Here is a 54,732-nt window from a genome sequence, read left to right as displayed (position 1 = left end):
TCGATCGACAGGAGTGCCCCGATGCCCATCGCGACCCCCGAGGTCTACGCCGACATGATCAGCCGGGCGAAGGAGGGCGGCTTCGCCTACCCGGCGATCAACTGCACCTCGTCCGAGACGATCAACGCGGCGCTGCGCGGCTTCGCCGACGCGGGCAGCGACGGGATCATCCAGTTCTCCACCGGCGGCGCCGAGTTCGGCTCGGGCACCCGCGTGAAGGACATGGTCACCGGCGCGGTGGCGCTGGCCGAGTTCGCGCACGTCGTCGCCGAGAAGTACCCGGTCAACGTCGCGCTGCACACCGACCACTGCCCCAAGGACAAGCTCGACAGCTACGTCCGCCCGCTGATCGCGCTGTCGAAGGACCGTGTCGACGCCGGCCAGGCGCCGCTGTTCCAGTCGCACATGTGGGACGGCTCGGCGATCGACCTGGAGGAGAACCTCCAGATCGCCGAGGAGCTCATCGACAAGTGCGCGGCGGCCAAGATCGTCCTCGAGCTGGAGATCGGCGTCGTCGGCGGCGAGGAGGACGGCGTCGCGCACGACATCAACGAGAAGCTCTACACCGCCCCCGGCGACTTCGTGGCGACGGCGAAGGCCCTCGGCCTCGGCGAGCGCGGCGTCTACCTGCTCGCGGCCACCTTCGGCAACGTCCACGGCGTCTACAAGCCGGGCAACGTCAAGCTGCGGCCGGAGATCCTCAAGGAGGGCCAGGAGGTCGTCACGCGGGAGCTCGGCCTGCCCGAGGGCAGCAAGCCGTTCAACTTCGTCTTCCACGGCGGGTCGGGCTCGCTGCAGTCGGAGATCCGCGAGGCGCTGTCCTACGGCGTGGTGAAGATGAACGTCGACACCGACACCCAGTACGCCTTCACCCGGCCCATCGCCGGGCACATGTTCAGCAATTACGACGGCGTGCTGAAGGTCGACGGCGAGGTGGGCAACAAGAAGGCCTACGACCCGCGGCCCTACATGAAGCTCGCCGAGACCGGCATGGCGCAGCGCATCGTGCAAGCCTGCGAGGACCTGCTGTCGGCCGGCCAGAGCCCGAGCGCCTGAGCCATGACGCACTCCCACAACCTGCTCGGCGAGCCGCCCGCCACCCTGCTGCCCGGCGACCCGGAGGCCGAGGCCGCGCTGGCCGCCGGCACCGACCTCGCCGAGGTGGCCGCCGGTCACCCCCGGGCCAGCGCCGCGTGGGCGGCCCTCGCCGAGTCCGCGCTCGACGGCGGCCGCACCATCGAGGCCTACGCCTACGCCCGCACCGGCTACCACCGCGGCCTCGATGCGCTGCGCAAGAACGGGTGGAAGGGCTACGGCCCGGTGCCGTGGTCGCACGAGCCCAACCGGGGCTTCCTGCGCTGCGTCACGGTGCTCGCCCGGGCCGCCGAGGCGATCGGCGAGGTCGACGAGCAGGAGCGCTGCACCCAGCTGCTGCGCGACTGCGACCCGACGCTCGCCCCCTGACCGGAGCCTGAGCCGACGCACGACGGCCGCCGTCCCTCCCCGGGACGGCGGCCGTCGCGCGTCGGGCGTGGCCGCCCGCGGGGTCCCCCCGGCGACCCCGGGCCCGCCCGGGGACCGTTCGCGGGGGTGCGGCGGGGACCATCACCCCGCGTCACCGGTCCGGGTGCACACGAGTGCCCGCCGGCCCGCTCACCAGGCAGGACGCGTGGAGGGGGCGCACACTCCGTGAACACGCGCCCGCCCGGGCGCCCGTGCAGGGAGGTGGTGTCCGTGGCGACACTGCTCTGGATCCTGGCCGTCGTCCTGGTGGTCGCCGGCATCCTCGCGATCCTCCGCAAGCAGCTGCTGTGGGGGATCGTCCTGATCGTCGTCGGGCTCCTCGTGGGCCCCGGCGGCGTCAGCGTCTTCACCTGACCGGCGCGGTCCGGGGCGGGGGAGCGCCCGCCCCGGACCGCCCGCGGGAGCGGCTCCGCACGCACACCGCGGCCGTGGCACGATGCCGCGGCATGGACCGCGACGCAGCGAGCCCGGGTGACGAGGTCCCCGCGGTACCGGTCTTCTTCCTGTCCGACAGCACCGGCATCAGCGCCGAGACGATGGGCAACGCCCTGCTCATCCAGTTCCCCGAGCTGCACTTCGACCGCACGCTCGTGCCGTTCATCTCCACCGTCGAGCAGGCGCGCGAGGTGGTCGCGCAGATCGACGAGCTCGCCGACGGCCCGGTGACCCCGTTGGTGTTCACCACCGCCGCCGTCGACGAGGTGCGCCAGGAGCTGCTGCGCTGCCGCGTGCCGGTCATCGACTTCTTCGGCATGCACATGGACCGGGTCGAGCAGGTCCTCGGCGCCCGCGGCCTGCGCGAGGCCCGCCGGCTGCACGGCGTCGGCGACGTCCGCCGCTACAACGACCGGATGGCCGCCGTCGAGTTCGCCATCGAGCACGACGACGGGCAGAGCTCGCGGGCGCTGGAGCGGGCCGACGTCGTCCTGCTCGCCCCCTCCCGCTGCGGCAAGACGCCGACGGCGATGTACCTCGCGCTGCAGCACGGCCTGTTCGTGGCCAACTACCCGCTGGTCGACGAGGACCTCGAGACCACCGACCTGCCCCGCCCGGTGCGGGCGCTGGCCGACCGCTGTTTCGGGCTGACCACCACGGTCACCCGGCTCTCGCGCGTCCGCCAGGAGCGCCGCCCGGACTCCCGTTACGCCTCCGAGGCGCAGTGCCGCGCCGAGCTGCGCAAGGCCGCGGCGATGTACGACGCGCACCGCCTGCCCACGGTGGACACCTCCGCGGCCTCGGTCGAGGAGATCGCCGCCGTCGTCATCCAGACCCTCGCCCGGGGACGGCGCCGCGGTGGCGACCGTCGCCCCGCCGGGCGGGCCAGAACCCCGGGAGGGACCGCGTGAGCACCGAACGCCCCGCGAGCACGAGCACCGGCACGGAGAACGTCCGCTGGTTCGCCGACCTGGGGATGGGCGACCTCGAGGAGGTCGGCGGCAAGAACGCCTCGCTCGGGGAGATGATCTCCCACCTGGCCGACGCCGGGGTCCGCGTGCCCGACGGGTTCGCCACCACCGCCACCGCCTACCAGCACTTCCTGGGCGACACCGGTCTCGCGGAACGCATCTCCGAGCGGCTGCGCACGCTCGACACCGACGACGTCCGCGCCCTGGCCGCCGCCGGCCGGGAGATCCGCGGCTGGGTCGTCGCCCAGCCCTTCCCCGAGCGGCTCGAGGCCGACATCCGCGCCGCCTACGACCAGCTCGTGGGCGGCGACGACGCGCTGTCGTTCGCCGTGCGCTCCAGCGCCACCGCCGAGGACCTGCCCGACGCCTCGTTCGCCGGGCAGCAGGAGACCTTCCTCAACGTCCGCGGCATCGACGCGGTGCTGCAGGCCATCCGCGAGGTCTACGCCTCCCTCTACAACGACCGGGCGATCGCCTACCGCGTGCACCACGGCTTCGAGCACGAGGCCGTGGCGCTGTCGGCCGGCGTGCAGCGGATGGTGCGCTCCGACGTCGGGGCGTCCGGGGTGCTGTTCACCGTCGACACCGAGTCCGGCTTCCCCGACGCCGTCTTCGTCACCGCCGCCTACGGCCTGGGCGAGGGCGTGGTGCAGGGCGCGGTCAACCCCGACGAGTTCTACGTCTACAAGCCCGCGCTGCGCGCCGGCCGCCCGGCGATCCTCAAGCGGGGCGTGGGCGACAAGGCCACCAAGATGGTCTACACCGACTCCACCGAGGTCGGCCGCACCACCGAGTTCGTCGACGTCGCCCCCGCCGACCGCCGGGTGCTGTCCCTCACCGACGACGAGGTCACCGAGCTCGCCCGCTACGCGCTCGTCATCGAGGAGCACTACGGGCGGCCGATGGACGTCGAGTGGGGCAAGGACGGGGTCGACGGCGGGCTGTACGTGCTGCAGGCGCGCCCGGAGACCGTCCAGTCGCGCGCGGGCAGCGGCACCGAGCGCTTCCGGCTCACCGGCTCGGGCACCGTGCTGGTCGAGGGCCGGGCGATCGGGCAGAAGATCGGCGCGGGCGCGGTCCGCGTGCTGCGCGACCTCGAGGAGATGGGCGACTTCCGCGCCGGCGACGTCCTGGTCGCCGACATGACCGACCCCGACTGGGAACCGATCATGAAGCGCGCCTCGGCGATCGTCACCAACCGCGGCGGGCGCACCTGCCACGCGGCGATCATCGCCCGCGAGCTCGGCATCCCCGCCGTCGTCGGCACGGGGTCGGCCACCCGCTCGCTCGCCGACGGCCAGGAGGTCACCGTCTCCTGTGCCGAGGGCGACACCGGCCACGTGTACGAGGGCGCCGTCGACTTCGAGGTGGAGGAGACCCGCCTGGACGCCATGCCCCCCGTCCCCACCAAGATCATGATGAACGTGGGCACGCCGGAGCAGGCGTTCGCCTTCGCGCGGCTGCCCAACGCCGGCGTCGGGCTGGCCCGGCTGGAGTTCGTCATCAACCGGCAGATCGGCATCCACCCGAAGGCGCTGCTGGAGTTCGACGACCTGACCGGCCGGCTGCGCGAGCAGGTCGCCGAGCGGATCGCGGCCTACCCCTCGCCGCGGGACTTCTTCGTCCAGCGCGTCGCCGAGGGCGTCGCCATGATCGCCGCGGCCTTCGCGCCCGAGCCGGTGATCGTGCGGATGAGCGACTTCAAGTCCAACGAGTACGCCAACCTGCTCGGCGGCGAGCGCTACGAGCCCGAGGAGGAGAACCCGATGATCGGGTACCGGGGCGCCTCCCGGTACCTGTCCGCCGAGTTCGCCGACTGCTTCGCCATGGAGTGCGAGGCGCTGCGGTTCGTGCGGGACGAGATGGGCCTGACGAACGTGAAGATCATGATCCCGTTCGTCCGCACGGTCGCCGAGATCGAGGGCGTGGTGGAGCTGCTGGCCTCGCACGGCCTGCGCCGCGGGGAGAACGACCTGTCGGTCGTGATGATGTGCGAGCTGCCCTCCAACGCGCTGCTCGCCGACGCCTTCCTCGACCACGTCGACGGGTTCTCCATCGGCTCCAACGACATGACCCAGCTGGTGCTCGGCCTGGACCGCGACTCGGCGCTGGTCGCGGCGGGCTTCGACGAGCGCGACCCGGCGGTGCTGCGGGTGCTGGAGATGGCGATCCAGGCGTGCCGGGCGCGCGGCAAGTACGTCGGCATCTGCGGCCAGGGCCCCAGCGACCACCCCGACCTCGCGCAGTGGCTGCTCGAGCAGGGCATCGAGTCGATGTCGCTCAACCCCGACACCGTCGTCGACACCTGGCTGCACCTGGCCAAGGCCGGCCCCGACGCCGGCTGAGCCGGTCCCCGGGCCCGGCGGCCGCTCAGCGGTCGCCGAGCTCGGGGTGCAGCTCCTGCAGGCGGGTGGTCAGCGCGGTGAGCTCCTCGCCGCCGGCCATGAGCCGGGTGAGGTCGTCGGAGTCGACGTCGGCGCGGGTGAGGTCGCCGGCCACCTGGCCGCGCGCGAGCAGCAGGAACCGGTCGCCCACGAGGTGCGCGTAGCGCGGGTTGTGCGTGACCAGGACGACGGCGAGGCCGCGCGCCCGGGCGCCGAGCACGGCCTGGCCGACGAGAGTGTGCTGGGCGATGGTCATCGGCTCGGTGGGCTCGTCGAGGACCAGCGCGCGGGCGCCGTAGTGCACCGCCCGGGCGATGGCCAGGCTCTGCCGGGCGCCGGCCTGCAGCGTGCTGACCGGCTGGTCGGGGTCGACACCGGTGACGCCGATCCCGGCGAGCGCGCGCACGGCGGTCTCCCGGGCGGCGTCGACGTCGAGGCGCCGCAGCGGCCACGCCCCGCGGGTGGGCTCGGCGCCGAGGCACAGGTTCCGCCACACCGACAGCAGCGGCGCGACGGCGAGGTCCTGCCAGACGGTGGCGATGCCCGCCGCCCGCGCCGCGCGGGGGCTGCGCAGGCGCACGGGCGTGCCGTCGAGGAGCAGTTCGCCCTCGTCGGGCCGCTGCAGGCCCGACAGCAGGGCCACGAGCGTCGACTTGCCCGAGCCGTTCTCGCCCAGCAGGCAGGTGATCCGCCCGCCCTCGAGCGCCACGCCCACCCGGTCGAGGGCGGGCACGCCGCCGTGGCGCACGGTCACCCCGCGCAGCTCCAGGACCGGCGGCGCGCCGGCGGCGGTGCTCACGAGCGTGGCGCGGCGCGCAGCCGGCCCCGCACCACCCCGCCGAAGGCGAGCGCCACGAGCAGGAGCACGCCGAGCAGCGCCTGCGACCACCGCGGGTCCCAGCCCGACAGCTCGAACCCGACGCGCGCGACGGCGTAGAGCAGCGCGCCGACCGCGGCGCCGGCCATCGAGCCGTAGCCGCCGGTGAGCAGGCACCCGCCGAGGACGGCGACGACGACGAGGTCGATGGCGGTGGTCAGCGACGGGGTGGCGGCGACGCTCGCGGCCGGCACGAGGGCGAGCGTGCCGAGCAGCCAGCCCGCGGTCGCGGTGAGCCCGTACAGCACGAACGTCGTCCGCGGCACCGGCACGCCGAGCTCCGCGGCCGCCCGGCGCGACCCGCCCATCGCCAGCACCTCGTTGCCGAAGCGGGTGCGCCACAGCAGCCACCCCGCGCCGGCGGTGGCCGCCAGCCACCACAGCAGCGAGACCGGGAAGACGCCGCCGCCGACCTCCGCCGTCGACCCGAACAGCGCCGACGCCGACGACCAGCCGGGCGCGGCGTCCAGGCCGCTGATCCGCGGTGCCCCGGCGACCAGCGGCAGCGTGGACAGCGTCGTCCCCTGCAGGACCAGCGCGGTGGCGAGCGTGACCAGGAAGCTCGGCAGCCCGGTGCGCACGACCAGCCAGCCGTTGACCGTCCCGACCGCCAGCGCGCAGGCCAGCGACAGCAGCAGCGCCGGCCAGATGCCCCAGCCCTGCTGCCCGACGAGGACCCCGGTGAGGACCGAGCTGGACACCGCCACCGTGCCGATGGACAGGTCGAAGTGCCCGCCCACCAGCAGCAGCCCCACGGCCACCCCGCCGATGCCGAGCAGCGCCGCCTGGTCCAGGACGCCGGCCAGCCCCTCCATGGTGAGCAGCTCCGGCACGCGCAGCCCGAACACCAGGACGACGACGGCGAGGCCCACGACGGCGGCCAGGCTCGGGCGGGCGAGCACCCGGTCGAGGACCCGGCGGCGCGGCGCGGACGCCCGCGCGAAGGGCAGGCGGTCGACGGTCACCGGATCACCGGACACGGGCGCAGCTGGGGCCTCCTCGGGCTGGGGCCTCCCCAGTGTCCACGACCGCGCCCCCTCCCGCGTCCCCGCAGGTCAGGGTCGCAGTCGCCAGCGCACCCGGTCGTCGGCGTACCAGGTCCAGCGGGTGACCGGCCGGGGGAACACGACGCCGTCACGGGTGACCTGCGCCGGGTCGCTGGCCAGCTGCAGCGCCCGGCCGGTGCTGCGCCGCGGCGGGCGCATCAGCTGCGCCGAGACGACGACGCGGAGGGTGTCGACGGCGGTCCAGTCGGGGCGGACCTCGATCCGGGCGACCGTCCCGTCGGCCACCCGCTGGTCGTCGTGGTGGGCCTGCACGCCCAGGCGTGCGGCCAGCGGCAGCCGGCCCTTCTCCGCGGCCTCGTAGCGGCCGTGCTGCAGCAGCACGCCGCCGTGGTCGTCGCGCACCAGGGACATCTCGCGCTCGCCGCCGGTCCCGATGCCCAGGTCGCGGGCCAGCCCGCGCGAGGCGGCGTCGTCGGCCGGCTCCCACGACACCGGCGCCTCGGCGGTCCGGCCGGCACGGACGAGCGCGGCGAGCACCGCCGACAGCGCCGCCACCGGGCCGCGCACCAGCAGCGCGCCGGCGTCGGCGGCCCCGGCGACAGCGGCCCGCTCGGGTGCCTCCCCGGGTCCGAGACCGCGCAGGTCGAACTCGACGAGGGACATGCCGATACCCTGCCACCTGCCAGCCGGTCGACCGCCGGTGACGAGTCCCAGGGGGATGACAGCGAGATGCCGGCAGTCGTGCTGATCGGCGCCCAGTGGGGCGACGAGGGCAAGGGCAAGGCCACCGACCTCCTCGGGGGCCGCGTCCCCTACGTGGTCCGCTACCAGGGCGGCAACAACGCCGGGCACACCGTGATCACGCCCGACGGCGAGCGGTACGCCCTGCACCTCATCCCGTCGGGGATCCTCACGCCGGGCTGCACGCCGGTGATCGGCAACGGCGTCGTCGTCGACCCGCAGGTGCTCATCGGGGAGCTGGCCGGGCTCGAGGAGCGCGGCGTCGACACCTCGAAGCTGGTCATCTCGGCCGACGCGCACCTGATCATGCCGCACCACCGGGCGCTGGACCGGGTCACCGAGCGGTTCCTCGGCAAGCGCAAGATCGGCACCACCGGCCGCGGCATCGGCCCGGCCTACGGCGACAAGGTGGCCCGCACCGGCATCCGCGTGGCCGACCTGCTCGACCTGTCGATCCTGCGGCAGAAGCTCGAGGGCACCCTGGTCGAGAAGAACCAGGTGCTGGTCAAGGTCTACAACCGCAAGGCCATCGACGTCGACGAGGTCGTCGAGGAGTACGCCGGCTACGCCGAGCAGCTCAAGGACCGGATCGCCGACACCCGGCTGATGCTCGCGAACGCGCTCGACGCCGGCGAGTGGGTGCTGCTGGAGGGCTCGCAGGGCACGCTGCTCGACGTCGACCACGGCACCTATCCGTTCGTCACGTCGTCGAACCCGACCGCCGGCGGCGCGGCCACCGGCAGCGGCATCGGCCCCACCCGCATCTCGCGGGTGGTGGGCATCCTCAAGGCCTACACGACCCGCGTGGGCTCGGGTCCGTTCCCGACCGAGCTGTTCGACGCCAACGGCGAGTACCTGCGCAAGCAGGGCGGCGAGGTGGGCGTGACCACCGGCCGCGACCGGCGCTGCGGCTGGTTCGACGCCGTCGTGGCCCGCTACGCCAGCCGGGTCAACGGGATCACCGACTACTTCCTCACCAAGCTCGACGTGCTCTCGGGCCTGGAGACGGTGCCGATCTGCGTCGCCTACGACGTCGACGGCGTGCGGCACGACGAGATGCCGATGACCCAGACCGGCTTCCACCACGCCAAGCCGGTCTACGAGGAGATGCCGGGCTGGTTCGAGGACATCCGGCACTGCCGGACCTTCGACGAGCTGCCGGCCAACGCGCAGGCCTACGTGCGGCGGCTCGAGGAGCTCTCGGGCGCGCGGATCAGCGTCATCGGCGTCGGCCCGGGCCGCGACGAGAACGTCGTCGTCCACGACCTGATCGACTGAGCGGAGCCGGGAACGGCACTCCCGTGAGCCGCCCTGCGGGGCGGCTCACGGGAGGTGTGCGGTCCGGCAGGACCGCGGTGCGTCAGGCGGCGACGCGGCGGACCGGCCGGGTGGGCTCCATCTCCGCGCGGGCAGCGACGGCGACGTCGGGGTTGTCGGTGATGATCCCGTCGACGCCGAGCGCCAGGAGCAGGCGCGCGGCACCGCGGGCGTCACCGGCGGCGGCCGGGTCGTCGCTGCTGCGCAGGTGCCGCGGCAGGAACGCGTTCTCCCCGGCCAGCGTCCACGGGACGACGGCCAGACCGGCCGAGTGCGCCCGGGTCACCAGGTCGGAGACGCCGGTCATCGTCCCGTCCGCGTCGCGCAGCATGATGCGGTCGACGCTGGGGGCGATGCCCTGGGCGTAGGTGGACACCGCACGCAGGCCGGCGTTGGTCAGCAGGTGGTCGTCGGAGGGGACCGCGTCCACCAGCTGGAACATCGTCGGGCCGTCGTCACCGAGGTCCGCCCGCAGCCGGCGCAGTCCCGCCGTGTCGAAGGACTGCAGGACGACGGTGCCGTCGGGGGAGGTGGCGTCCAGGCGGCGCAGCTCGGCTGCCACCAGCTCGGTCATCGGCTGGCCGCGCTCGGCCGACCAGCTGGGCTTCTTCAGCTCGGCCAGCACCCGGACCTGCCGCTGCGGGGTGGACCGGCGGCGGGCCAGCTCGACGACCTCCTCGAGCGTGAGGACGCCGAAGTGGCCGTCGTAGGCGGTGTTGAGCGGGCGCAGGTCCGGATGGCGCTCGATCGCGCGCAGGGTGCGCAACTCTTCGAGCGTGAAGTCCTCGGCGAACCAGCCGGTGCGCTTCTTGCGGCCGACACGGCGGCTGGTGCGCCGGTCGGCGAACTCCGGCCGGGACGCGACGTCGGTCGTGCGGGACAGCTCGTTCTCGTGACGGGCGACCAGCGCGCCGTCCCGCGTGACGACGATGTCGGGCTCGATGAGGTCCGCGCCCATGTCGATGGCCAGCTCGTAGCTGGCGATGGTGTGCTCCGGGCGGTACGCACAGGCACCGCGGTGACCGACGACGAAGGGGCCCGAGGTGCGGACCCGTGCGTGAGTCGCGAGCGACTCGGTCGCGTGCATGCCATCTAGAACACCCGACCGAGGTGTCGGGATGGCGAACGCCGCCTGGCGCGTCGCTGAGAAATGGGAGGACGGCACGCTGACCTGCGGTCCACCATCCGGCGGGTGATGCATCTCTCAGACATCGGCTGGACGCCCGACCGCCTCGAGCAGCTGCCCGAGGACACCTCACCCGGACGGGTGGCGCGGGTCGACCGCGGTCGGCTCACGGTCCTGACCGCCGACGGCGAGAAGCGGGTTCACCCGGCGGCCGCGCTGTACGACCCCGACGGCGTCGACAGCCCGGCGGTCGGCGACTGGGTGGCCCTGCGCGGCGAGCTCGCCGTCGCCCTGCTGCCGCGGCGCTCGGCGTTCACCCGCACCGTCGCCGGGCGCACGTCGGCGGCCCAGGTGGTGGCGGCCAACCTCGACCTGGTCCTCGTCGTGGACGCCCTCGCCGGGCCCACCCGCGCCCGGCGGGTGGAGCGCTACCTCGCCGTCGCGTGGGGCAGTGGCGCCACGCCGGTCGTCGTGCTCACCAAGGCCGACCTCTGCGACGACGTCCCCGCGGCGGTCGCGGCCGTGGCCGAGGACGCCGTGGGCGCCGACGTGCTGGCCGTCAGCGCGCACACCGGCGAGGGCCTCGACGCGGTCCGGGCGCTGCTCGGCCCCGGGGTGACCGGGGCGATGGTGGGGCCGTCGGGCGTGGGCAAGTCCTCGCTGGCCAACGCGCTGGCCGGGCACGAGGTGGCACCCACCCGGGCGGTCCGCGAGGCCGACGGGCGCGGCCGGCACACCACCACCTCCCGTGAGCTGCACCTGCTGCCCGGCGGCGGGCTGCTCGTGGACACCCCCGGCATGCGGGAGCTCGGCCTCTACGACGACGAGGGCGTGGACACCGCCTACGCCGACGTCGCCGGGCTCGCGGCGAGGTGCCGGTTCCGCGACTGCGCGCACCGCACCGAGCCCGGCTGCGCCGTGGCCGCGGCGATCGACGACGGCCGCCTCGACCCCGCCCGGCTGCTCGGCTGGCGCAAGCTGCAGGCCGAGGCGCACCGCCAGGCACTGCGCGCCGACGCGCGCGCCCGGGCCGCCGAGCACCAGCGCGTGAAGGCGCTGCACCGCGCGATGCGGGCGCAGCCGAACCGGGTGCGGTGAGGCGTCGGTAGGGTCGCCGTCCGTGCGCGTGCTCGTGATCGGCTCCGGAGCCCGGGAGCACGCCCTGTGCGTCGCTCTGTCGTCCGACCCCGCGGTGACCGCGCTGGCCTGCGCGCCGGGCAACGCCGGCACGCGGGCGGTCGCGGAGGCCGCGCCGGTCGACGTCGCCGACCCGGTGGCGGTCGCGGCGCTGGCCACCGGCTGGGGCGCCGACCTGGTCGTGATCGGTCCGGAGGTGCCGCTGGTCGCGGGCGCCGCCGACGCGGTCCGCGACGCCGGCATCGCCTGCTTCGGCCCGTCGGAGCAGGCGGCGCAGATCGAGGGCAGCAAGTCCTTCGCCAAGCACGTGATGGCCGCCGCCGGCGTGCCGACCGCGCGCTCGTGGCCGGTCGGCGGCGCGGCGGAGCTGGAGACGGCCCTGGACGAGGCCGGCGCGCCGTACGTCGTCAAGGACGACGGGCTCGCCGCCGGCAAGGGCGTCGTCGTCACGTCCGACCGGGACGCCGCCGTGGCGCACGGGCACCGCGTGCTCGAGGCCGGGGGAGCGGTGCTGGTCGAGGAGTACCTCGACGGCCCGGAGGTGTCGCTGTTCGCCGTCACCGACGGCACGACGGTGCTGCCGCTGCTGCCCGCCCAGGACCACAAGCGACGCGACGACGGCGACGCCGGCCCCAACACCGGCGGGATGGGCGCCTACGCGCCGCTGCCGTGGGCGCCGGCCGGGCTGGTCGAGGAGGTGCTGGCCACCGTCCTGCAGCCGACGGTCGACGAGATGCGCCGCCGCGGCGAGCCGTTCAGCGGGCTGCTGTACGCCGGGCTGGCGCTGACCTCGCGCGGCGTGCGGGTGGTCGAGTTCAACGCCCGCTTCGGCGACCCCGAGACCCAGGTGGTGCTGCCGCTGCTGGAGACGCCGCTGGCCGGGCTCCTGCACGCCGCCGCCACCGGCACGCTCGCCGACCACCCACCGCTGCGCTGGCGCGACGGCGCGGCGGTCACCGTCGTCGTCGCGGCCGAGGGCTACCCCGAGCGGCCGCGCACGGGCGACCCGGTGACCGGCGCCGACGGCGAGGGCGTGCTGCACGCCGGCACCGCCGTGGACGCCGAGGGGACCGTGCGCTCGGCGGGCGGGCGGGTGCTCGCGGTGACCGCCACGGGCGCCGACCTCGCCGCCGCGCGGCAGGCCGCCTACGAGCGGGTGGCCGGCGTCCGGCTGGCCGGCGCGCACTGGCGCAGCGACATCGCGCTGGCCGCCGTCGAGGGGCGCATCAGCGTTGGCTGACCCCGCTGCCCGCATCTGGGACCGCGCCTGCGACCCCTCCGCTCCCTTCTCCCACCCCGGCGACGCCGCCCTGGCGGCCGTGCTGCTCTGCCACGGGATGGCGGTGAACGGCGGCCCGCTGCACGCCGTGGAGGGGCTGGAACCGGGCCAGCTCGAGCGTGCGCTGGCGGGCTACCGGTACCTCGGCCTGGACGCGGCCGCCGACGCGGTGGAGGACGTCGCCCGGCGGGCCGCCACGCTGCGGGAGGACGACGCCGACGCGGCGGAGCGGCTCGAGGTGGAGGCCGGCCGGCGCTACGACGCCGCCCTCCCGGAGTGGGACGAGACGATCGACCGCGCGTTCCGCGCCCACCTCGCCGCGCACCCGGGGGCCTACGCCCCGGCCGGGGACGTCCCCTAGCCGCGGACGCCGACCGCCGGCCTCGCCCGCTCGGGCCGCGGCTCGGGCGGGCGCGGCCCGTCGTGCCGGCGGGCCAGGTAGGTGCCGGCCACGTTCGCGCAGGCCACCACCGGCACCGCGATGAGCGCGCCGAAGATGCCGGCGATGAGCAGGCCGGCGGCGATCGCCAGCACCACCGCCAGCGGGTGCACGTGCACTGCCTTGCCGAGCAGCAGCGGCTGGAGCACGTGCCCCTCGATCTGCATGACCAGCACGACGATGGCCAGGGCGATCAGGGCCTTGATCGGGCCGACCGCGACCAGCGCCACCAGCACTGCGACCGACCCGGCGAGGAACGACCCGATGATCGGGATGAAGGCGCCGAGGAACACCAGCGCGGCCAGCGGGATGACCAGCGGCACCCCGAGGATCGCCAGCCCGATGCCGATGCCGACGGCGTCGACCAGCGCGACCGCGACGGTGGCCCGCACGTAGGAGATCAGCGTGCGCCACGAGCGGCGGGCGGCCTCGTCGAGGTAGGCGCGCGCGTCGCGGGGGAACAGGCCGACCAGCCACAGCCAGATGGACCGGCCGTCCTTCAGGAAGAAGAACAGCGTGAACAGCGCCAGGACGATGCCGGTGAACACCTCGCCGACCGTGGTGGCGGTGGTGATCGCGCCGCTGGTCAGCGTCTCCTGGTTGGACACGATGGCGTCCTGCGCGCTGGTGATCGCCTCGTCGATCTGCCGCTGGGTGACCGGGAAGGTCTCGACGACGAAGTCGCGGATCTGGTCGAGGCCCTGGCTCACCTGGTCGGCGAGGTCGGAGAAGCCGGCGCTGAAGCGCTCGATCACCAGCGTGATGATCCCGGCGACGACGGTCAGGCCGACCAGCAGCATGAGGAACGCGGCCAGCGATCGGGGCCAGCCGCGGCGGATCAGCGAGGCGGCACCGGGCTGCAGCAGCGCCGCCAGGAGCAGCGCCACCATGACCGGGACGATGACCACGGCCACGTAGGCGGCCAGGTAGAGCAGCACGTACAGGCCCGCGAGGACGGCGATCACCCGCCACGACCACGCGGCGGCGGTGCGCAGCCCACTGGGGACGGCGGCGTCGCCGTGCGGCGGTTCCCGGCCGGGGCCGAGCAGCCGGCGGCCGCGCTCGACGGCGCGGTGCGGGCGGCCGCCGTCGGGCGGGCCGCTGATCCCGCCGGGCCCGAGCGGGCCGTCGAGGTCGGGAGCGCCGGGCTCGGGGCTGCCGAGCGGCGGGTCGCCGTCGGCGGGGTCCCCCTCGGGGGACCCGGTGTCGGCGTCGGCCGGGTCGTCGTCGCGCACGAGGATCGCGCGGTCGTCGTCGCGCTCCGGCCAGCCGTGGGGGTCGCGCTCGGAGGCCGCCCGGATGCGCTCCCGTGCCCGGGCGACCAGCTGGTTGGCCTGTCGCAGCATCGCCGGTCCTCCCGTGTCCGTGGGGGCGTGTTCGATCACGCTAGCCCTGCGGGAGGATGGACCCGTGACTCGACGAGCTGACCGGGTGCGGGCGGTACCCGCGTGATCGACCGCTACACGCTCCCCGAGATGGGCCGGGTCTGGAGCGACGAGCACAAGTACGAGCTCTGGTGCCGGGTGGAGACGCTGGTCCTCGAGGCGCACGCCGCCGCCGGGCGGGTGCCGGCCGACGTCGTCGAGCCGGTGCGCAACGCCCCGCCGCCCACCGCGGCGCGCGTCGCGGAGATCGAGGAGACGACGCAGCACGACGTCATCGCCTTCCTCACCGCGTGGGCCGACAACACCGAGCCGCGCTCGGCCGCCGCCTACGTGCACCACGGCATGACGTCGTCGGACCTGCTCGACACCGCGCTCGCCGTGCAGCTCACCGAGGCCACCGACGTGCTGCTGGCCAAGGCCGACCGGCTGGTGGCCGCGCTGCGCGACCACGGGCTGGCCCACCGGGAGACGCTCAAGGTCGGGCGCACGCACGGCGTGCACGCCGAGCCGGTCGTGTGGGGGCACCGGGTCGCCGACCTCGCCTTCGCCGCGGCCCGGTCCCGCGACCGGCTGCGCGCGGCCCGCGAGCGCGTCGGCGTCGTCGCGATCTCCGGCGCCGTCGGCACCTGGTCGCTCATCGACCCGTCGGTGGAGGTCGCCGTCGCGCAGGCGCTGGACCTGCGGCCGGCCGACGCCTCCACCCAGGTGGTCATCCGCGACTCGATCAGCGAGTGGGTGTCGGCGCTGGCGGTCATCGCCACCGTCTGCGAGGCGATCGCGCTCGAGGTGCGGCACGGCCAGCGCACCGAGGTGCGCGAGCTCTCGGAGGCCTTCGGCTCCGGCCAGAAGGGCTCCAGCGCGATGCCGCACAAGAAGAACCCGATCCGCTCGGAGCGCATCGCCGGGCTCGCGCGGGTCGTGCGCGCCGCCGTCGTCCCGGTGATGGAGGGCATCCCGCTGTGGCACGAGCGGGACATCTCGCACTCCTCCACCGAGCGGGTGTTCCTCCCCGACGCGGCGATCACCACCGACTACCTGCTGCAGCTGACCACGCGGCTGGTGGAGGACCTGGTCGTCGACGTCGACCGGATGCGCGCCAACCTCGACCTCACCGGCGGGCTGATCTACACCTCCGCGGTGCTGCTGGAGCTGGTGGAGACCGGGCTGTCCCGCGAGGACGCGTACGCGCTGGTGCAGGGCGCGGCGATGGAGACGTGGAACTCCGGGACGCCGTTCCGGTCCACCCTCCGCGCGCGGGCGGAGGCCTCCGGCGTGGCCCTCGACGAGGCGCGGCTGGACGAGATCTGCCGTCCCGAGGGCTACGTGCGCAACCTCGGCCCGCTGTTCGACCGGCTGGCCGCGCTGTCGTGACGCCCGACCTGCCCCTGGTCGCGCGCGGCAAGGTGCGCGAGGTCTACGACGCCGGGCAGGACCGGCTGCTGCTCGTGGCGTCGGACCGGATCTCGGCCTACGACCACGTGCTGCCCACGCCGATCCCCGACAAGGGGCGGGTGCTCACCCAGCTGTCGGTGTGGTGGTTCGAGCAGCTGGCGCCGGTGCTGTCCGACGCGGGCGCGACCCACCACCTGGTGTCGGCCGAGGACGTGCCGGCGTCCGTGGCCGGGCGGGCGATGCTCGTGCGGCGGCTGGACATGCTGCCGGTGGAGTGCGTGGCGCGCGGCTACCTGTCGGGCTCGGGGACGGCGGAGTACTCCCGCACCGGGTCCATCCGCGACGTGCCGCTGCCGCCCGGGCTGGTCGAGGGCTCGCGGCTGCCGGAGCCGGTGTTCACGCCGTCGACCAAGGCCGAGGTGGGCGAGCACGACGAGGCGATCGACTTCGCCCGCGTCGAGGCGCTGGTCGGCGCCGGGCGGGCCGCCGAGCTGCGCGAGCTGACCCTGGAGCTCTACCGCCGGGGCGCGGAGGTCGCCGCCGCGGCGGGCATCGTGCTGGCCGACACGAAGTTCGAGTTCGGGCTCGGCGCGGACGGCGGGCTGGTACTCGGCGACGAGGTCCTCACGCCCGACTCGTCGCGGTTCTGGCCGGCGTCCTCGTGGTCGCCGGGAGCACCGCAGCCCTCGTTCGACAAGCAGTACGTCCGCGACTGGCTGACGTCGTCGGGCTGGGACCGCGTCTCGCCGCCGCCGGAGCTGCCCGACGACGTCGTGGCCGCCACCCGCGAGCGCTACGTCGCCGCGTACGAGCAGCTGACCGGCCGCCGGTTCGCCTGACGCGCGGAGCCGGGGCCGGGAGGGCGGCGCCGGGCGCCCGGTAGGCTCGGGAGCCGTGCCCCAGGTGGTCGTCGACGTCGTCCTCAAGCCGGAGATCTCCGACCCCCAGGGGCAGGCGGTGCTCGGCGCCCTCGGCCGGCTGGGTCACACCCAGGTGACCGGCGTGCGCCAGGGCAAGCACTTCGTCCTCGACGTCGAGGGCTCCATCAGCCGCGACGACCTCGAGCAGATCGCCGAGACGCTGCTCGCCAACCCGGTCATCGAGGACGTCGAGCTGCACCTCCCCACCGACTGAGAAGGACCCCCGTGCGCATCGGTGTCATCACCTTCCCGGGCTCCCTGGACGACGTCGACGCCGCCCGCGCGGTGCGCCTGGCCGGCGCCGAGCCGGTCGCGCTGTGGCACGCCGACCACGACCTCCGGGACGTCGACGCCGTCGTCCTGCCCGGCGGCTTCTCCTACGGCGACTACCTGCGGGCCGGCGCCATCGCCGCCCGCGCGCCCCTGATGCAGGACGTCGTCGACCGGGCGCGGCAGGGCATGCCGGTCCTCGGCATCTGCAACGGCTTCCAGGTGCTCTGCGAGGCCGGCCTGCTGCCGGGCGCGCTCACCCGCAACAGCCACCTGCACTTCCGCAACCGCGACCAGCAGTTGCGCATCGAGCGCGCCGACACCGCCTGGACCAGCAGCTACGGCGAGGGCCAGACGATCGTCGTGCCGGTGAAGAACGGCGAGGGCCGCTACGTCGCCGCCCCGGCCGAGCTCGAGCGGCTCGAGGGCGAGGGCCGGGTGGCGGTGCGCTACGTCGGCGGCAACCCGAACGGCAGCCTGCGCGACATCGCGGGCGTCACCAGCGAGGACGGCCGCGTCGTCGGCCTCATGCCCCACCCGGAGCACGCCGTCGAGGACCTCACCGGTCCCTCGACCGACGGCCTGGGCTTCTTCACCAGCGTCCTGAAGGCGGTCGTCAGCGCATGACCGAGTCGGCCACCGCCGGTCTCTCCGACCTCGACACCGGGCCCGGCCCGCTGTCGCACCAGCTCGACACCGTCCCGCTCGCGGAGGGCACGCCCGACGTCCAGCAGCCCTTCGCCGAGCTCGGGCTCAAGGCGGACGAGTACGCCCGCATCCGCGACATCCTCGGCCGCCGGCCCACCACCGCCGAGCTGGCCATGTACTCGGTCATGTGGAGCGAGCACTGCTCCTACAAGAGCTCCAAGGTGCACCTGCGGCAGTTCGGCGACCTGCCGCCCAGCGAGCACCTGCTCGTCGGCATCGGCGAGAACGCCGGCGTCGTCGACGTCGGCGACGGCTACGCGGTCACCTTCAAGGTCGAGTCGCACAACCACCCGAGCTACGTCGAGCCCTACCAGGGCGCGGCCACCGGCGTCGGCGGCATCGTGCGCGACATCCTCACGATGGGCGCCCGCCCCGTCGCCGTCATGGACTCGCTGCGCTTCGGCCGCGCCGACGCCCCCGACACCGCGCGCGTGCTGCCCGGCGTCGTCGCCGGCGTCGGCGGCTACGGCAACTGCCTGGGTCTGCCCAACATCGGCGGCGAGCTGCTCTTCGACGACTGCTACGCCGGCAACCCGCTGGTCAACGCCCTGTGCGTCGGCGTGATGAGGCACGAGGACGTGCGGCTGGCCAAGGCCGAGGGCGTGGGCAACAAGGTCGTCCTGTTCGGCGCCCGCACGGGCGGCGACGGCATCGGCGGCGTCAGCGTGCTGGCCAGCGAGACCTTCGACGCCGAGGGCCCGGCCAAGCGGCCGTCGGTGCAGGTCGGCGACCCGTTCACCGAGAAGCTGCTCATCGAGGCCTGCCTGGAGATCTTCGCCCAGGACCTCGTCACCGGGATCCAGGACCTCGGCGGCGCCGGGCTGTCCTGCGCCACCTCGGAGCTCGCCAGCGCCGGCACCGGCGGCATGCACGTCGACCTCGACCGCGTCCCGCTGCGCGACAGCACCCTGACGCCCGCCGAGATCCTGATGAGCGAGTCGCAGGAGCGCATGTGCGCGATCGTCGAGCCTGGCAAGGTCGACGCCTTCCTCGCCGTCTGCCGCAAGTGGGACGTGCTGGCCACCGTCATCGGTGAGGTCACCGCCGGCGACCGGCTGACCGTCGACTGGCACGGCGAGCGCATCGTCGACGTCCCGCCGCGCACCGTCGCCCACGAGGGCCCGGTCTACGAGCGGCCGATGCGCCGCCCCGCCGACCTGGACGCCCTGCACGCCGACGACGCCGCCGCGCTGCCCCGCCCGGCCACGCCGGAGGAGCTCACCGCGCACTGGCTCGCCGTCGTCGCCAGTCCCGACGGCGCCGACAAGACGTGGGTCACCGAGCAGTACGACCGCTACGTGCGCGGCAACACGGTGCTCGCCCAGCCCGACGACGCCGGCGTGGTCCGCATCGACGAGGACACCCACCGCGGCATCGCGCTGGCCCTCGACGGCAACGCCCGCTTCGCCCGTCTCGACCCCTACGCCGGCGCGCAGCTCAACCTGGCCGAGGCCTACCGCAACGTCGCCGTCAGCGGCGCCCGCCCCCTGGCGGTCACCAACTGCCTGAACTTCGGCTCCCCGGAGGAGCCCGAGGTCATGTGGCAGTTCGCCGAGGCCGTGCGCGGCCTGGCCGACGCCTGCCGCACCCTCGGCCTGCCGGTCACCGGCGGCAACGTGAGCCTCTACAACCAGACCGGCGACGTCGCCATCAACCCGACGCCGGTCATCGGCGTCCTGGGCGTGCACGACGACGTCCGCCGCCGGGTGCCCACCGGCTGGCGGGCCGCCGGTGAGACCGTGCTGCTGCTCGGCGAGACCCGGCCGGAGCTCGGCGGCTCGGCGTGGGCGTCGGTCGTGCACGGCCACCTCGGCGGGCGCCCGCCGGCCGTCGACCTCGAGGCGGAACGCTCGCTCGGCGAGGTGCTCGGCGCGCTGGGCCGCGAGGGCCTGGTCACCTCCGCGCACGACCTCGCCGACGGCGGCCTCGCCCAGGCGCTGGCCGAGTCGGCGCTGCGGTACGGCACCGGCGCGACGCTGCAGCTCGGGGACGACCCGTTCACCGCGCTGTTCAGCGAGTCCGGGGCCCGGGCCGTGGTCACCACGACCGACCCCGAGGCCGTCCGGGCGACCGCGGAGTGGGCCGGTGTGACCGTCACCGAGCTCGGCACCACCGGCGGGAACGCGCTGGCGGTCGAGGGTGTCGCCGCGCTGCCGCTGGCGGAGCTCCGCACGGCGTGGACGGCGACCCTCCCCGCGCTGTTCGGCACCCCGGAGGCGACCGTGGGCAGCGTCCCGGCGGGGACCGTCCCGACCAGCTGATGCCCGCGCAGCCGATCCCCGCCGAGGAGCTCCGGGCCGCGGTCGACGCGGTGCGCCCGTGGCTGGCGGGGGAGGGCGAGCAGCCGCCGCGGTCGGTGCTCGGCGCGGCGGTGAGGACGAGCACCCGCTGGCTCGCCCAGCAGGTGCCCGGCCGCTCGGTGGAGCTGCGGGTGCCGCCGCACGTCGCCGTCCAGCTCGTGCCCGGGCCGCGGCACACCCGCGGGACGCCGCCGAACGTCGTCGAGACCGACGCCGCCACCTGGCTGCGGCTGGCCACCGGCGAGCTCGGCTGGGCCGAGGCGGTGGCCGAGGGCCGGGTCAGCGCCAGCGGCAACCGCGCCGACCTGTCCGAGCATCTGCCCCTCCGCCCCCTGAGGGACCACTAGCGCGACGAAGGCCCCGGACGGGACCCCGGACGCGGCAGCGCCCCCGCCCGGAGGTCCGGACGGGGGCGCTGAGGCGTGCGCGTCGGCTCAGCCGGTGAAGAGGGTGAGCGCCGTCTTGACCGTCTGGTACAGGCCGTAGGCCAGCGGGACACCGACCAGCGTCCAGGCGAAGGCGATCAGGCCGGTCGGGGTGTGCACGGGCCGCTGCCCGTCGGCGGACTGCTCCTTCGAGATCGACGTGCTCATCGGGCGGCGCTCCGTTCCGGGGTCGGGGTGGCGGCGCCGGCGGCGTCGCGGTGCGGCTCGTGCCACTTGCTGGCGACCGGCCGCACCAGCAGGTTCGCCACGAACCCGACCGCGAGCAGGCCGACCATGATGAACAGCGCCGGCCGGTAGTTGGCCGCGACCAGGCTGCCCGGCTCGCCCTGGGTGTCCAGGACGCTGTTGACGATCAGCGGCCCGGCCACGCCGGCGGCCGCCCACGCGGTGAGCAGCCGGCCGTGGATGGCGCCCACCTGGTAGGTGCCGAACAGGTCGCGGAGGTACGCCGGGATGGTGGCGAACCCGCCGCCGTAGAACGAGATGATCACCGCGGCGAGCAGCACGAACAGCCAGGTGGCGCTGCTGCCGATGGTGGCCAGGGCGATGTAGAGCACCAGCCCGACGCCCAGGTAGACCATGTAGATCGGCTTGCGGCCGATGTAGTCCGACGTCGAGGACCACACGAACCGGCCCGCCATGTTGAACAGCGACAGGACGCCGACGAAGCCGGCGGCCGCGGTCGCGGCGACCGTGGAGGTGTCCCCGTCGCGGAAGAAGTCCTGGATCATCGGGCTGGCCTGCTCGAGGATCCCGATGCCCGCGGTGACGTTGCAGAACAGCACCGTCCACAGCAGCCAGAACTGCGGCGTCTTGACCGCGTTCCCCGCCGAGACGCTCTCGGTGGTGACCAGCGCCTTCTGCTTGACCGTCGCGGGGTCGAAGCCGTCGGGACGCCAGCCCTCGGCCGGCACCCGCACGATGAAGGCGCCGAACATCATGAAGACCAGGTAGAGCGCGGCGAAGGTGAAGAACAGCGCCGCGACGGCCTCGCCGTTGGGCACCGTGCCGGCCGTGCCGTCGTAGCCGGGGTCGTACCAGCTCATCAGCTGGCGGGACAGCGGCGAGGCGATGAGCGCACCACCGCCGAAGCCCATGATGGCCATGCCGGTGGCCAGGCCCGGGCGGTCGGGGAACCACTTGATCAGCGTGGAGACCGGCGAGATGTAGCCGATGCCGAGGCCGATGCCGCCCAGGACGCCGTAGCCGAGGTAGAGCAGCCACAGCTGCTGCGTCTCGATGCCCAGGCCGCCGACCAGGAAGCCGGACACCCAGAAGCACGCCGAGGTGAACATCGCGGCGCGGGGGCCGTTCCTGTCCACCCACGTGCCGAACAGCGCGGCCGACAGGCCCAGCATCACGATGGCGATCGAGAAGACGATGCCGATCGCCGTCTGCGACACCTCGAAGTGGTCGACCAGCGCGTTCTTGTAGACGCTCGTGGCGTACGCCTGGCCGATGCACAGGTGCACGGCCAGCGCCGCGGGCGGGATGAGCCACCGGTTGAATCCGGGGCGGGCGACGATGCGCTCGCGCCGCAGGAATCCGGGTAGCGCCACGGGGACCTCCGCTCGGCCGGGCCGGGCGGCCCTGCTGTCAGGAAAACAGTGACGAACGCTACGTCGCGGTCCGGGAACCCGCGCGTCGAGCGTGACCGAACCGTTGCGCGGCATCCCGTCCCGCGCGACCGGACGGCCGCTCGGGGGCCCGCCTCTAGGCTCGGCACATGGCCTACGAGGTGAGGGGCGTCGTCGCCCGCAGCAAGGGAGCACCGGTCAGCGTCGAGACGGTCCTGGTGCCCGACCCGGGACCGGGCGAGGCCGTCGTCGACGTGCAGGCGTGCGGGGTCTGCCACACCGACCTGCACTACCGCGAGGGCGGCATCAACGACGAGTTCCCGTTCCTGCTCGGCCACGAGGCCGCCGGGACCGTGGCCGCCGTCGGCGAGGGCGTCACCAACGTGGCCGTCGGCGACTTCGTCGTCCTCAACTGGCGGGCCGTGTGCGGGCAGTGCCGTGCCTGCCTCAAGGGACAGCCCCAGTACTGCTTCGACACCCACAACGCGGCGCAGAAGATGACGCTGGCCGACGGCACCGAGCTGTCCCCGGCGCTCGGCATCGGCGCGTTCGTTGAGAAGACGCTGGTCCACTCCGGCCAGTGCACGAAGGTCGACCCGGAGACCCCCGCCACCGCCGCCGGGCTGCTCGGCTGCGGTGTCATGGCCGGCGTCGGTGCCGCCATCAACACCGGTGGCGTGCAGCGCGGCGAGTCCGTGGCCGTGTTCGGCTGCGGCGGCGTCGGTGACGCCGCCATCGCCGGGGCGAAGCTGGCCGGCGCGACGACGATCGTCGCCGTCGACGTCGACGACCGGAAGCTGGAGTGGGCGCGGCAGTTCGGCGCCACCCACACCGTCAACTCGCGCCAGAGCGACGCGGTCGAGGCGATCAAGGGCTTCACGAACGGGTTCGGCGTCGACGTCGCCATCGACGCCGTCGGCCGCCCCGAGGTGTTCGAGCAGGCGTTCTACGCCCGCGACCTCGCCGGCCGCGTCGTCCTGGTCGGCGTCCCCACCCCCGACATGCAGCTGACCCTGCCGATGATCGAGCTGTTCGGCCGCGGCGGGGCCCTCAAGTCCTCCTGGTACGGCGACTGCCTGCCGTCCCGCGACTTCCCGATGCTCGCCGACCTGTACCGGCAGGGCCGCTTCCCGCTGGCCGACTTCGTCACCGAGACCATCGGCCTCGACGACGTCGAGGCGGCCTTCGAGAAGATGCACAGGGGCGAGGTCCTGCGCTCGGTCGTGGTGCTGGGCCAGTGACGGCGCGCATCGAGAAGGCCGTCGTCAGCGGCGTCTTCAGCCTCGACGGGCAGGACTTCGACGTCGACAACAACGCCTGGCTCGTCGGCGACGACGACGAGGTGCTGGTCGTCGACGCCCCGCACCGCGCCGCGCCGATCGTCGAGGCCATCGGCGGGCGGAGGGTCACGGCGATCGTGCTCACCCACGGGCACAACGACCACATCACCGCCGCCGTCGACCTGCGCGAGGCCACCGGGGCGCCGATCTGGTTCCACCCGGCCGACCGGATGCTGTGGGAGATGATGCACGAGAGCGCCGAGCCCGACGAGGCGCTCGCGGAGGGCACCCGCTTCCGGGTGGCCGGCACCTCGCTGACCGCGCTGCACACCCCCGGTCACTCGCCGGGCAGCACCTGCCTGCACGCGCCCGACCTCGCCGCCGTCTTCACCGGCGACACGCTGTTCCACGGCGGGCCCGGCGCCACCGGCCGCAGCTTCAGCGACCACCCGACCATCGTGCGGTCGATCCGCGCCAAGCTGCTCACGCTGCACGGCGACACCGTCGTGCACACCGGGCACGGCGAGGACACCCGGATCTCCGCGGAGATCGGCACCGTCTCCTGAGCCGGCGGGGCCGGCCGGGCTCAGTCCCGGCCGGCCCCGTCCTCGCCCTCCGCGGGCCGCCGCTCCGCCGGCGGCGCCGGGTCCGCGGGAGCCGTGCGCTCCAGCCGCTGCCGGATGGCGGCGACGTTGAGCGCCAGGTCCTCCAGCGCCTCGACGGCGCGCGTGGCGAGCGCGAAGGTCAGGTTCTCGCGGCGCTCCTCGGGGCTCGGCTCGCGGCGGCGCTCGCGCGTCGCGCGCCCCCACGGGTCGTCGTCGCGCGGGTCGTCCCCGCGCGGCTGGTCGAACAGCCCGCGGAGCATCCGCTGGGCCATCTCGAGGAACTCCTGCGGGTCGGGCCGGTCACTGGCCATGACGCCTCCTCAGGTCGTGCCCCCGACAACGCCCCGCACCCCCGCGCGGGTTCCGGCCGCCCCGGCCGGTAGGTGGCGCGCGCCACCCGGCGGGCGTGGCCCCTGCCGGTAGGCTGGGTCGTGTGCCTCGCGGTGACGGACGGCTGACGCACGACCTCGACCCCCATGCTCCCGGTCCCCAGGACGCCTGCGGCGTCTTCGGTGTCTGGGCGCCGGGGGAGGAGGTCGCCAAGCTGACCTACTTCGGCCTGTACGCCCTCCAGCACCGCGGTCAGGAGGCGGCGGGCATCGCGGTCTCCGACGGCGCCTCGGTGGTCGTCTACAAGGACCTCGGGCTGGTCAGCCAGGTCTTCGACGAGTCCACGCTGGGCAGCCTGCGCGGCCACCTCGCCGTCGGCCACACGCGGTACTCCACCACCGGCTCGTCCACCTGGGAGAACGCCCAGCCGACGTTCCGCACCACCGACGCCGGCACCGGTCTCGCGCTGTGCCACAACGGCAACCTGGTCAACACCGAGGAGCTGGCCAGCCGGGCCGCCGACGCGGGTGTCCCCGGCGCCTTCGCGGCGAGCACCGACTCCGACCTCGTCACCTCGCTGATCGCCGCCCGCCCCGACATGAGCGTCGAGGCCGCGGCCATGGAGGTGCTGCCGCAGCTGCGCGGCGCCTTCAGCCTCACCTTCATGGACGAGGACACCCTCTACGCCGCCCGCGACCCGCAGGGCGTGCGCCCGCTGGTCCTCGGCCGCCTCGAGCGGGGCTGGGTCGTGGCCAGCGAGACCGCCGCCCTCGACATCGTCGGCGCCTCGGTGGTCCGCGAGGTCGAGCCCGGCGAGCTGATCGCCATCGACGAGAACGGCCTGCGCAGCCAGCACTTCGCCCCGGCCGAGCCCAAGGGCTGCGTCTTCGAGTACGTCTACCTCGCCCGCCCCGACACCACGATCAGCGGCCGCGGCGTGCACGCCGCCCGGGTCGAGATCGGCCGGCGGCTGGCGAAGGAGCACCCGGCCGACGCCGACCTGGTCATCCCGGTGCCCGAGTCCGGCACGCCGGCCGCCGTCGGGTACGCCGAGGCCAGCGGCATCCCCTACGGCCTGGGCCTGGTCAAGAACTCCTACGTCGGCCGCACCTTCATCCAGCCGTCGCAGACCATCCGGCAGCTCGGCATCCGGCTCAAGCTCAACCCGCTGCGCGACGTCATCCGCGGCAAGCGGCTGGTCGTCGTCGACGACTCGATCGTGCGCGGCAACACCCAGCGGGCGCTGATCCGCATGCTGCGCGAGGCCGGCGCCATCGAGGTGCACGTGCGCATCTCCAGCCCGCCGGTGAAGTGGCCGTGCTTCTACGGCATCGACTTCGCCAGCCGCGCCGAGCTGATCGCCAACGGCCTCGACGTCGACGGCGTCCGCGCCTCGATCAACGCCGACTCGCTGGGCTACGTCTCCGAGCAGGGCCTGATCGCGGCCACCGAGCAGCCGGTCAACCGGCTGTGCACCGCCTGCTTCACCGGCACCTACCCGATCCCGCTCGGGGAGCCGGGCGTGCTCGGCAAGCACGTGCTCGAGGGGATCGGCCGCACGCCGATGCCGCGCGTCGACGAGCCCGGGCGCTCCGTCAGCGGCTGGACCGGCCAGCAGGCCGGCAGCCCGGCGGTGTCCGGCGGCGCCGACGACGCCCTCCGCCGCCCGTGACCCGTCCGCCCGGGGAGGGCGACTTCACCTACGCCGCCTCCGGCGTCGACATCGACGCCGGCGAGCGCGCCGTCACCCTCATGCGGACGGCGGTCGAGCGGACCCGCCGTCCCGAGGTGGTCGGCGGCCTCGGCGGGTTCGCCGGACTGTTCGCGCTCGACACCACGCGCTACCGGCGCCCGCTGCTGGCCTCCTCCACCGACGGCGTCGGCACCAAGATCGCCCTGGCGAGGCAGCTGGACCGGCACGACACCGTGGGCATCGACCTGGTCGCGATGGTCGTCGACGACCTGGTGGCCTGCGGCGCCGAGCCGCTGTTCCTCCAGGACTACGTGGCCTGCGGCAAGGTCGTCCCCGAGCGCATCGCCGCGATCGTCACCGGCATCGCCGCCGGCTGCGAGCTGGCGGGTGCCTCGCTGGTCGGCGGCGAGACCGCCGAGCACGGCGACCTCATGGACGCCGACGAGTACGACCTCGCCGCCACCGCAGTGGGGGTCGTCGAGGCCGACGGCGTGCTCGGGCCCGAGCGGGTGCGCGACGGCGACGTCGTCGTGGCGATGGCCTCCAGCGGCTTCCACTCCAACGGCTACTCGCTGGTGCGCCGGGTGGTGTCCGCCGCCGGGCTCGACCTCGCCGCCACCCCCGCCGGCCTCGACCGCCCGCTGGGCGACGTGCTGCTGGAGCCCACGCGCATCTACGCCCTCGACTGCCTGGCGCTCGTGGAGCAGCTCGGCGTCGACGGCGTGCACGCGTTCGCGCACATCACCGGCGGCGGGCTGGCCGGCAACACCGCGCGGGTGGTCCCCGACGGGCTGGAGGCCGTGCTCGACCGCGGCACCTGGGCGCTGCCGGCCGCCGTGACGCTCCTGGAGGAGCACGGCGTGCCGCGCACGGAGTCCGAGCGGGCCTTCAACTGCGGCGTCGGCATGGTCGCCGCCGTCGCCGCCGAGGCCGCCGACCGCGCGGTCGCCCTGCTCACCGCGCGCGGCGTCCCCGCGTGGGTGGCCGGCACCGTCGGCGCCGGGGGGACCGGCGCGCGGCTGGTGGGCTCCTACCGCTGAGCGCAGCGCGCACCGCCGTCCCGGGCGGGACGGCGGTGCGGCGTGCTCAGGGGACCGGCGGGATGCCGACCGTCAGCGACTGGCCGCCCAGTCGTCGTCGTCGGCATCGTCGGCCCATCGGTCGACGAACTCGTCGTCGTCATCGTCGTCGTCCTTCGCCGCCGGGGCGGTGTAGGTCGACGGAGAACCGGCCAGCTCGCGCTGGAGCGCGGAGAGGTCGGTGTTGGGTGAGCTGTACTTGAGCTCACGGGCCACGCGTGTCTGCTTGGCCTTCGCTCGGCCGCGCCCCATCGGCTCGACCCCCTCATAACGGAGAACGGGAGCCCAGCTCACGGGCTGGACGGCCCGCGTGGCGACCCCGACTGAGTGAACTGTGTCTTGAGCAAGACTACGACACGGACGGGACTCGGGCACGGGTCCTCCCTCCCCCGTCCCCCGACCGGGGCCGTGGTACAGGACACGCCCGCCCGGGATCAGCGCGGCAGGCGGATGGTGGCCAACCGGCCGACCGCGGCGATCCGCTCCTCGGCGAGCCGGTCGGCCGCCACGGCGGGGGAGACGCCCTCGGCCTCGGCGGCCGCGAACACCCGCAGGGCGACGTCGAAGATCCCCGCCGCCTTCGCCTCGGCGCGGGCGAAGGAGAAGCCGTGCCGCTCGTCCTCGACCTGGATGACGCCCCCGGCGTTGACCAGGTAGTCGGGGGCGTACAGGACGCCCCGCTCGACCAGCTGGGCGGCGATGCCGTCGTGGGCCAGCTGGTTGTTCGCCCCGCCGCAGACGATCTCGGCGCCGAGCACGGCCACCGTCTCGTCGTCCAGCGCGCCACCGAGGGCGCAGGGCGCGTAGACGTCGGCCGGGGTGCGCACCAGGGCGGCGGTGTCGGCGGCGACCTGCACGCCCGGGTGGCGGGCGTGCACGCGCGCGACCGCGTCGGGGTCGACGTCGGTGACGACGACGTCGGCGCCGTCGGCCACGAGCCGGTCCACGAGCCAGCTGCCGACCTTGCCGACGCCGGCCACGGCCACGGTGCGCCCGGCGAGCGTGGGGGCGCCCCAGCGGTGCTGGGCGGCCGCGCGCATGCCCTGGAAGACGCCGAACGCGGTGAGCACCGAGGAGTCGCCGCAGCCGCCGTACACCTCGGAGCGGCCGTGGGCGAAGCGCGTCTCGCGGGCCACCATGTCGAGGTCGGCGTTGGTGGTGCCGACGTCGCAGGCGGTCAGGTAGCGCCCACCGAGGGACTCGACGAACCGGCCGTAGGCGCGCAGCAGCGCCTCGGTCTTGTCGGTGCGCGGGTCGCCGATGATCACGGCCTTCCCGCCGCCGAGGTCGAGCCCGGCCAGGCTGTTCTTGTAGGCCATGGCGCTCGCCAGCCGCAGCGCGTCGGCCACGGCCTCGTCCTCGGAGGCGTACGGGTGGAACCGCGTGCCGCCGAGGGCGGGGCCCAGCGCGGTCGAGTGGATGGCGATCACCGCCCGCAGGCCGGAGCCCGGGTCGGAGCAGAAGACCACCTGTTCGGCGCCGGAGGCGAGGACGTCCACGGCGGCGAGCCTAGACGCGCGGCGGGCGGCGGAACGGGGCCGTCCGGCACCGGGGGCACGGCGGCGCGGATGTCGACATGTGACGGAACGGGAGCCGGTCGGGGTGCTCCCTCGTCACGATGTGGCACCCGTGCCGCGTGTTGCTCGTGTGACGCACGGTGACGGCGCGACGCTTCTGCCGTTCCTCCGTCCCTCTTCCCCAGGGAGTGCTCCATGCTGCAGTGCCGTTCCGGCCGGCGGCCCCCCGGCCGCGCCGGTGCCCGCGCACGGCGGCGGGGCCTGCGGGTCGCCCTGGCCGGCCTGCTGACCGGCGCCGTCCTCGTCGGAGGTGCGGGGCCGGCGCTGGCGGTGCCCCCGCCCCCGCCCAACCCGACCGACGGCCAGCTCGCCGACGCCCGGGCCGCCCAGGACGCCGCGGCCGCGGAGGTCGGCCGGCTGCAGGCCGAGGTCGCCCTGGCCCAGACCGAGCTCGACCGCCTGGCCGTGCAGGCCGAGGCCGCCGGCGTCGCCTACGAGGCCGCCGAGGAGGCCCTCGCCCTGGCGCAGGCCGCCGCCGACCAGGCCGCCGCGGACCTGCGAGCCGCCGCCGACGCGGTCGAGGCCGCCATCGGGCGCATCGGCGGCTTCGCCCGCGACAGCTACGTCAACGGCGCCACCCTCACCACCGCCGCCGCGCTGCTGGACTCCGCCGGCCCGGGGGAGCTCGTCCAGCGCGCCGCGATGCTCGAGTACGTGGCCGACACGCAGGTCGACGTCCTCGAGGAGCTCGAGGTCGCCCGTGTGCGGCAGGCCAACGCCGAGTCCTCGGCCCGGGTGACCCGCGACGCGATGGCCGCCGCCGAGGAGCAGGCCGCCGACGCCAAGGCCGCCGCCGACGCGCAGGTGGCCGCGCAGCAGGGCGCCGTCGCCACCGCCCAGGCCAACAAGGCCGCGCTGGACCAGCAGCTGCAGGCCGCGCAGATCCAGCTCCTGCAGCTGCAGGGGGCCCGCGACGCCTACGCCGAGTGGCAGCGGCAGAAGGCGGCCGAGGAGGCCGCCGCGGCCGCGGCCGCCGCCCGGGCGGCGCAGGAGGCCGCCGCCGCGGCCGCCGCCGCCCGGAACACCTCGTCCTCCGGCACGGCGGGCGCGGTCGGCGGGTCGGGCTACGTCAAGCCGACCTCGGGGCGGACGTCGAGCTGCTACGGCTGGCGCTGGGGCGCCCTGCACGGCGGCGTCGACATCGCCGCCCCCATCGGCACGCCGATCTACGCCGCCACCTCGGGCACCGTCGCCCGCACCGGCCCGGCCACCGGCTTCGGCCTGGCCGTCTACATCCGGGGCGACGACGGCGCGGTCACCGTCTACGGCCACCTCAACGCCGAGTACGTACGGCCCGGCGAGCGGGTGAGCGCCGGAGAGCTGATCGCCGAGGTGGGCAACCGCGGCCAGTCGACCGGCCCGCACCTGCACTTCGAGGTGCACCCCTCGGGCGCCATGCACAGCGGCCAGGTCGACCCGGTCCCGTGGCTGCGCGCCCGCGGCGTGAGCATCAGCGGCTGCTGACCCCGGCACCACGACGGCCCGCCCCCTGCAGGAGGGGACGGGCCGTCGGTGAGGGGATGGAACGGCCGCCCTTCAGGGGCCCGCGCCGAACGGAGCGAGGTGTGGGGTGAAGGGTGGTCCTCCCTCAGGTGGTCGGGGCGGTCTCGCCGCAGTTGGCGGCGCCGAACTCCTGGACGGCGGTGCCGTCGGGGCCGTTGGCGATGCCGAGGAAGTCCTGGGCGGCGGTCTGCAGCTGGGTCTGGCCCTCGGGGGTGCCCAGGTCGACCGAGCCGGCGGTGTCGGCGAACTGCTGCACGCCGTCGCCCAGCACCTGCCAGGACGACGCGATCTCGGCCGGCGGCTCGACGCTGTCGAACGCCGCGGCGGCCTGCTGCAGCAGGCCGGGCAGCTGCTCGGGGGAGGCGGTGCCGAGCTGGTTGCCCAGGTCGCTGAACTGCGCGACCTGCGTGCAGAAGGCCTGGACGGCGGGGTCGTCGCTGGCCGAGCTCGGGGCCGCGCTGCTGGTCTCGGGCGCCGACGACGAGGCGCTGGAGCTGCTGCTCGAGGACGACGCGGAGTCGGAGGAGCCCTCGTCCGACCCACCGCAGGCGGTCAGGACGGCCGCGGCGGTGACCACCAGGGCGGAGCGGGACAGGAGGGTCAGGGAACGCATGTCCGGAGGCTAGCCGCCGCCCGGCGCCGGTCCCGGGCGCTGCGGCTAGCGTGCCGGACGTGCGCGCCCCGGCAGACCCCCGTGTCACATGGGACCTCCCCGCCCCCGGCGCCATGCCGCGGACGGCCGACCTCGAGCCACTGGTCACCCGCGTGCTGGCGCCCAACCCCTCGGGCATGACCCTCGACGGCACCAACACCTACCTGGTGGGCGCGCCGGGCAGCGGGCAGGCCGTGCTGGTCGACCCGGGCCCGGACGACCCGGCGCACCTGGCTGCCGTCGAGGAGGCGCTGGCCGCCCGCGACGCCCGCTGCGTCGCCGTCCTGGTCACCCACCACCACGGCGACCACGCCGAGGCCGCGCAGCCGTGGGGCGCGCGGTTCGGCGCCCCGGTGGCCGCCGCCGACGCCGCGGTGGCCGGCCCGCGCGGCCGGGTCCTCGAGCCGGGGGAGCGGCTGGCGCTGGCCGGCACCGCGATCGGCGTCGTCGCCACGCCGGGGCACACCGCCGACCACCTGGCCTTCCGGCTGGAGTCCGGCGCGGTGCTCGTCGGCGACCACGTGCTCGGCCGCGGGACGTCGGTGGTCACCCATCCCGAGGGCGACGTCGTCGCCTACCTCGAGTCGCTGCGCCGGGTGCACGACCTCGGCCCGAGCGCGCTGTACTGCGGGCACGGCCCCGAGCTCACCGAGGACCCGGGCGCCGTCCTGGACTTCTACCTGGCGCACCGCGCCTTCCGCGAGTCGCAGCTGCTCGCCGCGCTCGTGCGCGGCGCCGGCACGGTCGACGCACTGGTGGCCGACGTGTACGCCGAGGTGCCGCGGGCGCTGTGGCCGGCGGCCGGGCAGTCGACCCGCGCGACGCTGGCCAAGCTCGCCGCCGAGGGGCACGTGGTGGTCGACGGCGACCGGGTGCGCCTGCCGTGACCGCGGTCGTGCGGGCCGCCGACAGCGAGCGCGACCAGCGGCGCGCCGCGGCGGCCCTGCGCTCGGCCGGCCTGCGCCCCGGCGACCGGCTGCTGGTGTCCGCGGCGGCCTCGCCCGCGCTGCTCGCCGTCGTCCTCGGGGCGCTGCGCAGCGGCATCGTGCCCGTGGTCCTCGACCCGGCGCTGCCCGCCGCCGAGCGGGCGGCGCTGGCCGACGACGCCGACTGCGCGCTCGACGTGGCCGGTGCGCCGGAGCAGCTGCTCGGGGACGACGAGACCGGCCTCGCCGACGTGCCGCTGGCCCGGCCGATGCACTACACGTCAGGCACCACCGGCCGGCGCAAGGGCGTGTGGTCCGGCGTCCTCGACGACGGCGACGCCCGGGCCCTGGCCGCCGAGGAGATCGGCCTCTGGGGCTTCACCGCCGCGGACCGCCACCTGGTGCTCTCCCCACTGCACCACTCCGCACCCCTGCGCTTCGCCGTGCACACCCTGCTGGCCGGCGGCGAGGTGCTGCTGCCCGGCCCGTTCGACGCCGCGCGGGCCGCCGCCGCGATCGGCACGCTCGCCCCGACGACGACCTTCTGCGTCCCCACGCACCTGCGCCGGCTCGTGGCGCGCGACGACGTCGACTGGTCCTCCTTCCGCCGGCTCGTGCACGCCGGCGCGCCCTGCCCGGAGCCGCTCAAGCGGGCGGTGCTCGACGCGCTGCCGCCGGGCAGCGTCTGGGAGTTCTACGGCTCCACCGAGGCGCAGTTCACCGTGTGCCCGCCCGAGGACTGGCTGGCGCACCCCGGCAGCGTCGGACGCGCCCGGCCCGGCCGGCGCCTGGAGACCGACGAGCGCGGCCAGCTGTGGTGCGCGGTCCCGCGGTGGGCCCGCTTCGAGTACTGGCGGGCGCCGGACAGGACCGCAGCCGCCTGGCGCGGCGACCGGGTGACCGTCGGCGACCTCGGCCGGGTCGACGACGACGGCACCGTCTGGCTCGACGGCCGCCGCGAGGACCTGGTCATCTCCGGCGGGGTCAACGTCTACCCGGCGGAGGTGGAGGCGGTCCTCGACGCGCACCCGGGCGTGGTGGAGAGCGCCGTGGTCGGCGTCCCCGACGAGGACTGGGGCCAGCGGGTGGTGGCCGCCTACGTGGGCACCGCCGACCCCGCCGAGCTCGGGGCGTGGGCCCGCGAGCGGCTGGCGCCGGCCAAGCGGCCCAAGAGCCTGCACCCGGTGGGCGAGCTGCCGCGCACCTCCACCGGGAAGGTGCGCCGGCTGGACATCCCGGGAGCCCTCGGCCTGTGAGCTGGGACGTCGTGGTGGTGGGCGCCGGCTCGTCCGGCTGCGCCCTGGCCGCCCGCCTGGCCGACGCCGGCCGCCGCGTGCTGCTGCTCGAGGCCGGCGCGGACCACGCCCGCCCCGCCGACTTCCCGGCCGACCTGCGCGACGCCGCCACCCTGGGCGCCACCGTCCCCGGGCACCCGGCCAACTGGTCGTTCACCACCGAGCTCGTCCCGGGCAACCGGGTGCCGCTGCCCCGCGGGCGCGGGGTGGGCGGGTCGAGCGCCGTCAACGGCGGCTACTTCGTGCGCGCCACCCCCGCCGACCACGCCGGCTGGGCGGCCGCGGGCAACGACCTGTGGAGCCTGGAGGCGTGCCTGCCGGCCTGGGTCCGGCTGGAGGACGACCGGCAGTACGGCGACCGGCCCGGGCACGGCTCGGGCGGGCCGCTGCCGGTCACCCGCCCGCAGTCCGGCGGCCCGCTCCCCGACGCCCTCGCCGCCGCGGCTGCCGAGCTCGGCGTGCCGGAGGAGCCGGACAAGAACGCGGGCGGCCCGCCCGGGTACGGGCCGGTGCCCTTCACCGTCGACGGCGGCGTGCGGGTCAACACAGCCATGGCCTACCTGTCGCCGCGCCGCGGGTCGCCCCTGCTCACCGTGCGCGGCGGGGTGCGGGTGCGGCGGGTGCTCCTCGAGCGGTGCCGCGCCGTCGGCGTCGACACCGACGCCGGGCCCGTCCGCGCCGCGGAGGTGGTGCTGGCCGCCGGCGCCGTCGGCTCGCCGCACCTGCTCCTGCTCTCGGGCATCGGACCCGCGGCGGACCTGCGGGCGGCCGGGGTCGACGTCGCCGTCGACGCGCCGGGCGTGGGCGCCGGCCTCTCCGACCACCCGCTCGTCCACCTGCCCTGGGTGCCGGTCGCCGGCCTGCCCGAGGGCGAGTGGCCGCTGCCGCTGCACTCGGTGCTGCACGCGACGTCGTCGGACTCCCCGGTGCCCGGCGACCTCGAGGTGCTGCCCTGGCTCCGCCCGTGGGGCCGGGTCGTGCCCGGGGGTGGCGGGGACGACGTCACGCTGTCGCTGGCCGCCGGTCCCTACCGCGGCCAGAGCCGGGGCCGGCTCACGCTCGCCCCGGGCGACCCGGCGGCCGCGCCGCGGATCGAGCACCGCTACCTCGCCACGGCCGCCGACCGGCGGCGGCTGCGCGAGGCGGTGCGGCTGGCCGGCGCCCTGCTGCGCACCCGCGCCCTGGCCCCGCTGGTGGCCGCCCGCCCCGGCCCGGACGACGCCGTCCTCGCCGACGACGACGCCCTCGACGGCTGGGTCCGCTCCGAACTGGCCACGGCGGTCCACCTGACCGGCGGCACGCGGATGGGCCCCGACGACGACCCCGGGGCCGTCGTCGACCAGCACCTGCGGGTGCGCGGGGTCGAGGGGCTGCGGGTGGCCGACACCTCGGTGCTCCCCGAGGTGCCCACCCGGGGGCCCGCCGCCACCGCCGTGATGGTGGGCGAGCGGGCCGCCGAGCTGATGGCCTGACCCGGTGCGACGCCGGTCACACGACCGATAGCTTCGCCCCTGCCCTCCGGCACCGGCGCCGGCGGGCGGACCGCGAGGAGGACACGTGCCCCAGGCGCAGACCGGCCCCATCGTCGAGACGGTGAAGGGCCCCGTCGCCACCGCCGAGCTCGGCCCGACGCTCATGCACGAGCACGTCTTCGTGCTGAACGCCGACGTGCAGCAGAACTACCCCGAGGAGTGGGGCAGCGAGGACGACCGCGTCGCCGACGCGGTGCAGAAGCTGGGGAAGCTGGCCGGGACCGGCGTACGCACCATCGTCGACCCGACCGTGATCGGCCTCGGCCGCTACATCCCGCGCATCCAGCGGATCGCCGAGCAGGTGGACCTCAACATCGTCGTCGCCACCGGCTGCTACACCTACGACGACGTCCCGTTCTTCTTCCACTACCGCGGCCCGGCGCTCAACCAGGCCGTCGGCGCGGAGGTCCCCGACCCGATGGTCGACATGTTCGTCGGGGACATCCGCGACGGGATCGCGGGCACGGGGGTGCGGGCGGCCTTCCTCAAGTGCGCCATCGACCACCAGGGCCTGACCCCGGGGGTGGAGCGGGTCATGCGCGCCGTCGCCAGGGCCCACCGGGCCACCGGGGCCCCGATCACCGTGCACACGCACCCGGGGAGCCGGCAGGGCCTGGCGGTCCAGCGGGTGTTCGACGACGAGGGCGTGGACCCGCGCAGGGTGGTGCTCGGCCACAGCGGCGACACCACCGACGCCGACCACCTGACCGAGCTGGCCGAGGCCGGCTTCGTCCTCGGCATGGACCGCTTCGGGATCAACCTGGACACGACCTTCGAGGCGCGCGCCGACATCGTGGTGGAGATGTGCCGCCGCGGCTTCGCCGGCCAGATGGTGCTCTCGCAGGACGCCTCCTGCTACATCGACTGGCTGGCCCCCGGCGTCATGGACCTGCTGCCGCAGTGGCACTACACGCACATCCACGAGGACGTGCTCCCCTACCTGCGCGAGCACGGGGTGACCGAGGAGCAGATCACCACGATGCTGGTGGACGTCCCGCGCCGGTACTTCGAGAACGTGGGGGCGTACTGAGATGACGCTGCACCCCTTCGACGAGTCAGGGGTCGAGCGCGACGCCGGCGGCACCAAGCACTACACCGACCTGCCCGACTCCGTGGTGGCGATGCTGCGGGCCTCGGTCGACCGGGACCCCGGCGGCGAGGCCGTCGTCGAGGTCGACGGACCGCGGCTGACCTTCCGGGAGCTCTGGGATCGCGCCGCGCGGGTGGCCGGCGGGCTGCGCGCGGCCGGCGTGGGCTGCGGCGACCGCGTGGCGATCCGGCTGGGCAACGGCGCGGACTGGGTGTTGGGCTTCTTCGGCACGCTCCTCGCCGGCGGCGTGGCGGTGCCGGTGAACACCCGCTTCACCGACGCCGAGGCGCAGTACGTCGTCGACGACAGCGGCGCGCGGGTGGTGCTCGAGCCGGGTACCCCGCTGCCCGACGGCGACCCCCACGCCGAGGAGGGGCTGGCGCTCTCCGACCTCGCGGCGATCTTCTACACCTCGGGGACCACCGGGTTCCCCAAGGGCGCGATGACCAGCCACGAGAACTTCCTGACCAACACGGAGAACGCCCGCCGGGTGGTGGGCCTCGGCCGCGACGACCCGTCGCTGCGCAACCTCGTCAGCGTGCCGCTGTTCCACGTCACCGGCTGCAACAGCCAGCTGCTGCCGGCGCTGCAGAGCGGCGCGGCCGCGGTGGTGATGCCGGCGTTCGAGGTGGGCCGGTTCCTGCAGGTCATCCCGGAGGAGCGGATCGCCGTCGTCACCTCGGTGCCCGCGGTGTTCTGGCTGGCGGTCAACCAGCCGGCCTTCGCGGACACCGACGTCAGTGGGGTGCGGTTCGCCACCTACGGCGGGGCGCCGATCGCCCCGGAGCTGGTCGCCCGCATCAAGGAGGCGTTCCCCTCGGCGCAGGTGGGCAACGGGTTCGGGCTGTCGGAGACCTCGTCGATCTCGACGTTCCTGCCGCACGAGTACGCCGGCACCCACGCCGACTCGGTGGGCTTCCCCGCGCCGGTGGTCGACCTGCGGCTGGAGGGCGTCGACCCCGCCACCGGCGTCGGCGAGCTGCTCATCCGCGGCGCCAACGTGGTGCAGGGCTACTGGAACAAGCCCGAGGCCACCGCCCAGGCGTTCACCGGCGGCTGGCTGCACTCCGGCGACCTCGCCCGCATCGACGACGACGGCTTCACCTACGTCGTCGACCGCGCCAAGGACATGATCAACCGCGGCGGCGAGAACGTGTACTGCGTGGAGGTGGAGAACGCGCTGGCGGCCGCGCCGGGCGTGTTCGAGATCGCCGTCGTCGGGGTGCCCGACCCGGTGATGGGGGAGAAGGTCGGCGCGGTGGTGGTCCCGGTCCCGGGCACCGCGTTCGACGTCGAGGCGTTCATGGGGCACGCCCGCGCGCACCTGGCCGACTTCAAGGTGCCGCAGTTCGTGTCCGTGCGCTCGGCGGTGCTGCCGCGCAACCCCGGCGGCAAGGTGCTCAAGCCGGTGCTGCGCGCCGAGTCGGAGTGGGAGCCGGTCGGCCGGCGGGGGTGACGGGTCGTCCCGGCGGCGCGCTGGCCGCAGCCGCCGGGACGCCGGATCGGGGGCCGGTCAGCGGACCGGCGGGATCTCCGAGGTGGTCGTGCTGGTCAGCGGCGACCACGCGTCGGGGTGCGGCCGTCCCGCGTCGGCGACCCAGCCGGCGGGCCGGCGGTCGGTGCGGGGAGCGGGGCGGGCGCTCAGGCCGACGATCAGGGCGAGCAGGGCGACCAGCCCGAGGAGGACCCCGCCGATGACCAGGAGCGTCGTGAGCACCTCCCGACGGTAGGCACCGGACCGGTCCGGACCACAGGGCAAGGAGCGACGGACATCCCGCCCGACACGGGCAGGTCCTGCCGAGGCGCACGGATCCGTTCCGTCCCTCCGGGCACGGGTAGGGAGCCGCCGTGGCAGACGCAGCGACCCTCGCCGGACGACTGGTGGCGGTGCCGCTGGGTGCCCTCGCGCGGCGGCGGCAGGGCAAGCCGATGCACCCGCGCGGCGCCGTGCTCGACGCCGTCCTGGAGCGGTCCGGCGGGCCCGCCGACTGGGGGGTGCCCTGGCTGGCGGAGGCGGCCCGGGAGCCCGCCGTCGTCCGGTTCTCCCGCGGGGCGGGCCTGCCCGCCCCGCTGCCGGACCTCCTCGGCCTCGCCGTGAGGGTGCCCGACGGCGACCGCCCGGTGGACCTCCTGCTGTCGACCACCGGCCGCGGGCGGCGGACCCGCTTCCTGCCGGTCCCGCGCACCGACGCCGCGGCCGCCTACACCTCGCTGATGGGCTACCGCAGCGCCACCGGCACCGTCCGGCTGGCCGCCGTCCCGGACGGGCCGGTCGCGCTGCCCTCCGACCCCGGCCCGGTGGCCGCCGCGGCGCCGGGGACGGCGTTCCGGCTGATGGCCGCCCGCGGCGCGGGGGATTGGGTGCCCTTCGGCCGGCTGCTGATGACCGCGCCGCGCGACGAGGTCGACCCGGACCTGCGCTTCGACGCCGTCCGCAACCCGCCGCCGGGCCTGCTGGCCGACGGGCCGATGGCCCGGTTCCGGGCGCCCGCGTACGCCGCCGCCCAGGAGGCCCGCCGGGGTCCTCCGGAGGAGTGACGCGGGCCACCCGGTGAGGTCGCACACGGTTGTGCGGCACCATCCTGGGTATCGGAACCGCCGGAGTTCATCGAGGAGCACCGCCCCTGCCGTCGCAGTGCTCGACCGCAGGAGGAGTGCGCACCCGAGTGATCCCCGCTCTGCCCCCGTCCGCCTCGCGTGCGCGGGTCCGCCTCGCGACGGTGCCGCACCGTGACCCCTACGTCGACGCGGTGCTGCCGGATACCGCCGTGCCGGTGGGACCCGACCACGACCCCAGCCCGTGGCTGGACCCGGCCTACCTGACCGCCTGGGCCGACCGCGTCGACGTCGTGCACGTGCACACCGGCTACGGGCACCTGCCCGAGGACGAGGTCGTCAGCTGGACCGAGGCGCTGCGCCGGACCGGGGTGCCCCTGGTGGTGACCGTCCACCAGCTGCGCGACCCGGCGCAGCCCACCCGCCACCGGCACGACGCGCACCTGGCCGCGCTGCTCGCGACGGCGGAGGTCGTGTTCACCCTCACGCCCGGCGCGGCCGACGAGATCGCCGACCGCTTCGGCCGGACCGCGATCGTGGTCGCGCACCCGTCGGTGGCCGCGGCCGACCCCGACACCGGCGCGGAGCGCGGCCTGGTCGGCCTGGCGCTGGGCACGCCCGGCACGGCGGTGCCCGACCCGGCGGCCATGGTGCGTGCCGCACTGTCGGGCGCGGTGTCCGGCGGCGGGCGGCTGCGGGTGTTCCTCGAGCCGGGCCAGGAGCTGCCCGGCGGGCGCGAGCTCGCCGGCGCCGAGGGACTGGAGGTGGTGGTCCGCGACCCGGCGCTGTGGGCGCGGCAGCTGCAGGAGCTGCACGTCGCCGTCCTGCCCGAGCGCTGCGGCACGCACTCGCGGGACCTGGAGGTCTGCCGCGACGTCGGCACGCGCGTCGTCGCCCCGAGCTGCGGCTGGTTCGCCGACCAGTGGTCCGACGTCGTCGTCTACGGCAACGACGAGGAGCACGGCTTCGACCCCGTGTCGCTGAACGCGGCGGTCGGCGCGGCGCTGACCCGGCCGATGCCCCGGCCGGCCGACCGCGCGTGGCGGGCGGAGCAGCGGGCGGCGGTGCGCGCCGTGCACGAGCAGGTCTACGAGCAGGTGCTCGCCGACCGCGCCGTCGGCGTCTAGGCCGGCCACTCCAGGTCGACCACCCACAGGCCCGGCAGCACCTCGCGCTCACCGGTCCCGCGGAAGCCGGCCTGCGCGTACAGCCGCCGCGCCGGGGTGTTGTCCCGCCCGGTGGAGACCGTGACCCGCCGTCCGGCCGCCCCGGCCAGCACGGCCGCGACGAGGGCGCGCCCGGTCCCGCGCCGCGCGTGCGCCGGGTCGACGACGAGCCGGTCGACGTCGACCTCGCCGTCGGTGGCGCGCAGGCCGAGGGCGCCCAGGACGGTCGCGCCGTCGCGGGCGACGAGCCAGTCGAGTCCGGCGCCGACCAGCGCGGGCAGGTCCTCGTGCAGGGCGGGGATGCGGTCGTCGCCGATCAGCCGCGCCTCGACGGCGTAGGCGGCGTGCTGCACCTCGAGCAGGCGGGCGGCGAGCGCGGGATCGGCGGCCGGGTCGGATCGCTCGACGACCACCGGCACCGTCCGGGGAGAGAGTGTGGGCAGGGGCGGGGTCGAACCGCCGACCTCTCGCTTTTCAGGCGAGCGCTCGTACCGACTGAGCTACCTGCCCCTCCCGGTGACGTTCCACCGGGGAAGCGACCCTGACGGGACTCGAACCCGCGACCTCCGCCGTGACAGGGCGGCGCGCTAACCAACTGCGCTACAGGGCCTTGCTGGTGGTGCTGGTACTGCTGGTGGTGCTGTGCCCCCAACGGGGTTCGAACCCGTGCTACCGCCTTGAAAGGGCGGCGTCCTGGACCGCTAGACGATGGGGGCTCGTTCGCCGGGGGCAGGGAGAACGATACATGGCCCCCGCGGGGGGTCCGACACCACCCCGGTCCGGGGGTGTCGGCGCGCCGTTGCGGGGGGAGGCGCGGCCGCGCTGCGACGCTCCCCGGGTGACCCGTCGTGCCCTGCTGCCCGTGTGCGCCGCGCTGTCGGCGGCCCTCCTCGTCGCCGGCTGCGGGGACGAGGAGGGCCCGGCCGCCTCGGCGACCTCGACCTCGACGTCGTCGGCGGCGCCCTCCCCGGCCCCCTCGCCCGCGACCTCCCCGGCGGCCGACGACGACGCGCCGGCGGCCACGCCCTCACCGGAGGAGCCGGAGGAGTCCGAGGGCGATGGCGGCGACGGCGGTGGCGACGGGTCCTCGTTCCCCGGCGACGCCTCCCCCGACACCGCGGCGGCGTCCGCGGGCGCGCAGGTGACCGTCACCGGCATCCGCACCGGCCGGCACGACGGCTTCGACCGGGTCGTCCTCGAGGCCGACGGCACCGGGACGCCGGGCTGGGACGTCCGCTGGGTGGATGCCGCGAGCTCGCAGGGCAGCGGCGAGCCGGTCGCGGTGGCGGGCGGTGCGGTCCTCCAGGTCGCGCTGACCGGCGCCGGCACCCCTTACGACACCGGGGTCGACGAGTACGCCGGCGGCCCGGTGGCCGGGCAGGGGACGGCGAACGTCACCGAGGTGGTGTTCGACGCGACCTTCGAGGGGACGACGGTCGCGTTCGTGGGCGCCCGCGCCGAGGCGCCGTTCCGCGTCTACCTGCTCCAGGACCCGGTGCGGGTCGTCGTCGAGGTCGCCGACGCGGGCTGAGCTCAGTTCAGGCTGGCGCGCAGCTCGACCGCGTCGCCGGTCACGCTGGTGCACTCCAGCTGCAGCGGCCCGGCGGCGACGCTCTCCCCCTGGCCGCAGGAGACGCTCGCGCCGCCCACGGAGATCGACGCCCGGCCGTCCTGCACGCCGCCGAGGGTGACCGTGGTGCCGAGGATCTCCACCTCGCTGCCCTCCCCGTCCAGCGTGACGGTGCACGACGAGCCGGAGCAGGAGAAGCCGTTCGAGGTGAACGAGCAGCCGGCCAGCGGGACGAGGGCGATCGCCCCGGCGAGGAGGCCGGCGGACAGGCGGGTGCGCGACGTCGTCGACATGGCGGCGAGCGTAGGACGGGAGGGTCAGCCGGTCGGGGAGGCCGGGGTCCCCTCGCCGGTCCCGTCGCCGGTCCCGTCGTCCGTGGCGCCGTCGGTGCCCTCCCCGGCCCCGTCCGCGGGGACCGGCTCCTCGGGCTCGGGGACGACGGTGCGCTCGATCGTCGCCTCGGTCTCGCCGAGGCCGCCCAGGGTGATGTCGTCGTAGGCGACCAGCGCCCCGGTGCCGGGGTCGAGGTAGAGGACCGTGCAGGTGAGCGGCGTGGGGCTCTCGCCCTGCAGGCCGCGCAGGCCGGCGCCGCCGGTGGAGCCCTGCACCATGAGCAGGGTGCCCTCCTCGAGGGTCTCCACCTCCCGCTCGTGGGTGTGCCCTGCGAGCACCACGGGGACGACGCCGTCCAGCGGCGGGGCCTGCTGCGGGTCGTGCACCATCGCGATCGCCGGCGGCGGGTCCTGCTCCCCGGCGAGCTCGGCGAGGTCCTCGCCGGTCTGCTCGAGCGACTCGGTGTCCCCGGTGGCGTCCTTGTCCGGCGTGAAGCGGGGATCGCGGGCGCCGATCACGGTGAGCCCGGCGACCGTCGTCGCGGAGTCGTCGAGCACGGTGGCGTTCGGCTGCGCGGCGACCAGCCCGGCGGTGATCGCGGAGTCGTGGTTGCCGCGGACGTAGACGTAGGGCACGCCGAGGCGGCCGATCGAGCCGATGAGCTGGTTCTCGGGCTCGCTGCCCCAGTCGGTGATGTCGCCGGTGTCGAGGACGGCGTCGACGTCGAACTGCTCGGCCACCTGCGCGACCAGGTCGAAGCCGGCCGGGTTGAGGTGGATGTCGGAGACGTGCAGCAGGGCGACGGTGTCGGCGGACCCGCCGGGGGCCGGGAGCGCCGACAGCGTCGAGTAGAGGGTGCCGACGTTGGCGACCAGGTCCTCGAGCGAGGCCCGGTAGGCGGTGAAGCGGGCGACGATGTCCTCGGCGCTGCCGATGAGGCTCGTCGCGTTGACCAGGAGCCCGGTGTAGGTGGGCTGCGAGAGGGCCTCGGGGCGCCAGGTGGCGGCGCCGAGGCCCGCGGTGCCGGCCAGCAGGACCACCGAGGCGCCGGCTGCGACCAGCGGCTCCCGCCACCGCCGGTAGACGACGAGCGAGCCGAGCGCCGCGCCGCCGACGCCGGCGAGCGCGGTGGTCCAGGCCAGCCGGGTGACGGCGGCCTGCAGGTCGGCGCTGACCCGGTCGACGAGGCTGTCGAGCCGCGCCGGGTCGCTGACCAGCGCCTGGATGCGGGTTTCGTCGACGCGGCGCAGCTGCAGGTCCAGGCCCAGCGGCCCGTCGTAGGCGTCCACCTCGAGGCTGCCCAGCGGGGGCACCTCGACCGTGGCGCCGCCGCCGGTCGGGGTGAGGGCGAGGCTCGCGTCGAAGGGGCCGATCGGGGCGTCGATGCGGCCCAGCAGCAGGATGCCCAGCAGGGCCCCGGCGGCGGCGACGGCGACCCGCAGCAGCCAGCGGCCGGCGGTGCGCCCGCGGCGGCGCCAGGGCCGCGGCGGGGTCGTCGTCGGCTCGTCCATCCGTCGAGGCTAGAGGCGCGGCGCCCCGGCCCGCTCCCGAGCAGGGAGGCGGACCGGGGCGGCCGGGCGGTCAGGCGACGAGCTTCGCGGTGACCTCGGCCAGCCGGCGGCCCTGGTAGCGGGCGGCGGCGAGCTCGGCCTCGGACGCGGTGGCCGACTTGCCGCCGGACGCCGTCGAGACGCCGTAGGGGTTGCCGCCGGCCTCGAACAGCAGCGGGTCGGTGTAGCCGGGCGGCACGATGACGGCGCCGAAGTGCGAGAAGACGTTGAAGAACGTCAGGATCGTCGACTCGTTGCCGCCGTGGACGTTCTGCGCGCTGGTGAACGCGGTGGCGCCCTTGTTGGCCAGCTTGCCGGTGAACCACAGGCCGCCGAGCTGGTCGATGAACTGCTTCATCTGCGAGGCCGGCGTGCCGAAGCGGGTCGGGCTGCCCAGCGCGTAGCCGTCGGCCCACTCCATGTCGGCCGGCGTGGCCTCCTGCACCTGGTCGGCGGTGGCGTCGACGTGGGCGCGCCACAGCGGGTTGGAGCTGATGGCCTCCTCGGGGGCGAGCTCCGGGACCCGGCGCAGGCGCACCTCGGCGCCGGCCTCCTCCGCGCCCTGGGCGAGCGCGGTGGCGAGCTGGTGCACGTTCCCGGTGGACGAGTAGTAGATGACGGCGATCTTCGCCACGGTTCCCTCGGCTCTCGTGTCTCGAACGGTGGTTGCGAGTTCAACCACCGTTCCCGAGTGTGCCCGTCGTCTCCGGCGCGTCAAACGCCGGGAAGGGGACGAACCGGTGTCGTCAGGCGGGACGGGGGCGGAACACCCAGCGCAGCGCGAGGAAGCGCAGGGTGCCGATGGTCGCCGTGACCAGGGCGATGACCAGGAACTCGGTGACGACGGACGGGTCGGTGGTCACCGAGTTGAACCAGCTCAGCGCGAGGCTGGTGGCGATCATCCCGGCGACGGCGAGCGCGCCGCCCTCCCACTGGGCGGTCAGGAAGCCCACGCGCTCACCGGCGTGGAAGCTGATCCGCCGGTGCATCTCGTTGGCCATGACCGACGACACGGCCGACCCCATGACGTTGGCCGGCACGTCGCCCAGGCCGTTGAGCAGCACGTACAGGAGTGCGTAGACGGCGCTGGAGAGCCCGCCGACGAGCACGAACCGGGAGAACTGGCCGAACCACCGGTCGGAGCGCATGCCCGCCGCGACGTCGCCGACGAGGTCGGCGACCGCCACGGGGCGGTGCAGCAACGACGGGCAGGTCACGAGGTCTCCTCGGGCTCGGCTGGGGGTAGTGCACAGGTTCCCCCTGACAGTTACCTGGGAGCCAGCGGAATACGCGCTGGCATTCCCCCGGGGCGGTGTGGATCGCGTCACCCGTGGCGCGTCCAGGCTGCTCCCAGGGAGGACGGTCACCGTGGGTGGCATGGACGCCCGACCCGCACTGACCACCGGCACCGTCGTCGCGCTGGCCGCGGTGGCCGCCCTGACGCTGCTGCCCGCGGGGAGCGGGGGCTCCGCGTGGGGCGCGCCCGCCGCCGAGCTGCGCTGGTACCTGACCGGCCTGGACTCCCGTGCCACCGTGGTACAGCTGCTCGGCAACCTGCTGCTGCTCGCGCCGCTCGCCGTCGTCGCGGTCCTGCGGTGGCCCGTGCTGCGCTCGCCGGCGGTGCTGGTCGCGGCGGCGCTCACGACGGGTGCCGTGATCGAGACGCTGCAGTGGGCGCTGCCGCTCGGCCGGGTCGTGTCGCCGGTGGACGCGCTGCTCAACGCCACGGGCGCCGTCGTCGCGGGCCTGCTCGTCACCGGCCTGACGTCCGCCGCGGACCGGCTTGCCGACCGTTCGACGGGGGTAGGGAGCCGCCCATGAGCCTGATGGGTTTCCTCGACCGCCTCGCGGACGTGAGCACCTTCGACAAGGTCATCGAGCCGGCGCGCTCGGCGGTCCAGGCCGTGCTCAAGCCCGGGGCGCTCAAGGACGCACTGCACGGCACGTGGCTCGGGCACCCGCTGCACCCGGTGCTCGTCCAGGTGCCGGTGGGCAGCTGGGCGTCGGCGGGGCTGCTCGACGCGATCCCGCCGCTGCGGCCCGCCGCGACCGTGCTCATCGGCACCGGCGTCGTCGTGTCGGTGCCCGCGGCGATGAGCGGTGCGGCCGACTGGTCGGAGCAGGAGGTCGGTGTCCGGCGGCTCGGCGCGCTGCACGCGGTGGCCAACACCGTGGCGCTCGGCTTCTACGTGGGCTCGCTGGTGGCCCGGGCGAAGGGGCGCGGGACGCTCGGCCGGGTGCTGTCCTACACCGGGCTGGGCCTGGCCACCGGCTCGGCGGCGGTCGGCGGGCACATGTCCTACGCGCAGTCCTCCGGGGCGTCCCACGCGGCGACGGCGGCCCGCGCGCTCACCTCCGACTGGATCGACCTCGGCCCGCTCGACGACCTGCCCGAGGGCCGCCCGGCGCTGCGCACCGCGCCCGGCAGCGGCGTGGCCGCCCCGCTGGCCGCCGTCCGCCGGGGCGCGCGGGTCGACGTCTTCGTCGGCGCCTGCTCGCACCTGGCCGGGCCGCTGTACGAGGGGAGCGTCGAGGAGGTCCGCGGGCACGCGTGCCTCGTCTGCCCGTGGCACGACTCGGCGTTCGACCTGGACAACGGCGAGCCCCGGCGCGGGCCGGCGGCCAACCCGCAGGAGAAGCTCGAGGTGCGGATGGAGGCCGGGCACGTGATGGCCCGGCTGCCCGCGCGGCACCAGTAGGGGCCCCGCGCGCCCTACCCTGCGCGCATGAGGCGGACGGCGGCCGCGCTGGCCCTCCTGCTGTGCGCCGGGTGCGGCGGCGCACCGACCGCCTCGTCGTCCGCGCCGTCGTCCGCGCCGTCGCCGTCGCTGTCGTCGGCCGTCCCGTCGTCCCCGGCTGCCCCGTCCTCGGGGCCGGCCGTGCCCCCCGTCGACGGGATCGAGGCCGAGGCCGTGGAGCTGCGCACCGACGCCGCGGTCGGCGGGCAGGTGCAGGTGCGGGTGACCGACACCGGTGCCGGGCCGTTCACCGTCACCGCGGTGGCGATCGACTCGCCGGGCTTCGCGCCGCTGCCCGACCGGCCGGTGGAGGCCGCCTTCGTCCCGGGCCGGGTCATCGACCTGCCGGCGCCCTACGGCGACGCCGTGTGCACCGCCGCCGTCGAGCCCGCGGCGGCCCGGCTGGCCGCCGTCCGCCCCGACGGCCGCAGCGAGGTGCTGCGGGTGCCGCTCGCGGCGGCGGACCTCGTGCGCATCCACGCCGACACGTGCGCGGCGCAGGCGGCGCTCGCCGTCGCCGGGCTGACCGTGACGGGGCTGACCCTCGACGGCGACGCCGTGACCGGGGCGCTCGCGCTCACCCGCGGCGGGGACGACGAGCGGGCGGTGACGCTGACCCGGCTGGACGGCAACGTGCTCTACGACGTCGCGGCGGACCTGCCGGCGACGCTGGGGGAGGGGGTGGACGAGCGCGAGGTCGGGCTGGAGTTCACCACCGCGCGCTGCGACCCCCACGCGCTGGCCGAGGTGAAGCAGCCGTACCTCTTCGTGCTCGGCGTTCAGGTGGACGGCGAGGACGAGGTGACCGTGGACCTGCCGCTGGACCAGGCGCAGCGCGACGTGCTGTTCGCGCTGACCGAGAGCGCCTGCTGACCCCCGACATGGGACCGGCCCGGCCGCGCCCGGGGGGAACGGGGCGGCCGGACCGGGGTCTGGCGTGCGGCCGCGCTGTCGGCGCCGCACTGGTGATGACCGTAGGTAGCCGACGGCAGTGGCGACGATCCCCTGAACGGGTGGACCCGCCCGTCCGGGTGGCGACGCCGGTCACGCAGGGTTCCGCGAGAGCGTCCGCGGGCACCCCGGGCGGGTGTTCCTCTTCTTCTCCAACCGGTTCGGCTGCCTGGGCTCGCTGCTCATCTCGGCGGTGCTGACGATCGTCGTCCTGCTGGTCCTCGACGTGCTGTGAGCGAGGAGCCGGACGACGCCGCGGTGCTGGCCGGTCTGGCGGCGGCACCTCCCGGGACCCGCGCCGAGCTGGCGGCGGCGGTCGCGGCGGTGGAGGAGGCCCCCGGACCGCTGGTGGAGTGGCGAGGCGGTGAGCGGCAGGCCGACGGCGCGATCACCGTGCCGTGGGCGCAGTACGCGCCGCTGGTGTCGGCGCTGCTGGGCGCGCTGGGCCGGGCGGGGGCGGTGCCGGTGTTCGACTGGATGCGCTGGGAGGGCACGCGCCGTCTGTCGTCGGCCGACGACGTGGCCGCGCCGCTGGCCGACGTCGCCCGCCTGGTGACGGCGATCCTGCGGGGTGAGCGGTTCTCCGAGGGGACGGTCGCCGCCGCGCTGGAGGACGGCCGGCTGCTCGCCGCGGCGCGGCGGGTCCGCGACGGCCGGTGACCGCCGGCGCGGTCTGGGAGACTCGGCGGTGCCGGGCCTCTAGCTCAACTGGCAGAGCAGCGGACTTTTAATCCGCGGGTTGTGGGTTCGATCCCCACGGGGCCCACCCATCGCCGTCCGGGCACCGCGCGTCCCCTGACCGGCGGACGCCGCGGCCGTCCATTTGCGGCGTGACCGGCCTCCCGTCAGGGTCGGCGGCGAGCGTCCGAGCCGGCCGGCGATCGACAGCTGGGGGGAGCTGCGTCGGACTCCGCTGCCGGAAGGGTGCCCGGATGGGTGCGAGGCGGGACGGGTCGTGGCAGAGCCGGTACGAGGCGGCCAGGGCGAAGGACGAGGCGGACAACGCCGCCTGGGTGCAGAGCCACTTCGGTGGGCCGGTCACCAGGACACTCGCGAAGCAGCTGCCCGGGTTTGTCTTCCTGGCGCTGGTCGGCCTGGTGACCCTGGGCTGGCAGGCCGCGGTGGTCAACGTCGTGCTGCTGCTCGTCGTCGTCCTCGGGTTCCGCGCCTGGGCCCGCCGCCACGGGGCGCGCGGGTGACCGAGGCGCTGTTGCTGGTGGCCCTCGGGGTGCTGGTCGTCGCCGTGATCGTGGCGAAGTACGCCCTGCTCACGCGGCTGGCGGACCGGAGGAGGCGCCGGCCGCCAGGTCGGTGACGGCCTCCTCGCCTGGCGCGTCACCGGTCCATGCCTCGCTCGACCTGCGGCCGCAGCCACTCCCAGTCGGCCTCGTCGTGGAGGGTGAAGCTGCCCGCGGAGGCGGTGGTCACCTGGACCAGCCACTGCCCGGCCTCGAGCCGGACGGCGACGTCGGCCTCGGGGACGGCCTCCCGTACGGCGACCGCGACTGCCTCTGCGGCCGTCCGTCCCCAGCCGGGATCCTGTCCGTCGCCCGTGTGCTGCCTGGACCGCAGGGCCAGCGCCCCAGCAGCACGTCGTCCCGCCTGAGCCAGCTCCGCGCGTCCCGGCGGGTCATCCGGCGGCCCTTGGCCAGGATCTCTCCGTCGGGAGTGCGCAGGACGAACTTTCCGCCTCCGGGCGGCCAGGGGTCGGCGCTCTCGGATGCCATGCCGGCAGGCTAGGGACGCCACAGGCTCCCCGCTGACACGCACGAGACGCCTCAGTCGGCGGGGCGGCGGTCCTGGGGCTGGGACGGCAGCAGTGCCGCCGACAGGCCGCTGACGCCACCCACCAGGAGAGCCGATGCGGCCGACGCGTCCAGCAGCCACCAGAAGCCGAGCCCGACCGCGGCGGCCATGAACAGGGAGATCGGCAGCCGGAGGGTAACGCCGCGCCAGTAGGGCTCCCGCTGCTCCACGCCCGGACCGTAGCGAGCCGGACGCCGTGCGGGGCATAGCCGGACGCACCACGCGCCCCCGGCCAGGAGGCCGGGGGCGCGTCGGAGGGCGCGGCGGTCAGCCGAGGACGGGGACCTCGGTCGCCGGGTCGCCGTCGGCCGCGGCGGCCAGGGCCGGGACGACCTCGTCGATCAGGTAGGGCAGCGACAGCGGGCTGCCGAAGCCGAGCGCCGCGGAGACGTCACCGGAGTAGGTGCCCAGCAGGACCGTGCGGCCCGAGGTGACGACGTCGAGCGCGGAGAACAGTGCGTCGGCGTCGGCGGCGGCCTGGTCGTAGCCGTTCACCGCGAGCACGTCGGCGTCGAGCAGGTCGAGCCGCTCCTGGCTGACGTCGGTGCTGGTCTCGGGCACGGTGAACCCCAGGTCGGTGAAGAACTGGGTGCGCAGGTCGTCGGCGCCGAGCAGGTAGTGGCCCGAGCCGACGCCGGTCAGGTCGACGGCGATCGAGCTGCCGGCGAAGTCGGGGTTCTCCTCGACCGCCGTCTCGAACCGGCCCTCGACGTCGTCGACGAGCGCCTGGGCCTCCTCCTCGCGGCCGAGCGCCTGGCCGATGAGCAGCGTCTGCTCCTGCCACGGGGTGGCGCCGTCGGCGTACTCGTCGGTCTGCGCCAGCGTCGGGGCGATGCCCGAGAGCTGCTCGTACACGGCCTCGTCCATGAACGAGTAGACGCCGACGATCAGGTCGGGCTCGAGCGCGGCCACGGCCTCGACGTCGATCTCCTCGCCGCCCACGGTCGGGATCTCCTCGTCGGGGAGCTGCTCCTGCGCCCACGGGCGGGACGGGGCGTCGTAGTCGCCGAGCAGCTCGCGCTCGCCGACCGGTGTGACGCCCAGCGCCAGCACGAAGTCCTGGTCGTTGAAGCCGACGGTGACCACCCGCTGCGGCTCCTCGGGGATCTCCGTGGTGCCGAACTTGTTCTCGATCGTGACCGGGAACGCGCCCGAGGACGCCGCCGAGGACGACGAGCCGGCGTCGGCGGCGGGCTCCTCCTCCGAGCCGCAGGCCGTCAGCCCGCCGGTCAGGGCCAGGACGGCGAGGGGGACGGCGAGACGGGACGGGCGCGAGACACCCGGACGCGGAGACACCCGGGCAGGTTAGCCTGCCCTAACCGCCAGGTGATCACGGGGCGTGCGTGAGCCACGCCACCAGGCGGCCCCGTGACCAGCACCGACCCACCGTCTCCACGCGCAGGCGCCCCCCGTCGGACACCGCCACGGCCAGCAGGCTGTGCCCGGAGGCGGGCCGGTCGCCGAGCGTCGGCACCGACGGCGCCACGCCGACGCCCTCCGCCGACACCCACGCCAGCGCCCGCCCGGCCACCGCCTCCTCGAGGCGCCGCAGGAACGCGACACGGCGCGCGGGCGCCAGGCGGGACAGCGCCCACGTCGTCGTCACCACGGGGAGGGCGCCCGCCGGGACCCGCGCCAGCGCCTCCGGCAGCGCGTCCACCGGGTCCCCGGGCACCGGCTCCGGTGGGGTGGCGGCCGACAGGGCCACCTCCGCGGCCAGCCGCGCCGCCCGCTCGGGGTCGTCCACCGGCACGGACGCCAGCAGCCACGCGACGTCGTCGGGGTCGGTCACGTCGAGCGGCGCGCGGTCGACGCCGACCCGGGCGACGACCGGCGGGATCGTGGTCGCCGGCACCGGCCGGCCGCCCACGACCTCGGCGGTCACCTGCACCGGCGACGACGGGTCGCCGAGGACGGGGCCGTCGTCGAAACGGACCCCCACCCGGTCGACGGCGGTGTTCAGCGCGGCCGGGCGGCCGACGTCGACCAGCCCGACGGCGTCCGCGCCGGCCCGCCGCGCCGCCTCCGCGACCAGCGGGTACAGGACGGCGTACCGGCCGGTCTCGTCACGGACCGCCCGCCGGGGCACCGCGTCAGGCGCCCACGTAGGCGGCCAGGTGCTGCCCGGTGAGCGTGGAGCGGGCGGCGACGAGGTCGGCCGGGGTGCCCTCGAAGACCACCCGGCCGCCGTCGTGGCCCGCGCCGGGGCCGAGGTCGATGATCCAGTCGGCGTGCGCCATGACCGCCTGGTGGTGCTCGATGACGATCACCGACCGCCCGGAGTCGACCAGCCGGTCGAGCAGGCCGAGCAGCTGCTCGACGTCGGCCAGGTGCAGGCCGGTGGTGGGCTCGTCGAGCACGTAGACCTCGCCCTTGCCGGCCATGTTGGTGGCCAGCTTGATCCGCTGCCGCTCGCCGCCGGACAGCGTCGTCAGCGGCTGCCCGAGGGTGAGGTAGCCCAGCCCGACGTCGGACAGGTGGGTGAGCAGCGCGTGCGCCGCCGGCGTGCGCGCCTCCCCGGTGCCGAAGAACTCCAGCGCCTCGGCGACCGACATGGCGAGGACCTCGCTGATGTCGCGCCCGCCGAGCTCGTACTCGAGCACCTCGTCCATGAACCGCCGCCCCTCGCAGACCTCGCACGGGGTGGCGACGCCGGCCATCATCGCCAGGTCGGTGTAGACGACGCCCGCGCCGTTGCAGGTGGGACAGGCGCCGGCGGAGTTCGGGCTGAACAGGGCGGGCTTGACGCCGTTGGCCTTGGCGAACGCCTTGCGGATCGGGTCGAGCAGGCCGGTGTAGGTGGCCGGGTTGCTGCGCCGCGAGCCGCGGATGGCGCCCTGGTCGACGGTGACGACGCCCTCCCGCCCGGACACCGAGCCGTGGACCAGCGAGCTCTTGCCCGAGCCCGCCACCCCGGTGACGACGACGAGCACGCCGAGCGGGACGTCGACGTCGACGCCCCGCAGGTTGTGGGTGGCCGCGCCGCGGACGGCCAGCGCGCCGGTGGGCGTGCGCACGGCGGGCTTGAGCGCGGCGCGGTCGTCGAGGTGCCGGCCGGTGAGGGTGCCGCTGGCCCGCAGCCCCTCGACGGTGCCCTCGTAGACGACCTCGCCGCCCGCGGTGCCGGCGCGCGGGCCGAGGTCGACGACGTGGTCGGCGATCGCGATGGCCTCGGGCTTGTGCTCGACGACGAGCACCGTGTTGCCCTTGTCGCGCAGCTGGAGCAGCAGCTCGTTCATCCGCGCGATGTCGTGCGGGTGCAGGCCGATCGTCGGCTCGTCGAAGACGTAGGTGACGTCGGTGAGCGAGGAGCCGAGGTGGCGGATCATCTTGGTGCGCTGCGCCTCGCCGCCCGACAGCGTCCCGGAGGGCCGGTCGAGGGACAGGTAGCCCAGCCCGATCTCGACGAACGAGTCGAGGGTGTGTCGCAGCGAGGCCAGCAGCGGCGCGACCGAGGGCTCGTCGAGCTCGCGCACCCAGGCGGCGAGGTCGCTGATCTGCATGGCGCAGACGTCGGCGATGGACAGCCCGCGGATCTTCGACGACCGGGCGGTCTCGCTCAGCCGGGTGCCGTCGCACTCGGGGCAGGCGGTGAAGGTGACCGCCCGCTCGACGAAGGCGCGCACGTGCGGCTGCATCGCCTCGACGTCCTTGGACAGCATCGACTTCTGGATCCTGGGGACCACGCCCTCGTAGGTGAGGTTGACGCCCTCGACCTTGATCTTCGTCGGCTCGCCGTGGAGCAGCGTGTCCAGCTGCTCCGCGGTGAACTCCCCGACCGGCACGTCCATCGGCAGCCCGGCGCCGGCGAAGAGGCGCCCGTACCAGCCGTCCATGCTGTAGCCGGGCACCTTCAGGGCGCCGTCCTGCAGCGACTTCTCCGCGTCGTAGATCGCCGTCAGGTCGATGTCGTTGACCCGGCCCATGCCCTCGCAGCGCGGGCACATGCCGCCGGTGATGCTGAACTCGCGGCGCTCCTTGACCTCGCGCCCGCCCTTCTCGAACGCCACCGCGCCGGCGCCGCTGATGGAGGCGACGTTGAAGGAGAACGCCTGCGGCCCGCCGACGTGCGGCTGCCCGAGGCGGCTGAACAGGATGCGCAGCATCGCGTTGGCGTCGGTGGCGGTGCCCACCGTGGAGCGCGGGTTGGCGCCCATCCGCTCCTGGTCGACGATGATCGCCGTCGTCAGGCCGTCGAGGACGTCGACGTCGGGGCGCGCGAGCGTGGGCATGAAGCCCTGCACGAAGGCGCTGTAGGTCTCGTTGATCAGCCGCTGGGACTCCGCGGCGATCGTGCCGAACACCAGCGAGCTCTTCCCCGACCCGGAGACTCCGGTGAAGACGGTGAGCCGGCGCTTGGGCAACTCGACGCTGACGTCCTTGAGGTTGTTCTCGCGGGCGCCGTGCACCCGGATGAGGTCGTGGCTGTCCGCGGCGTGCGGTGCGCTCGGGCGGGCGTCGGGCGTGGCCGTGCTCATCGCAGTCTCCATCCGAGGTCGCGGGGTCGCAGCCGCTGTCTACCGGACGGGGACGACGGGACGGGAGCCCGCCGCCCGTCCGGCTGACGCGCGGCCGCTCAGGCGACGGCCTGGATGCGGACCATGTTCCCGGCGGGGTCGCGGAAGGCGCAGTCGCGGACGCCGTAGGGCTGCTCGGTGGGCTCCTGCACCACCTCGGCGCCGGTGGCCTGGATCCGGTCGAAGGTGCCGTCGAGGTCCTTCGTCGCGAGGACCAGCGAGGCGTAGGTGCCCTTGGCCATCATCTCGGCGATGACCCGGCGCTCCTCGTCGGTGACGCCGGGGTCGGCGGCCGGCGGGTGCAGGACCAGCGAGGTGGCGGCCTCGTCGGCGGGGCCGACGGTGATCCAGCGCATGCCGGCGTAGCCGACGTCGTTGCGCACCTCGAAGCCGAGCGCGTCCCGGTAGAACGCGAGCGAGGCCTCCGGGTCGTCGTGGGGGAGGAAGGCGTGGTGGATGGTGAGGTCCATGCGGATCACGCTAGGGACGCCGCCCCCGCCGGTGCTTCTCGATTCCTGACCGGTCGGGTCGCCGCCCTGACCACGCACGACGGCATGTCCGCCGTGCGCGCCGCCTCCCGCCGGTAGGTGCTCGGCGGCACGCCGACGAGCTCGGTGAAGCGGGTGCTGAAGGTGCCGAGGGACGAGCAGCCGACGGCGAAGCAGACCTCGGTGACGGTGAGGTCGCCGCGGCGCAGCAGGGCCATCGCGCGCTCGATGCGCCGCGTCATCAGGTACGAGTACGGCGACTCGCCGTAGGCCCGCCGGAACGCGCGGCTCAGGTGGCCGGCCGACAGGTGCACGCCCCGGGCCAGCGCCTCGACGTCGAGCGGCTGGGCGTACTCCCGGTCGATCCGGTCCCGTACCCGGCGCAGCCGCGCGAGGTCGCGCAGGTGCTCGCGGTCGTCCGGCGGCCTCGTCACGGGCCGGATGGTGCCACCGGAGCGCCCGCGGGGACAGCCCCGTGGACCGTGGTGCATCGACCGACGGCGTGTACCGATTGACTTTCGATAGGCAATGCACGACGGTCGATGCATGCCGCCTCTGTCCCGCGTGGTGCTACCGCTGCGCGTCCTGCTCGTCCTGGTGCTCGCCACCCTCCTCGCCGCGCAGGTGGCGGGCCTGCCCTGGGCGGTGGCGCAGCTGCCCGACGACGGGCTGCGCGGCCCGCTGCTGGCCGCCGGCGTGCTGGTGCTCGCGTGCGCGGAGGCCGTCGTCGTCTGCACCTGGCGGCTGCTGGCCCTCGTGGCCGGCGACCGGGTGTTCAGCGCGCAGGCCCGGCCCTGGGTCGACGCCGTCGTCCGGCTGGTCGCCGCCGCGGAGGTGCTGCTGCTGGCCGCCACCGCGTACGCGGCCGCGGCCGGCGCGCCGCCGGGGCTGCCCGCCGCGCTGCTCGGGCTGGCGGTGGTCGGCGCGGCGGTCGGGCTGCTCGTCGTCGTGCTGCGGGCCCTGCTGCGGCACGCGACGACGCTGCACGACGACCTCGAGGCGGTCATCTGATGGCGATCGTCGTCCGGATCGACGTGGAGCTGGCCCGCCGCAAGATGAGCGTGGGGGAGTTCGCCGAGCGCGTCGGCCTCACCCCGGCCAACGTCGCCGTCCTCAAGAACGGCCGGGCCAAGGCGGTGCGCTTCAGCACCCTCGAGGCGATGTGCCGCGTGCTGGACTGCCAGCCCGGCGACCTGCTCGAGTGGGTGCCCGACGAGCAGGACGCGCCGGCCGCCGTGCAGGAGGCCCGCCGGTGAGCGC

General features: G+C 75.3%; 59 protein-coding genes and 4 tRNA genes (1 of these 63 only partly in view). 37 read left to right on the top strand and 26 right to left on the bottom strand.

Annotated features, from left to right (window positions below):
• Positions 1–21 precede the first annotated feature (21 nt).
• From fbaA to ppsA, 5 genes are all read left to right on the top strand, one after another.
• Positions 22–1,056, top strand: coding sequence for a class II fructose-bisphosphate aldolase (gene fbaA, locus ACI79X_RS08415; protein WP_457024963.1), 1,035 nt, complete (start codon positions 22–24; stop codon positions 1,054–1,056).
• Positions 1,057–1,059: 3 nt separating this feature from the next.
• Positions 1,060–1,464, top strand: a complete 405-nt coding sequence (locus tag ACI79X_RS08410; protein WP_457024962.1) for a DUF3151 domain-containing protein — start codon at positions 1,060–1,062, stop codon at positions 1,462–1,464.
• 270 nt (positions 1,465–1,734) lie between these two features.
• A complete protein-coding gene (locus ACI79X_RS08405; protein WP_457024961.1) occupies positions 1,735–1,878 on the top strand; it encodes a GPGG-motif small membrane protein in 144 nt (47 codons plus the stop codon).
• Positions 1,879–1,970: 92 nt separating this feature from the next.
• A complete protein-coding gene (locus ACI79X_RS08400; RefSeq protein ID WP_457024960.1) occupies positions 1,971–2,870 on the top strand; it encodes a pyruvate, water dikinase regulatory protein in 900 nt (299 codons plus the stop codon).
• Positions 2,867–5,275: a phosphoenolpyruvate synthase gene (gene ppsA / locus ACI79X_RS08395; protein WP_457024959.1), complete on the top strand. Its 2,409-nt coding sequence runs from the start codon at positions 2,867–2,869 to the stop codon at positions 5,273–5,275. Before ACI79X_RS08400 ends, ppsA begins: the two co-directional genes overlap by 4 nt.
• A gap of 25 nt (positions 5,276–5,300) precedes the next feature.
• Here the strand turns inward: ppsA and ACI79X_RS08390 are convergent, their stop codons facing one another.
• The 3 genes from ACI79X_RS08390 to ACI79X_RS08380 form a co-directional block, all read right to left on the bottom strand.
• Positions 5,301–6,113, bottom strand: coding sequence for an ATP-binding cassette domain-containing protein (locus ACI79X_RS08390; protein ID WP_457024958.1), 813 nt, complete (start codon positions 6,111–6,113; stop codon positions 5,301–5,303).
• Complete coding sequence (locus ACI79X_RS08385) at positions 6,110–7,156, bottom strand: ABC transporter permease (RefSeq protein WP_457024957.1); 1,047 nt, start codon at positions 7,154–7,156, stop codon at positions 6,110–6,112. Before ACI79X_RS08385 ends, ACI79X_RS08390 begins: the two co-directional genes overlap by 4 nt.
• Before the next feature lie 90 nt (positions 7,157–7,246).
• Positions 7,247–7,861: a hypothetical protein gene (locus ACI79X_RS08380; protein WP_457024956.1), complete on the bottom strand. Its 615-nt coding sequence runs from the start codon at positions 7,859–7,861 to the stop codon at positions 7,247–7,249.
• Between the two features lie 66 nt (positions 7,862–7,927).
• Between ACI79X_RS08380 and ACI79X_RS08375 the strand changes: the two genes are divergently transcribed.
• Positions 7,928–9,217 carry an adenylosuccinate synthase gene (locus ACI79X_RS08375; protein WP_457024955.1) on the top strand — a complete coding sequence of 430 codons (1,290 nt, stop codon included), beginning with the start codon at positions 7,928–7,930 and terminating at the stop codon, positions 9,215–9,217.
• A gap of 82 nt (positions 9,218–9,299) precedes the next feature.
• Here the strand turns inward: ACI79X_RS08375 and ACI79X_RS08370 are convergent, their stop codons facing one another.
• Entirely contained in the window at positions 9,300–10,343 is a 1,044-nt protein-coding gene (locus ACI79X_RS08370; RefSeq protein WP_457024954.1) for a glycerophosphodiester phosphodiesterase family protein, read from the bottom strand.
• A 108-nt stretch (positions 10,344–10,451) separates the two neighbouring features.
• On the opposite strand from ACI79X_RS08370, the gene rsgA reads away from it, so the two are divergent.
• From rsgA to ACI79X_RS08355, 3 genes are read left to right on the top strand one after another with little or no spacing between them, the layout of a single operon-like run.
• A complete protein-coding gene (rsgA, locus tag ACI79X_RS08365; protein WP_457025041.1) occupies positions 10,452–11,480 on the top strand; it encodes a ribosome small subunit-dependent GTPase A in 1,029 nt (342 codons plus the stop codon).
• Between the two features lie 22 nt (positions 11,481–11,502).
• Positions 11,503–12,759, top strand: coding sequence for a phosphoribosylamine--glycine ligase (purD, locus tag ACI79X_RS08360; protein WP_457024953.1), 1,257 nt, complete (start codon positions 11,503–11,505; stop codon positions 12,757–12,759).
• Positions 12,752–13,159, top strand: coding sequence for a hypothetical protein (locus ACI79X_RS08355; protein WP_457024952.1), 408 nt, complete (start codon positions 12,752–12,754; stop codon positions 13,157–13,159). Before purD ends, ACI79X_RS08355 begins: the two co-directional genes overlap by 8 nt.
• Here the strand turns inward: ACI79X_RS08355 and ACI79X_RS08350 are convergent.
• On the bottom strand, positions 13,156–14,583 hold the full coding sequence (locus tag ACI79X_RS08350; RefSeq protein WP_457024951.1) for an AI-2E family transporter: 1,428 nt from the start codon (positions 14,581–14,583) through the stop codon (positions 13,156–13,158). The genes ACI79X_RS08355 and ACI79X_RS08350 overlap by 4 nt on opposite strands.
• A 102-nt stretch (positions 14,584–14,685) precedes the next feature.
• Here ACI79X_RS08350 and purB point away from each other — a divergent pair, with 102 nt between their 5' ends.
• Genes purB through ACI79X_RS08320 form a run of 6 tightly spaced genes read left to right on the top strand, consistent with a single transcriptional unit; the run spans position 14,686 to position 20,559 of the window.
• Positions 14,686–15,993 (top strand): adenylosuccinate lyase, encoded by a 1,308-nt coding sequence (gene purB, locus ACI79X_RS08345; RefSeq protein WP_457024950.1) that lies wholly within the window; start codon positions 14,686–14,688, stop codon positions 15,991–15,993.
• Positions 15,990–16,853 carry a phosphoribosylaminoimidazolesuccinocarboxamide synthase gene (locus ACI79X_RS08340; protein ID WP_457024949.1) on the top strand — a complete coding sequence of 288 codons (864 nt, stop codon included), beginning with the start codon at positions 15,990–15,992 and terminating at the stop codon, positions 16,851–16,853. The genes purB and ACI79X_RS08340 overlap by 4 nt, the downstream gene beginning before the upstream one ends.
• Before the next feature lie 55 nt (positions 16,854–16,908).
• Positions 16,909–17,148, top strand: a complete 240-nt coding sequence (gene purS, locus ACI79X_RS08335; RefSeq protein ID WP_457024948.1) for a phosphoribosylformylglycinamidine synthase subunit PurS — start codon at positions 16,909–16,911, stop codon at positions 17,146–17,148.
• Between the two features lie 11 nt (positions 17,149–17,159).
• Positions 17,160–17,831 carry a phosphoribosylformylglycinamidine synthase subunit PurQ gene (purQ, locus tag ACI79X_RS08330; protein WP_454554554.1) on the top strand — a complete coding sequence of 224 codons (672 nt, stop codon included), beginning with the start codon at positions 17,160–17,162 and terminating at the stop codon, positions 17,829–17,831.
• The gene (gene purL, locus ACI79X_RS08325; protein WP_457024947.1) at positions 17,828–20,173 is read left to right on the top strand and encodes a phosphoribosylformylglycinamidine synthase subunit PurL; all 2,346 of its coding nucleotides are present in this window, start codon (positions 17,828–17,830) and stop codon (positions 20,171–20,173) included. Before purQ ends, purL begins: the two co-directional genes overlap by 4 nt.
• The gene (locus tag ACI79X_RS08320) at positions 20,173–20,559 is read left to right on the top strand and encodes a sterol carrier family protein (RefSeq protein WP_457024946.1); all 387 of its coding nucleotides are present in this window, start codon (positions 20,173–20,175) and stop codon (positions 20,557–20,559) included. The genes purL and ACI79X_RS08320 overlap by 1 nt, the downstream gene beginning before the upstream one ends.
• An 87-nt stretch (positions 20,560–20,646) precedes the next feature.
• On the opposite strand, the gene ACI79X_RS08315 is transcribed toward ACI79X_RS08320, so the two are convergent.
• Complete coding sequence (locus ACI79X_RS08315; RefSeq protein ID WP_175562888.1) at positions 20,647–20,805, bottom strand: MFS transporter small subunit; 159 nt, start codon at positions 20,803–20,805, stop codon at positions 20,647–20,649.
• A complete protein-coding gene (locus tag ACI79X_RS08310) occupies positions 20,802–22,217 on the bottom strand; it encodes an L-lactate MFS transporter (RefSeq protein ID WP_457024945.1) in 1,416 nt (471 codons plus the stop codon). The genes ACI79X_RS08315 and ACI79X_RS08310 overlap by 4 nt, the downstream gene beginning before the upstream one ends.
• Before the next feature lie 167 nt (positions 22,218–22,384).
• On the opposite strand from ACI79X_RS08310, the gene ACI79X_RS08305 reads away from it, so the two are divergent.
• Positions 22,385–23,476, top strand: a complete 1,092-nt coding sequence (locus ACI79X_RS08305; RefSeq protein WP_457024944.1) for an S-(hydroxymethyl)mycothiol dehydrogenase — start codon at positions 22,385–22,387, stop codon at positions 23,474–23,476.
• Entirely contained in the window at positions 23,473–24,081 is a 609-nt protein-coding gene (locus tag ACI79X_RS08300; protein ID WP_457024943.1) for an MBL fold metallo-hydrolase, read from the top strand. Before ACI79X_RS08305 ends, ACI79X_RS08300 begins: the two co-directional genes overlap by 4 nt.
• A 20-nt stretch (positions 24,082–24,101) precedes the next feature.
• On the opposite strand, the gene ACI79X_RS08295 is transcribed toward ACI79X_RS08300, so the two are convergent.
• Positions 24,102–24,431, bottom strand: a complete 330-nt coding sequence (locus ACI79X_RS08295) for a hypothetical protein (RefSeq protein ID WP_457024942.1) — start codon at positions 24,429–24,431, stop codon at positions 24,102–24,104.
• A gap of 122 nt (positions 24,432–24,553) precedes the next feature.
• On the opposite strand from ACI79X_RS08295, the gene purF reads away from it, so the two are divergent.
• A complete protein-coding gene (gene purF, locus ACI79X_RS08290; RefSeq protein WP_457024941.1) occupies positions 24,554–26,122 on the top strand; it encodes an amidophosphoribosyltransferase in 1,569 nt (522 codons plus the stop codon).
• On the top strand, positions 26,119–27,183 hold the full coding sequence (gene purM, locus ACI79X_RS08285; protein ID WP_457024940.1) for a phosphoribosylformylglycinamidine cyclo-ligase: 1,065 nt from the start codon (positions 26,119–26,121) through the stop codon (positions 27,181–27,183). The genes purF and purM overlap by 4 nt, the downstream gene beginning before the upstream one ends.
• A 72-nt stretch (positions 27,184–27,255) precedes the next feature.
• Here the strand turns inward: purM and ACI79X_RS08280 are convergent, their stop codons facing one another.
• Together ACI79X_RS08280 and ACI79X_RS08275 are read right to left on the bottom strand one after the other, a co-directional pair.
• Entirely contained in the window at positions 27,256–27,474 is a 219-nt protein-coding gene (locus tag ACI79X_RS08280; RefSeq protein WP_457025040.1) for a DUF3073 domain-containing protein, read from the bottom strand.
• A 182-nt stretch (positions 27,475–27,656) separates the two neighbouring features.
• Positions 27,657–28,721, bottom strand: coding sequence for a Glu/Leu/Phe/Val family dehydrogenase (locus ACI79X_RS08275; protein ID WP_457024939.1), 1,065 nt, complete (start codon positions 28,719–28,721; stop codon positions 27,657–27,659).
• 213 nt (positions 28,722–28,934) lie between these two features.
• On the opposite strand from ACI79X_RS08275, the gene ACI79X_RS08270 reads away from it, so the two are divergent.
• Complete coding sequence (locus ACI79X_RS08270) at positions 28,935–30,263, top strand: M23 family metallopeptidase (RefSeq protein ID WP_457024938.1); 1,329 nt, start codon at positions 28,935–28,937, stop codon at positions 30,261–30,263.
• A gap of 124 nt (positions 30,264–30,387) precedes the next feature.
• On the opposite strand, the gene ACI79X_RS08265 is transcribed toward ACI79X_RS08270, so the two are convergent.
• On the bottom strand, positions 30,388–30,915 hold the full coding sequence (locus ACI79X_RS08265) for a hypothetical protein (protein WP_457024937.1): 528 nt from the start codon (positions 30,913–30,915) through the stop codon (positions 30,388–30,390).
• A gap of 59 nt (positions 30,916–30,974) precedes the next feature.
• On the opposite strand from ACI79X_RS08265, the gene ACI79X_RS08260 reads away from it, so the two are divergent.
• The 5 genes from ACI79X_RS08260 (at position 30,975) to ACI79X_RS08240 (ending at position 37,253) form a co-directional block, all read left to right on the top strand.
• Positions 30,975–31,841 (top strand): MBL fold metallo-hydrolase, encoded by an 867-nt coding sequence (locus ACI79X_RS08260; protein ID WP_457024936.1) that lies wholly within the window; start codon positions 30,975–30,977, stop codon positions 31,839–31,841.
• Positions 31,838–33,136 carry a class I adenylate-forming enzyme family protein gene (locus ACI79X_RS08255; RefSeq protein ID WP_457024935.1) on the top strand — a complete coding sequence of 433 codons (1,299 nt, stop codon included), beginning with the start codon at positions 31,838–31,840 and terminating at the stop codon, positions 33,134–33,136. The genes ACI79X_RS08260 and ACI79X_RS08255 overlap by 4 nt, the downstream gene beginning before the upstream one ends.
• Entirely contained in the window at positions 33,133–34,647 is a 1,515-nt protein-coding gene (mftG, locus tag ACI79X_RS08250) for a mycofactocin dehydrogenase MftG (RefSeq protein ID WP_457024934.1), read from the top strand. The genes ACI79X_RS08255 and mftG overlap by 4 nt, the downstream gene beginning before the upstream one ends.
• 85 nt (positions 34,648–34,732) lie before the next feature.
• Positions 34,733–35,737 carry a phosphotriesterase family protein gene (locus ACI79X_RS08245; RefSeq protein WP_457024933.1) on the top strand — a complete coding sequence of 335 codons (1,005 nt, stop codon included), beginning with the start codon at positions 34,733–34,735 and terminating at the stop codon, positions 35,735–35,737.
• Between the two features lies 1 nt (position 35,738).
• Positions 35,739–37,253: a class I adenylate-forming enzyme family protein gene (locus tag ACI79X_RS08240; RefSeq protein WP_457024932.1), complete on the top strand. Its 1,515-nt coding sequence runs from the start codon at positions 35,739–35,741 to the stop codon at positions 37,251–37,253.
• Positions 37,254–37,310: 57 nt separating this feature from the next.
• Here ACI79X_RS08240 and ACI79X_RS08235 read toward each other — a convergent pair whose 3' ends face one another.
• Positions 37,311–37,514, bottom strand: a complete 204-nt coding sequence (locus ACI79X_RS08235; protein ID WP_457024931.1) for a hypothetical protein — start codon at positions 37,512–37,514, stop codon at positions 37,311–37,313.
• A gap of 131 nt (positions 37,515–37,645) precedes the next feature.
• Between ACI79X_RS08235 and ACI79X_RS08230 the strand changes: the two genes are divergently transcribed.
• Together ACI79X_RS08230 and ACI79X_RS08225 are read left to right on the top strand one after the other, a co-directional pair.
• Positions 37,646–38,335 (top strand): phosphodiesterase, encoded by a 690-nt coding sequence (locus ACI79X_RS08230; RefSeq protein ID WP_457024930.1) that lies wholly within the window; start codon positions 37,646–37,648, stop codon positions 38,333–38,335.
• Positions 38,336–38,451: 116 nt separating this feature from the next.
• Positions 38,452–39,480: a glycosyltransferase gene (locus ACI79X_RS08225; RefSeq protein ID WP_457024929.1), complete on the top strand. Its 1,029-nt coding sequence runs from the start codon at positions 38,452–38,454 to the stop codon at positions 39,478–39,480.
• Here the strand turns inward: ACI79X_RS08225 and ACI79X_RS08220 are convergent.
• From ACI79X_RS08220 to ACI79X_RS08205, 4 genes are all read right to left on the bottom strand, one after another.
• A complete protein-coding gene (locus ACI79X_RS08220; RefSeq protein WP_457024928.1) occupies positions 39,477–39,938 on the bottom strand; it encodes a GNAT family N-acetyltransferase in 462 nt (153 codons plus the stop codon). The genes ACI79X_RS08225 and ACI79X_RS08220 overlap by 4 nt on opposite strands.
• A 17-nt stretch (positions 39,939–39,955) precedes the next feature.
• A tRNA-Phe gene (locus ACI79X_RS08215) sits at positions 39,956–40,029 on the bottom strand.
• 26 nt (positions 40,030–40,055) lie between these two features.
• Positions 40,056–40,129 (bottom strand) — tRNA-Asp (locus ACI79X_RS08210).
• A 33-nt stretch (positions 40,130–40,162) separates the two neighbouring features.
• A tRNA-Glu gene (locus ACI79X_RS08205) sits at positions 40,163–40,235 on the bottom strand.
• Positions 40,236–40,357: 122 nt separating this feature from the next.
• Between ACI79X_RS08205 and ACI79X_RS08200 the strand changes: the two genes are divergently transcribed.
• Positions 40,358–41,050 (top strand): AMIN-like domain-containing (lipo)protein, encoded by a 693-nt coding sequence (locus tag ACI79X_RS08200; protein ID WP_457024927.1) that lies wholly within the window; start codon positions 40,358–40,360, stop codon positions 41,048–41,050.
• Positions 41,051–41,052: 2 nt separating this feature from the next.
• Here ACI79X_RS08200 and ACI79X_RS08195 read toward each other — a convergent pair whose 3' ends face one another.
• The 4 genes from ACI79X_RS08195 to ACI79X_RS08180 all read right to left on the bottom strand — a co-directional run bounded on the left by ACI79X_RS08195 (position 41,053) and on the right by ACI79X_RS08180 (position 44,189).
• Positions 41,053–41,382 carry a hypothetical protein gene (locus ACI79X_RS08195; protein WP_457024926.1) on the bottom strand — a complete coding sequence of 110 codons (330 nt, stop codon included), beginning with the start codon at positions 41,380–41,382 and terminating at the stop codon, positions 41,053–41,055.
• 24 nt (positions 41,383–41,406) lie between these two features.
• Positions 41,407–42,933: a metallophosphoesterase family protein gene (locus ACI79X_RS08190; protein ID WP_457024925.1), complete on the bottom strand. Its 1,527-nt coding sequence runs from the start codon at positions 42,931–42,933 to the stop codon at positions 41,407–41,409.
• A 70-nt stretch (positions 42,934–43,003) separates the two neighbouring features.
• Complete coding sequence (wrbA, locus tag ACI79X_RS08185) at positions 43,004–43,606, bottom strand: NAD(P)H:quinone oxidoreductase (RefSeq protein WP_457024924.1); 603 nt, start codon at positions 43,604–43,606, stop codon at positions 43,004–43,006.
• Positions 43,607–43,718: 112 nt separating this feature from the next.
• Positions 43,719–44,189, bottom strand: coding sequence for a GtrA family protein (locus tag ACI79X_RS08180; protein WP_457024923.1), 471 nt, complete (start codon positions 44,187–44,189; stop codon positions 43,719–43,721).
• A gap of 160 nt (positions 44,190–44,349) precedes the next feature.
• Here ACI79X_RS08180 and ACI79X_RS08175 point away from each other — a divergent pair, with 160 nt between their 5' ends.
• The 6 genes from ACI79X_RS08175 (at position 44,350) to ACI79X_RS08150 (ending at position 47,860) form a co-directional block, all read left to right on the top strand.
• Positions 44,350–44,793, top strand: coding sequence for a VanZ family protein (locus ACI79X_RS08175; RefSeq protein WP_457024922.1), 444 nt, complete (start codon positions 44,350–44,352; stop codon positions 44,791–44,793).
• Complete coding sequence (locus tag ACI79X_RS08170; protein WP_457024921.1) at positions 44,790–45,671, top strand: Rieske 2Fe-2S domain-containing protein; 882 nt, start codon at positions 44,790–44,792, stop codon at positions 45,669–45,671. Before ACI79X_RS08175 ends, ACI79X_RS08170 begins: the two co-directional genes overlap by 4 nt.
• A gap of 27 nt (positions 45,672–45,698) precedes the next feature.
• On the top strand, positions 45,699–46,583 hold the full coding sequence (locus ACI79X_RS08165; protein ID WP_457024920.1) for a hypothetical protein: 885 nt from the start codon (positions 45,699–45,701) through the stop codon (positions 46,581–46,583).
• Positions 46,584–46,892: 309 nt separating this feature from the next.
• Entirely contained in the window at positions 46,893–47,321 is a 429-nt protein-coding gene (locus ACI79X_RS08160) for a DUF6508 domain-containing protein (protein ID WP_457024919.1), read from the top strand.
• Between the two features lie 33 nt (positions 47,322–47,354).
• A tRNA-Lys gene (locus tag ACI79X_RS08155) sits at positions 47,355–47,427 on the top strand.
• A 166-nt stretch (positions 47,428–47,593) separates the two neighbouring features.
• Positions 47,594–47,860 carry a hypothetical protein gene (locus ACI79X_RS08150; RefSeq protein ID WP_457024918.1) on the top strand — a complete coding sequence of 89 codons (267 nt, stop codon included), beginning with the start codon at positions 47,594–47,596 and terminating at the stop codon, positions 47,858–47,860.
• A gap of 579 nt (positions 47,861–48,439) precedes the next feature.
• Here ACI79X_RS08150 and ACI79X_RS08145 read toward each other — a convergent pair.
• The 6 genes from ACI79X_RS08145 to ACI79X_RS08120 all read right to left on the bottom strand — a co-directional run bounded on the left by ACI79X_RS08145 (position 48,440) and on the right by ACI79X_RS08120 (position 53,906).
• The gene (locus ACI79X_RS08145; protein WP_457024917.1) at positions 48,440–48,637 is read right to left on the bottom strand and encodes a hypothetical protein; all 198 of its coding nucleotides are present in this window, start codon (positions 48,635–48,637) and stop codon (positions 48,440–48,442) included.
• Between the two features lie 97 nt (positions 48,638–48,734).
• A complete protein-coding gene (locus ACI79X_RS08140) occupies positions 48,735–49,763 on the bottom strand; it encodes an ABC transporter substrate-binding protein (protein ID WP_457024916.1) in 1,029 nt (342 codons plus the stop codon).
• A gap of 34 nt (positions 49,764–49,797) precedes the next feature.
• Positions 49,798–50,556 (bottom strand): DUF2332 domain-containing protein, encoded by a 759-nt coding sequence (locus ACI79X_RS08135; protein WP_457024915.1) that lies wholly within the window; start codon positions 50,554–50,556, stop codon positions 49,798–49,800.
• Positions 50,557–50,560: 4 nt separating this feature from the next.
• Positions 50,561–52,945, bottom strand: a complete 2,385-nt coding sequence (locus ACI79X_RS08130; RefSeq protein ID WP_457024914.1) for an ATP-binding cassette domain-containing protein — start codon at positions 52,943–52,945, stop codon at positions 50,561–50,563.
• Positions 52,946–53,043: 98 nt separating this feature from the next.
• Positions 53,044–53,454 (bottom strand): VOC family protein, encoded by a 411-nt coding sequence (locus ACI79X_RS08125; protein WP_457024913.1) that lies wholly within the window; start codon positions 53,452–53,454, stop codon positions 53,044–53,046.
• Between the two features lie 5 nt (positions 53,455–53,459).
• Complete coding sequence (locus tag ACI79X_RS08120) at positions 53,460–53,906, bottom strand: helix-turn-helix transcriptional regulator (protein WP_457024912.1); 447 nt, start codon at positions 53,904–53,906, stop codon at positions 53,460–53,462.
• A gap of 112 nt (positions 53,907–54,018) precedes the next feature.
• Between ACI79X_RS08120 and ACI79X_RS08115 the strand changes: the two genes are divergently transcribed.
• The 3 genes in view from ACI79X_RS08115 to ACI79X_RS08105 are tightly spaced (each overlapping or abutting the next) and all read left to right on the top strand, a layout consistent with a single transcriptional unit that may run on beyond the window.
• Positions 54,019–54,483, top strand: a complete 465-nt coding sequence (locus ACI79X_RS08115; RefSeq protein ID WP_457024911.1) for a DUF2975 domain-containing protein — start codon at positions 54,019–54,021, stop codon at positions 54,481–54,483.
• The gene (locus ACI79X_RS08110; RefSeq protein WP_457024910.1) at positions 54,483–54,728 is read left to right on the top strand and encodes a helix-turn-helix domain-containing protein; all 246 of its coding nucleotides are present in this window, start codon (positions 54,483–54,485) and stop codon (positions 54,726–54,728) included. The genes ACI79X_RS08115 and ACI79X_RS08110 overlap by 1 nt, the downstream gene beginning before the upstream one ends.
• On the top strand, positions 54,725–54,732 hold the start of the coding sequence (locus ACI79X_RS08105) for an NAD(P)/FAD-dependent oxidoreductase (RefSeq protein ID WP_457024909.1). It continues 1,162 nt past the right edge of the window; the window shows 8 of its 1,170 coding nt (coding positions 1–8); it begins with the start codon at positions 54,725–54,727; the stop codon falls past the right edge of the window. Before ACI79X_RS08110 ends, ACI79X_RS08105 begins: the two co-directional genes overlap by 4 nt.

It is taken from the genome of Geodermatophilus sp. SYSU D01119 (assembly GCF_054049975.1).
This window is presented reverse-complemented; position numbering and strand designations above follow the sequence as displayed.

Coding starts and splice junctions, on each gene's coding strand:
- ACI79X_RS08240 (WP_457024932.1), top strand. CDS start 35,739: ATGACGCTGCACCCCTTCGACGAGTCAGGGGTCGAGCGCGACGCCGGC.
- ACI79X_RS08110 (WP_457024910.1), top strand. CDS start 54,483: ATGGCGATCGTCGTCCGGATCGACGTGGAGCTGGCCCGCCGCAAGATG.
- ACI79X_RS08125 (WP_457024913.1), bottom strand. CDS start 53,454: ATGGACCTCACCATCCACCACGCCTTCCTCCCCCACGACGACCCGGAG.
- ACI79X_RS08265 (WP_457024937.1), bottom strand. CDS start 30,915: ATGCGTTCCCTGACCCTCCTGTCCCGCTCCGCCCTGGTGGTCACCGCC.
- ACI79X_RS08190 (WP_457024925.1), bottom strand. CDS start 42,933: ATGGACGAGCCGACGACGACCCCGCCGCGGCCCTGGCGCCGCCGCGGG.
- ACI79X_RS08195 (WP_457024926.1), bottom strand. CDS start 41,382: ATGTCGACGACGTCGCGCACCCGCCTGTCCGCCGGCCTCCTCGCCGGG.
- ACI79X_RS08410 (WP_457024962.1), top strand. CDS start 1,060: ATGACGCACTCCCACAACCTGCTCGGCGAGCCGCCCGCCACCCTGCTG.
- ACI79X_RS08305 (WP_457024944.1), top strand. CDS start 22,385: ATGGCCTACGAGGTGAGGGGCGTCGTCGCCCGCAGCAAGGGAGCACCG.
- purL (WP_457024947.1), top strand. CDS start 17,828: ATGACCGAGTCGGCCACCGCCGGTCTCTCCGACCTCGACACCGGGCCC.
- ACI79X_RS08315 (WP_175562888.1), bottom strand. CDS start 20,805: ATGAGCACGTCGATCTCGAAGGAGCAGTCCGCCGACGGGCAGCGGCCC.
- ACI79X_RS08115 (WP_457024911.1), top strand. CDS start 54,019: ATGCCGCCTCTGTCCCGCGTGGTGCTACCGCTGCGCGTCCTGCTCGTC.
- fbaA (WP_457024963.1), top strand. CDS start 22: ATGCCCATCGCGACCCCCGAGGTCTACGCCGACATGATCAGCCGGGCG.
- ACI79X_RS08370 (WP_457024954.1), bottom strand. CDS start 10,343: ATGCACGCGACCGAGTCGCTCGCGACTCACGCACGGGTCCGCACCTCG.
- ACI79X_RS08270 (WP_457024938.1), top strand. CDS start 28,935: ATGCTGCAGTGCCGTTCCGGCCGGCGGCCCCCCGGCCGCGCCGGTGCC.
- rsgA (WP_457025041.1), top strand. CDS start 10,452: ATGCATCTCTCAGACATCGGCTGGACGCCCGACCGCCTCGAGCAGCTG.
- ACI79X_RS08295 (WP_457024942.1), bottom strand. CDS start 24,431: ATGGCCAGTGACCGGCCCGACCCGCAGGAGTTCCTCGAGATGGCCCAG.
- ACI79X_RS08165 (WP_457024920.1), top strand. CDS start 45,699: ATGAGGCGGACGGCGGCCGCGCTGGCCCTCCTGCTGTGCGCCGGGTGC.
- ACI79X_RS08400 (WP_457024960.1), top strand. CDS start 1,971: ATGGACCGCGACGCAGCGAGCCCGGGTGACGAGGTCCCCGCGGTACCG.
- ACI79X_RS08175 (WP_457024922.1), top strand. CDS start 44,350: ATGGACGCCCGACCCGCACTGACCACCGGCACCGTCGTCGCGCTGGCC.
- ACI79X_RS08320 (WP_457024946.1), top strand. CDS start 20,173: ATGCCCGCGCAGCCGATCCCCGCCGAGGAGCTCCGGGCCGCGGTCGAC.
- ACI79X_RS08380 (WP_457024956.1), bottom strand. CDS start 7,861: ATGTCCCTCGTCGAGTTCGACCTGCGCGGTCTCGGACCCGGGGAGGCA.
- ACI79X_RS08170 (WP_457024921.1), top strand. CDS start 44,790: ATGAGCCTGATGGGTTTCCTCGACCGCCTCGCGGACGTGAGCACCTTC.
- ACI79X_RS08375 (WP_457024955.1), top strand. CDS start 7,928: ATGCCGGCAGTCGTGCTGATCGGCGCCCAGTGGGGCGACGAGGGCAAG.
- ACI79X_RS08350 (WP_457024951.1), bottom strand. CDS start 14,583: ATGCTGCGACAGGCCAACCAGCTGGTCGCCCGGGCACGGGAGCGCATC.
- ACI79X_RS08280 (WP_457025040.1), bottom strand. CDS start 27,474: ATGGGGCGCGGCCGAGCGAAGGCCAAGCAGACACGCGTGGCCCGTGAG.
- ACI79X_RS08150 (WP_457024918.1), top strand. CDS start 47,594: ATGGGTGCGAGGCGGGACGGGTCGTGGCAGAGCCGGTACGAGGCGGCC.
- ACI79X_RS08130 (WP_457024914.1), bottom strand. CDS start 52,945: ATGAGCACGGCCACGCCCGACGCCCGCCCGAGCGCACCGCACGCCGCG.